The organism is Weissella muntiaci (assembly GCF_008107635.1).
Taxonomy (GTDB): domain Bacteria; phylum Bacillota; class Bacilli; order Lactobacillales; family Lactobacillaceae; genus Weissella; species Weissella muntiaci.
On sequence record NZ_SDGZ01000030.1, the window covers coordinates 1 to 46,119 of the forward strand.

The following is a 46,119-nucleotide window of genomic DNA, read 5'->3' on the forward strand; positions in this document are numbered from 1 at the left end:
TGGTTAAAAACAATTACATTAGGCTTAATGACTTGGTTAACACTAGTTCTAAACAGTTCATCATTATGCATATTCCAATCAACACCGATTGCAGGTTGTTGAGGAAGACGTTTAATCTCTTGAGTGAACACTAACTGTAATTCAAATTGACCATTATTTTTACGTTTCACTTTTGAAATGACAATCTTAGAGCCTTTGAGGTTCTTAATGTTTTCAACAACTTGAACAATACCAAATCCTTGAATTTTGATATGGTGTGCTGATTTTATTTCAATTTGACCGTTACTTGGTAATGAAACTGTCTTGAATGATGCTCTGTTACGTAAGAAATTCAATGAACCTTTACGATACCAAGCACGATTTTGGCGATTATTACTATGTTCATTGTTTTTATATGCTAATTTTTCGTCAATTGTCATTAAAGAAGCTTTATACAAAACTCGTCGATATTGTCCAAAATTAGTAAGCATTGTTTTTAATAGTTCATCGGCAGCTTGCGAATGTAAGCCAAGTTTAGGACTCCATTTTAACAATCCTTTATGTTGAGCAAACTTAACTTTAATAGCATTCAAAATATAACGTTTCTGGATAACGGTTGCTACAAATTTACGATTTAAATGTTTGTAACCGTAGGTTGCTTCAAGATACTTGTTAGTAAAATTCCATAATTCATTTTGAACATTAATACTTTGTTGATGATAATCAGTTAATTCTGGAGTTTCAACTAAACGAAATCGCCTTACGTATACTGATGTAGTTGTTTTAGACAATTTTATTTAGTAAGCTCCTTCTGGTATATAATTAGCTAATTATATCATGCGGTGGATTTACTATGATTGTTCATGAACGTGGCTATGTATACAATTTTAACTTCCATCTTGTTTGGGTTACAAAATATCGTAGACCAATTTCTGTTAATCCAAAGTTAGTTCGAGATATGAAAGATGCATTATCGTATTTAGCAAATGAACACGATATTGAAATTCAAAAAATGGAAGTTATGCCAGATCACGTTCATTTACTTGTTTTTTTTAAACCAAAGTATGCATCTTCCGAAATAGTACAAACACTAAAAGGTTCCAGTGCAAAACTTTGGTTCACAGCTCATCCAGAAACAAAGAAACTGTTATGGGGTGGGCATCTGTGGTCACCAAGTTATTACATTGGAACACTAGGAGAAATGTCAAAATCAGTTGTATAAAATTATATTGAAAGCCAGCGTTCTGAAGCTAGCTAGATACGATAAGAAGAAACGTTAACTACTAGAAATTGACCACGGTCTTTGGGTGGCTTTCATCTCGGCACTAAAGTACCGAGTTTTCAGCCTAATTGTGAACGAAGATTTGCATCGACACGTAATAAAAATCCACAATCACCTTTCAGCTCAGTCATTTCTCACTGCTAATCAACTTGAATAATCGTCACTAGTGAACTACCACTCTAGGTCCCACCTGTCTTCGAATGCTTAAAATAAGAAAAATTAGAATCGTCAATAAAACGTACACTGGGTAAAACCAAACTACACCAAAACCGGTCAAGATTATCAAATAATATCCTTTTCGAGGATACCTATTATGATCATTAGCATTCAGCCGGTTCTCCTTCTCGCGAATCAGCTCCGTTTCCATTAACGTAAATGAAATTGACCATAATAAGATCAAGGACAAATAACTAAACTCTGGAAGGACCTTATCTGGATATCGCCCAACCCATGCTGTAAAGAATGGAAACAAACTCATAGTGAATATCCAAAGGCCGTTGTACCAATAAACTCTCGCATTAATTTTTCTCACCGAATTAAATAGTCCATGGTGATTAAACCATACTACCCAAATCACAAGGAAACTTAACAAATAGGCAAAAAAAGGGAGCATTGCCAACTTTAACGCTGAAAGGCTGGCATTTTTTGGAATTGGCAATTCTAAAATCATAATGGTTGCGATGATTGCCACAATCGCATCCGTATAATTGAGAAAACGTTCTTTTACCACGACTCTAAATCCTCACGTTCTGCATCATTAAAACAGGCTAGCCTTGCTTGAACACAAACTTAATCCATCACTGTTTAGTTATGCGTGGTTTGCAACAAGATTTTCCCGACGTTTTTCCCAGTTTCAATGTAATCATGGGCTGCTTGACCGTCTTCCAAGTCAAATACCCTTGGCTCCGTAATCCAAATCTTGTGATCCAAGAAGTAACTGAATAACCGCTCACTTCGTACTTTCCGCTCTTCAAAACTAGTCAGAAAATCCCATAGATCACCTGACATAATGTTTTTGGAATGTGAAAATAAATCAATAAAATCAACCTGTGGTGGATTTCCACCTGCCATTCCAAAGAACACAACCTTTCCCCGATTCTTGATTAACGAAATACTTTGATTCAAAGTTGCACCAACACCATCATAGACCGTATCAAATCGACCACGTTGCCCAGCAACCCAATTATCATTCCGGCTTGAGAAAACTGCTTTACTACCTTGACGTAAAGCAATTTGCTTTTTCTCATCTGTTGAGGCCGATCCATAAACATTCATACCATCTGCTATTAACATTTGAGCAAGAATCTGCCCAACGCCGCCACTAATCCCCCTGTAACAAAAACATCCGAGTCAAACATATCTTTACCCAAATCATGAGCAAGAAAATCCGCTGTTAGCCCTTGCAAGCCAATACTTGCGGCTAGTTTTAGATCAATTCCGGTGGGTAAAAAGATCAACTTATCGGTGGGAACCGCCACGAATTCTGCATTCGCCAAAGGAACATCAACAAACAAAATTTCCTTATCCATGAGTTCCGAATCTACTGCTTGCCCTAATTTAACAATCTTTCCCGATGCCTCATATCCGTTAATCAATGGTTGATGCTGTTCAATGTGATATTCACCCCGTCTCCGATAAATATCCGCGAAGTTCAACCCAATATAAGTCGTTTTAACCAACACTTCATTTGCTTGCAATTCAGGCTCAGGAACCTCTCCGTACTTCAATACGTCACTCTTCCCAAACTCATCAAAGTATAATGCTTTCAATGTCATACTCCTCAATTTTAATGACTAGGTCATTTTATAATAGCCACGGCACCCCACGGTTATGCATGTGGATTACCAGCACTTTTCTGATAACGCTTACATCAACTAATTAAAGATTTTAGACTTCTATAGCTAAAATAACAACTTCATCGCCACATCAATTGACTAATTATGTGCTAAAAAAAGAGGTTGAGATTTCTCCCAGCCCCTTAGTTCTAACTTAGCTATGTTAATTCATGAAATGCGTAATAAACATGCCAGCAATTGTAAAGTAGATGATTACTGATGTTAAATCAGACATTGTCGTTATAAAGGGACCTGAAGCCACAGCCGGATCAATCCCAAAATGATTCATAATCCGTGGAATAAAGGCCCCTGCGATATTGGCAATCAAGATCGCCATAGCCATGGCTAAGCCAACCGCCATTCCAAGAATGAAATCGCCCTTCCAAAGCCAGACGACTAAGAAAATTGTTGTCCCAGCAATGGCCCCCACAGTCGTCCCAATCAACAATTCTGTGATAAATGCACGTAATAATTTTGGTCGTTCGCCTAACGATAACCGACGAATGGCTACCGCTAACGACTGAGTTCCAGCGTTACCACCAGTTCCGGTAATCAATGATACAAAGACTGCTAAAACAGAGGCCTTTGCAATTAGATCATCATAACCGTCAATAATCGTACTGGTCCCCAAACCAAGAAAAATTAGCCCAATCAGCCATGGTAGACGCTTTAACGCCGCGTAAAACGGGTTTTGTTGGGGCGCATCAACATCGGTACCAGCCAAACCAGAATAATCCTGAGTGGCTTCCTCGTCAATCACGTGCACAATATCGTCAATCGTAATTACACCAACCAAATGTCCAGATTCAACAACTGGCAGGGCAACGAAATTATAATCAGCCATCACGTGCGCAACGACTTCTTGATCGACCGTTGGCTCGACAGTAATAACGTGTTGATTCATAACCTCATGAACTTTCGTATCCGGTTCATTCAAGATTAAAGCTCTAAATGACAGCACACCCAGCAAATCTCCGGCATGGTCAATCACATAAATGTACTGGAATAATTCGATATGTAAGGCCGCTTCTTTGATTGCCTGCATTGCATCAGTCACGGTAATATCAGCCGGCACGGCAATAAAATCGCCTCCCATTAAGGCACCGGCAGACTCTTCTGGATATTGTGCCAACTGCTCCAACATTTGTGAATCGGTTGCTGACAACCATGGCTCATATTGCGCCAATGTCTCTGGATCAAGGTATGTCAACATCTGTCCTGAATTATCAGAATACATGGCGTCAACAACCGCTGCTAGCCTTTTCGGCGACAAGACTTTTACTAAAGCAGCAACATCCACTTGACTAAAGTTAATATCATTGAACATATGCGCAAGCTGTTCAACTGTTAACCAAGTGCTAACCTGCTGCTGTTGTGCCGAATCAAGATTTGTATAAAACTGCCCCTGCTCATACGGATGCAAATCCAGGAAAAGTTTCAGGAAGTCGGCCGCAACACCTTTTTCTAAAAATTGATTTAATTGTGCAATATGCTCATTAATACGTTGATGTTGCTTTTCCATAAACTTCCTCTTTTACTCGATTATCCTTTGCATATCAGCTGGCAGAGGCGCTTCAACCGTCCGATCACCTTGTGTAAATGGATCATAATACGTTAGCTTGTAGGCATGTAGTGCTTGGCGATCAATTCCACGATCAAGTGGGCCACCATAAACTTCATCGCCGACCAAGGGATGTCCCAAATAACTAAAATGAACTCGGATCTGGTGTGTTCTACCGGTATGCAATTTTACTCGAACCAGTGTTTGATTCCCAAACCGCTTCACAACCCAATATTCTGTCTGAGAAGCCCGACCATCAGCACGCACCTCACGTCGAATAAAATCATCATCCATTCGTCCAATCGGCGCATCAATTAAGCCATAGTCGTCTGGCAGATCACCGTCGACCAACGCATAATAACGCTTATCAACCGCATGAACCTTCAATTGCTTGTCTAACAAGGCATGCGCGAAACGGTGTTTTGCCAACAAGGCAACCCCTGAAGTAAATCGATCAAGGCGCGTCACAACGTGTGGCACTAAATCAGTCGCATGCTGAGCGGCCAAATACCCCTTCACCCGATTTACCATGGTGTTCTCACGGTCAGCCTTTCCTGGTACGGATGTAATTCCCGCGGTTTTGTCCACCAATAGCCAATTATCATCCTCATACAGAATTTCAATTGGTTCATTTGAGGCAATCACAATTTCATTACTTTCTTCAGGTGGCATCACAATCGTTACCGTATCCCCTTGATCAAGATCATCAATTGTGCGAATATGTTGCCCATTCAACAGGATATCACCGTTACCATGCTTCATTACTGTAAACATCCGATGTGATACGCCATGTTGAGCTAGGAAAGTCTTCACACGCAACTTCCCCGCATCTTTTTTTGTCCATGAGAAACTGGCCATTATTAATCTACCTCCGGGCCGATAAAACTAGATTTAACACGATGCCAAAATTCTAAATGGCGATACTCAGTAAAAGCAATTTTCTCCGTTGCAACACGTAGTTCAATCCATTCAACATTTTGAGAAGGCTGATTTAGGTGGTCAAAGGTAATAATTTCTTTACCATCATTTCTTCTCGGCACAATTTTAATCGTTTCACTTGGTCCAACAATCAATGGTGAACCTAACGTCCGATAAACACGATTATTAAGTGATGCAATCTCGGATAATTGAATAACCGCTAAACTTGGGTGCACTACCGCACCGCCGATTGACTTGTTATAACCAGTCGAGCCAGTCGGTGTAGCTGCTGTTAATCCGTCACCACGGAAACGTTCAAACAATTCGCCGTTAATATAAACATCGGCGACCAACGTCCCCAATGGACGCTTTATTGCAGCCTCATTTAAAGCTAACTGCCTAGTTGTATGTCCGTCACTGTACTTAATGACCATCTCCAAGAGCGGGTATTTAACGGTCTTACCAGGTTCATTCAGTAGCGAAGCCACTAGTGCTTGGACCTCATCCTTCTGCCAATCCGAATAGAACCCTAAATGGCCCGTGTGCATCCCAATAAATCTTATCTCAGTCAATTGCGCACTATATTCATGAAAAGCCGCTAACAGCGTGCCATCACCGCCAACGGAAATGACAACATCTGGACGGATTTGATCAAAGATGATTTCATGATTATCAGCCGCCATTAGAGCTGCTCTAATTTGATCTGTCACCTCTAACGACGTCTTTTGATTATTACTGTAAATCGCTAGCCGCATCATCGACTTCCTTTTCCTTGCTTTCGTTAACATGTTGATATAGCTCCGAATAAATATCATCAACTTGCATACTTAATTCGGCCGCTTTTTGTAATTTTGTCGCTAACCACTCTGGATCAGCGACACTATTCTTATAATTTAATGCATGTTCAATCGTTGCCCAAACATTCATTTGCAACGTTCTGATTTGAATTTCTGCTAATACTTTGCGTTCACCGGAAATTAGTTGTAATGGATATTCAATCACAATGTGATATGACTGATAGCCCGATGGTTTGGGATTCGAAACATAGTCTCGTTCCTCTAAAATCGTGATATCCTGACGTTCACGCAGTAAGTCAACAACCTTATAGATGTCCTCTTTGAACTGCGTCATAATTCGGAGTCCGGCCAAATCCTCCATGTCCAACTCTAAGCGATCGAGATCAATATGCCTTCGAACAGCCTTTTCTTCAATTGCAAGCGTTGTTTTTACGCGTCCTGTAACAAATTCAATCGGTGTCTTTACACCAGCCATTGCAAATTCGGTCCGCATTCCGCGCAATTTAACTTTTAATTCTTCAACTGTCTGTTGGTACGGTTGTAATCGTGTAATCCATTCTTCAGCCATTGTTGATCCTCCTAAATTACCCTATGTCATTGTACCAAAATGTACTCCTTTTCACGAGTTAAGAAATATATTTTAGTACTTAACCTGACACAGAGAAAGGCTGGGTGGCTTCATCCATTCGAAACCACCCAGCCTAACTTACCATTAAATATCTTTTAGATGATCTCGCTTTGTAGAGTTACGCCCAAATCAAGAACATCATTGCTCTCAAGAAGTGTTTGTAACTCAACCATCTGCTCATTATCAACAATTAGTAGCGGCCAATTACCATTTATTTTCCTGACAAATTGTCCCGCCAAACGCTGGTTTCGTAAAACCTGCTGACCAATCAATGGATCTGTCTGTTCGAGTAAGAACTCTTCCCATTCACCACCTGCCGCCTCGACAAGTTCGGCGACATTTAATTCACTGTATTTGTAACCAAGCAACATTAATTTTTGGCTCTTAATCAAGAATTTTTGTGCTCGCTTTGCTCCAAAAAGATGCATTGCTTGGTAGTCAAGTGCTAGTTGGTACTTATCTTGAGCATCTTGAAAGTCCAAATCCTTCAAAGTATTCATATTAATCACTGGAACTAATTTTAATTTATTTTTACCACTAAGCTGATTATTTACTTTAATCAACTGTTCTTCAAGGCGAACCACTGCCTCAGATACTTCTTCAGTGAAAAATAACATCTCGTACATGACATACCCCTTCCCTTATTTCAGTTGAAATTGTACCTAAAACTTGAATAAAGGTCGAATAATATGCCTTGCCCTTAATTATTCCTTGAAAAATTTCCGTTATATCGGACGATTAAATCGCACCAATAATTGATCAACTGGTAGTTGATCACGCGTATAAAACTGCACCGTATACTGTTCTGGCGTAACGGTTAAAACCGCATAAGTGCCACCCAGATTAGCATATGGTCCCTTAGGTAGACTAATTGATCCCGGATTAACAAACAATCGATGATCAATAATCTCAGCCCCCAACTGATGCGTATGACCAGAAGTTACAACGTTGGCGCCCACCAAAGCTGCTCGCTCACGTAATTGATTAAGATCATTCTCCGTATGGTAGAAATGACCATGTGTTTGATAAATATCAATCTCAGAGTCCTGGTAATGATGTTCCTTGGCAAAGCCTTGGTCAAAATCCATGTTCCCAATAACCGTCGAAACGTCTTTAAAGATCGGATCATCAGCTGGTAATTCTGAATCACCATTATAAAAAATTGCTTTCACCTGACCTCGATAATGATTAAAAATCTTCGTCAGAATATCACGATCGCCATGTGTATCTGAAATAATCAAATATTGACTCATTGTTGCTCCTCCCACCACTGACTGAATTCTTTCATAAATTTGCGTAATGCATTCCCACGATGGGACACCGCGTTCTTCTCACTAGCTGACAATTCCGCAAAAGAACGTTGCATAGGCTCATAGAAAAATAATGGATCATAACCAAATCCATCATCGCCCCGCGCCTCTTCAAGAATTCTACCAGTAACACTTCCAGTCGCAATCAAAGGGGCAGCATTTGGCTTTACCGCAACAATTACTGAATAAAAGCTGGCTGATCGATCATCGCCGACCACGCCATTCAATTCTTTTAGCAGTTTAGTATTATTTGCTTGATCATCATGATCTCCAGCATAGCGTGCCGAATAGATACCTGGAGCTCCATTTAGTGCATCAACCACCAAGCCAGCATCATCAGCAATAACCGGTTGTTGAAATGTCGCTGCGATTGTGCGTGCTTTGATCAACGCGTTTTCTGCAAAGGTTGTCCCATTTTCAACAATTGTTGGTACATCTACTAGTTCATTCAATGAACGCACCGTAATCCCTAATGGTGTTAGGAACTCGCGAAACTCGCGGACCTTCCCTTCATTTTTCGATGCAAAAATTAGTTCAGTCATATTTAACCCCTACTTATTCGTTAATACCACTTGATCGTCTTTAATTGCGAGACCCTCAACCAATAGCTGATCATCCTCTAGCCACCGCTTAGCAATTGCGCCAAAGTGAGTTGCTGAACCAGTTGTATAAAATCGATTCGCTTTTGTTGCGACTGATAAAGCATGCTTCAGGTCTTGTTCTGCAAGAATTTTTTCAACAACATTAATGGACTCGGCACCGGCATCAATCAATGTGACTGCTGGTCCCATTGCCTGTCCAATAAATGTTTCAATTAGCGGAAAGTGTGTACATCCCATAATCAAAGTATCGACTGGATGTTGCTTAAAATATGCTAATTTATTTTCGACGATTTTTGCCACTGTCTCCGATTGGTAATCCATTGTCTCAACAGCAGTCACAAATTCGGGCGCTGCCAGTTGTTCAACTACTAAATCGGATTTCCCGCTCGCCAAGCCCTGTGCATATGCACCTGAATCAACAGTGCCTTCGGTTGCAATTACACCAACTCGTGGATTCTTACTGTGCAAGGCCGCATCAATCCCCGGCTGAATCACACCGACAACCGGAATCGATAATTTAGCTTGTAAATCAGGTAATGCCGCCGCTGTAGCTGTATTGCAGGCAATCACCAATAACTTTATATCCTGCTCAAGCAAGAAATTTGTTATTTGCCAAGTGAAATCACGTACTTCCGCTTGTGGTCTTGGGCCATATGGCATTCGAGCGGTATCCCCTACATAAATAATTTCTTCATCTGGTAATTGGGTCAAAGCTTGCTTTACAACTGTCAAGCCGCCTACACCAGAATCCATATAACCAATGGCTCGATTATCCATAGTTATCACCTACAAAATTCTTTCTTAATTTTTTAATTTGAAAACTTTTGTGCAAGTTCCATTGGTGATGCAAAACGATATTCCGCATCCGCAAACTTACTTTGATCACGTACACCCCATGCTGCCAGTCCAAATTCAACTCCTGCTGCATGTGCAGCGTACATATCATGAACTGAATCACCAATATAAATTGTTGTTTCAGGGCTCGCAGATAAATTGTTAATCGCAAGTTCGATTGGATCACCATATGGTTTCATCCGTGGTGTCATTCCAGCAAAAACAAACGTCTTGAAATAACGATTAATATCAAAAGCATCTGCATGGTCGTTAAATTCGGCCGCTGTATTTGATGTAACAATTCCTAAATCATATTGGTGAGCAAGTGTCTGCAGCATTGTACTTACGCCATCGAACAAATCTACTTCTTCCCAGAAATCATGATAGTGACTCTGCCACTTCAATTGAACCGTTTGAGCATCTGAAATATTCAAAAACTTTAAGGCTTCCAACGAGGGCAAGCCGAATGTTTGATACACTTCTTCATAAGTCTTTGGTTGACCTAGCTCCGCCAAGGTCTTTTGCAGTGAATGCATATACATAGATTCTGTACTAAGTAGCGTGCCATCAACATCATAGATAATCGTTTGCATCTTTTGAGCCCTGCCCCTCTTTTACTATAAAAAAACTCCAATAGTAATTATACCACTGGAGTTTTTAAACACGGCTTATACCGGCCATATCTAAATAAATTGATTAAATCTACTCGGTCGCCTTGCAAATTATGCCGTGTACTTATTTAAGATTTCCTCTAGTTGGTGAGCAGGTGTATAACCTGTTAATCGTTCAACAACTTGACCATCCTTCTTGATAATCAAAGTTGGTATCGCCATAATACCAAGCTCGCTGGGAGTCTCGGGATTTGAGTCGATATCGAGTTTATTGAATTTCACACCATCCATGTGCTTCGCAAGTTCTTCAACGACTGGTGATTGCATCCGACAAGGACCACACCACTCAGCCCAGAAATCAGTCAAAGTAACACCTTGACTAGTTGCAGTTTCATAGTTTGCATCAGTAACATTCTCTACAGCCATTATCTTCACCCCGTCTTTAATTACTTATTTTTTGTTAATAATATTGTAAACCAAAAACAGATAAAAAGCTAGTCACACGATTTAACCTAGTTCCACGTAAGTTGCACCCTGATCTGGACCAGTGAAATTGAAGTTCTTAACAGAACGATGTGAACGAAGATACTCTTGCACTCCTTTTCGAATTGCACCGGTCCCTTTACCGTGGATGATTTCAACTGACTGCAAATTATTGAGGAGCGCATTATCGATAAAACGATCAAGTTGACTCATTGCTGATTCATAACGTTCACCTCGTAAATCAAGGGTTGCAGAGGCGTTCGCTCGATTAGTCGCGCGTGCCGTACTAACATTACGCTTAGTCGATTTATCACTGTCACTAGTTTGGCTCAACGTTTGCTTCTCCAAATCGGCACCTTCAAGCACCATCTTCAGAATCCCCATTTGAACCTCAAACTTGTCGTCCTTGAGCACGCGTTTAATGACTCCTTGCTGTCCATACTCTCGAACGAGCACGGTATCGCCTAATGCCAAAGCCTGCTCTGCTTTGGCTTGTTTAGCTCTACGAAGAATTCGATTATTTTCAGCTGATGGCTCTTGACGTAAGGCATTCAATTCACCTTTCGCATCAATAATCTGATTTGTTTTAATCTGCGCACCATCACGTTGCATTTTCTGCAGATCAGCGATAATTCGCTCCGAACGCTTCTTGGCCTCAGCGACCAGATGATTGGCATCCTGCTTTGCTTTTTCAAGCGTTTTAGCTTGTGTTTGGGCAAGCGTTTCAGCCTTTTGTTCATAATTCATCTTTAATTGACGATTTTCAACAACTTGTGCTGCCAATTGAATTTGTTGATCCAAGACGGCGTTGCGTCGTTCAACCAAGTCCGCAATCATATCATTCAACTCTTGCGAATCATCAGAGGTCAAATCTGCGGCCGCTTGAATGATCTCATCCGCCAATCCTAAACGCTTTGAAATCTCAAGTGCATTTGACCTTCCGGGAATACCTATTAAGAATTTATAGGTTGGACGCAATGTCTCAACATCAAATTCCATTGACGCATTGATCGTATCGGTTCGATTATAACCGTAGACCTTCAATTCAGGATAATGAGTTGTCGCAACGGTATAAGCGCCCTTTGTACCAACAGCATCTAAGATTGCCATTGCCAGCGCAGCCCCTTCTTGTGGGTCTGTACCGGCGCCCAATTCATCAAATAATACCAATGAATGTTCGTCAATCTTTCCTAAGATGTCAACAATATTAACCATATGCGAACTAAACGTCGATAATGATTGCTCAATCGACTGCTCGTCACCAATATCAGCAAAAATTTCGTCAAAAATACCAACCGTTGAATATTCAGCAACTGGTAAGAACATTCCTGATTGGGCCATTAATTGCAATAAGCCCAGTGTTTTTAGCGTGATTGTTTTTCCACCAGTATTTGGTCCCGTCACGATGATTGCCGTGTAATCTTCACCAATCACAATATCGTTTGGAACAGCCTTAGACTGGTCCAGCAATGGATGGCGGGCCGCTCTTAGGCGAATATGGTTTTCGGGAGAATATTCGGGTTCTTGAGCTTTGATTGCTACAGCATACATTGCTTTGGCATTTACAAAATCAAGATGTCCTAAAATTCTAGCATTATTCGAGATTTCGTCGGCAAATGGGCGGAGTACATCTGACAATTCAGCAAGGACTCGTTCCTCCTCATGTCGTTCTTTCAAATAATGTTCCCGTAAGCGATTGTTCATCTCAACAACATCGGCTGGTTCAATATAAAGGGTCTGACCTGTCTGACTTTGATCATGCACCACTCCGCCAAATTGGCTTCGGTACTCAGCTTTGGCTGGAATTACATACCGATCATTTCGCATGGTAACAATTGCATCTGACAAATATTTAGCCATCTTACCCCGAGTATAATCTTGCATGCGCTGACGAATCGCGTTCTCGGTGCTACTAATTGCTTGTCTAATTCGGTGTAATTCAGGTGAAGCTTCGTCTGTGACACGACCATCACCATCAATCGCTGTATTTACCCGCCGTGTAAGATCATTTAACATAACCAGCTGAGTATAGTAAGGTTCGAGAGCTGTAAAACGCTCCCCCTTATCCTCAACCAAATTATCAAAGAAAGTCCGCATTTGACCGGTTGTAAATAAGACTCGTCCAACTTGTGCGAGTTCTGTACCACTCAAATTGGCGTCAATTTTTAACCGCTGCATCTGTGGTTTGATATCTTCCAAATGCGGAATTCTAATTCCAGCAGCTAATCGAATAATTCTCATTGCATCAGCTGTTTCTGCTAACCATGTCTGCATTTCTGTTGCATCTTTACTTGGCAGGAGCTTATCTAATTCAAGCCTACCAGCAGCCGTTGCCAAATATGGAATCATTTGTGCTTTAACTGCGTCATACTCTAAAGTTGCTAGTACCTTTGAGTTCATTCTGAGTAACCTCCCTACGACTTATTGTCGTATCCACCATTGATAAATCTCACTGGACAAGAAGGGCGTTTGGGTTAAGATCCATTGTGCAAGTTTTGAGTTTGTTAATTGATCTTGCCACCATGTCACCTGCCAAGTTTGGAAAATCTGGAGGATAAAAAATATTAATATATAAATAATTATTAGATTCAAAATTGCTCCCAATAAACGGTTAATCCAGCCAATTACGGGAATATGATTTAAAAATTTTACTCCGTTCTCAACCGATCGCAAAATGAAATAACCAATCATCGTGATTAATCCAAAGGCGATTCCTGATGCCATAAATTGTAGCGCTGTGTCCTTCGCAATATCAGGTACGGTTGTAGCTCCGTATTGAGCTGTTGCACTGGAGAAGAAAGTATCCATTAGCCAAACACCAAATCGGTGTGCCAACAGAATTGCAATTACCCAAATCAAGATCCGACCAACCATCCGAACAAATGTCCGTAAAAGACCATTTCGATAACCACGAACCCAAGCTGCCAACAAAACAAGTAGTAGTAGAATTGTTAATAGCATTGGTTTACCTCCGCGCTTCCTGCATCTTTAACTGATCAGACAAGGCATTAAATGCCAAGAGCATCGCAGCCTCTTCATTTGAAAGGTTCGGATTGCCCGTTTTAATTGCTGTGAGCTGTTGATTGGCCAAATCCAAGACTGCTTTCATTTGATCCTGACTCTCTTCAGCTGTAAATGTATATGTCTTTCCCAGAATTGTCCCTTGAAATCGTGAACGTACCATAATATCACCTCATCTTATTTATATGTATGAATGAGGCCAGGCTAGAACATTCTAACCCAGCCTCATTCCTGCTATCAATTTGTCTGACAGACGAACCTTAATTATTCGTCAGCCATCCGTGCTTCGATCCAGTCCCACACATCGGTCTTACCGAATTTGGTTTCAGATGAAAACATTTCAAAATCCGAAATCTCTGGTTCGAAGTCAAGGCTATTCTTAATGACTGACTCTGCCTTATTCCACTTACCACGAGAAATCTTATCAGCCTTTGTTGCAACCACCAGAACTGGAATATTAAAGTAAGTCAACCAGTTATACATTGCGATATCTTCTTCAGAAGGCGCATGCCGGGCATCAACTAGTGAGACAACCCCTTTAAGTTGTGGACGTTCTGAAAGATATTTTTCAATCATCTGTCCCCACTTCTCACGCTCCTTTTTGGATACCTTTGCATAACCGTATCCAGGAACATCGACGAAATAAACCTGTTCTTCGACTTTATAAAAATTCAAAGTCTGAGTTTTACCTGGTTGCGATGAAGTCCTAGCAAAAGCCTTACGATTAATCAATGTGTTCGTCAAAGATGACTTTCCAACATTTGATCGACCAACGAAGGCGATTTCAGGTAAATCCCCCTCAGGATATTGACTTGGTTGGACCGCTGAAATTGTTAATTCAACATTATGCACTTCCATCAGCTTGTCCTACTTTCCAATGATTTCAGGCGCCAGATGTTCTTCAACTGTCGCACGCGTAATAATAACTTCCGCAACATCTTCGCGCCCCGGTAGATCAAACATAATATCCCGCATGACTTCTTCAATAATTGAACGCAAGCCACGCGCACCTGTCTCACGTTGAATTGCCAATTTTGCCATTGCACGTAAAGCATCATCATTAAAAGTCAACTTAACGTCATCTAAGGCCAACAGTGCTTGATATTGCTTCACTAGCGCATTCTTAGGCTCCGTCAGAATATGCACAAGATCATTCTCGTCTAATTCCTCTAAAGCAGTTAAGATTGGTAGTCGACCAATAAACTCAGGAATCAAACCAAAGCTCATCAAATCTTCTGGCAAGACATGTTGCATGATTGATGATTCTGAATCATTTAGCGCTTGCAACTTAGAATCAGTACCAAAGCCAATTACCTTCGCTCCTAAGCGTTCCTTAACGATTGATTCGATTCCCGCAAAAGCCCCACCAACAATGAACAAAATATTAGTCGTATCAATTTGAATAAATTCTTGATTTGGGTGCTTACGTCCACCTTGCGGCGGAACGTTTGCAATCGTTCCTTCAAGCATCTTTAGTAAGGCTTGTTGGACTCCTTCACCAGAAACGTCTCGTGTGATTGAGACATTTTCAGACTTCTTTGCAATCTTATCAATCTCATCAATGTAGATAATTCCAGTCTGAGCTGCCTCAACGTCATAATCAGCTGCCTGAATCAACTTCAACAGAATATTCTCAACGTCCTCACCAACATAACCAGCCTCGGTCAAGGTTGTCGCATCAGCAATCGCAAATGGCACATTCAAAAGTTGAGCTAAACTTTGCGCAATGTAGGTCTTACCTGAACCAGTCGGTCCGACCATTGCAATGTTAGACTTTTGAAGTTCAACACCGCTCTCATCATCCTCACCAGCCAACATGCTATTAATCCGCTTATAGTGATTATAAACAGCAACTGCTAATGTTCGCTTCGCTTCGGTTTGACCAATCACGAATTGATTCAAATTCTCAACAATTTCATGAGGCGTCTTTAAAGTTAGTGTATGCTCCAAAGCATCTTGTTGGAGATCTTCTTCAATAATTGATTGCGCCAAGGCAACACATTCATTACAAATGTAAACGCCAGGTCCCGCAATCAGCTTCTTTACTTCGGTTGAAGCCTTCCCGCAGAATGAACAATATGCAATACCGTTCGTATTATCGGTTGTGTTAAACACTGTTCAACCTCCTATGTTTCATTAAATACAGTTTCTAATATTGTAACAAATTACCTGGATTAATGCAGAGCATTATCAGAGTGCGGTCTGGCCGATCAGTTGGACCGTTGATAAGGAAGCAGTAAGTGCTTAGCGTTTCCGGCACGGAAATGATGAGTGCTTACTACGACTTATCCTAGGTCCAACAGGCCAGTCCCACGTTTATCAGAGTGCGGTAGTGCCGACCAGTTGGACCGTTGATAAGGAAGCAGTAAGTGCTTAGCGTTTCCGGCACGGAAATGATGAGTGCTTACTGCGACTTATCCTAGGTCCAACAGGCCAGTCCCACGTTTATCAGAGTGCGGTAGCGCCGACCAATCAATCCGTTGATAACGTAGGGCAATAAGTTTAGCGGTCTCGGCACGAGTCCGATGAGCTTATTGCACAAGTTATCCTAGGATTGATAGGCGCTACCATCTTCAAATGATTCGAACATCCATCAACAGTAACTGTTCATCCGATTCACTAAGCTTCTAGAAACGCAAAATACTGATCATCCTCAACAGCGAAATAGAATGAGCTCCGGCCATTGACAGTTTGAATCTCACCATAAATTGGCATTGCTGCCGCCACTTTGGCATGCATTGCTGCTAAATCATGAACTGAGAAGGCGATCGAAGGCTTGCTGTCAGCAACCTCTGGTGAATTTTCGCGAATAAAGGCAATGTCCCACAGTTGAATACGTGCATTCCCGTCGATATCTGGTGCCAATACGATCGTCTCCGATGTACCGACAGACATACGTTGAATTTCCACGAAACCAATTTTAATAAATAATTCCGCAACTGTTGCCACGCTCTTTACATATAAGTTACTAGTCATTTCAATAGTCATAATATCACCTTTTGCTCTACATTCCAGTTATTGACCAATATTATTCTGTGTAATTAGATTCATCGCTAATCAAAGACCGAATAACTTCTATTCAACATAGAAAATTATCCGGCCTTTATTGTAGATTTTATCAACATTATCTGCTGAATGAAATCTACCTATTTATTTAAATTCAAAATTAAGCTTCTTCAACAGCTGAATTAACAACTACGTCAACAGCCTTCTTAATTTGAATATCATGAGCCAACATGTCAGGTGTCAAGGCTGCGCGAACAGCATCGGCTTCCATACCATATTGTGCTGCCAAGTCAGCAACTTCAGCATCAACATCCGCATCAGATGCTACAATGTTTTCAGCCTTTACAATTGCCTCCAAGACCAAGTTAGTCTTTACACGGTCGAATGCGCCTTCTTCATATTGCTTGTGCAAGTCATCTTCACTTGAACCAGTAATTTGGAAGTACATTTCAGGTGAAACACCTTGGTTTTGCATTGAAGCGAAGAATTGGTTCATCTGACGGTGAACATCTTCATCGATCATTGCGGCTGGCAAATCGCCACCCTCAACTTCAGCGTTTTCAACAGCAGCAGTAATTGCTACTTCTTCCTTCTTGTCTTGCGCGTCGTTGGCCTTAGTTTCTTCCAAACGAGTCTTAGTCTTAGCCTTCAACTCATCCAAAGAAGCAACGTCTTCATCAACGTCCTTAGCAAATTCGTCGTCCAAGGCAGGAACTTCCTTAACCTTAACTTCGTGAATAGTTGTCACGAACTTTGCTTCTTTACCAGCTAAGTCTTCTGCTTGGTAGTCGGCTGGGAAAGTAACATTAACTTCAATTTCCTCACCAGCTTTATGACCAACTAATTGCTCTTCAAAGCCAGGAATGAATTGTCCTGAACCAAGCTCAAGACTAAAGTTGTCACCCTTACCACCGTCAAATTCAACACCGTCAACTGAACCTACGAAATCGATGATAACTGTGTCACCATCTGAAGCCGCTGTATCCTCAGCCAAAACCAATTCGGCTTGACCTTGACGCAAACGCTCGATCTCTTCGTCAACTTCTGCATCTGAAACAGTTGTGTCTGCAGCAGGTACCTTAACACCCTTATACTCACCCAACTTGATTTCAGGAGCTAACTCAACTTCAGCAGTCAACTTCCAGGCTTCACCCTTGTTCATTGATACTGCATCGATATGAGGTTGTCCTACTACCGTGATACCTGCTTCTGCAACTGCAGCTGCATATACTTCAGGCAAAACATGGTTCAAAGCTTCGTTATACAAAGCCTCTTCACCGTACATTTGCATGAATACTTGCTTAGGCATCTTACCCTTACGGAAACCAGGGACGGCAATATTCTTCTTTGCCTCGTTAAATGCTTCATCAATACCCTTTTGGGCTGCTTCAACAGAAACTTCGAATGCCAAAGTTCCCTTGTTGCCTTCACCCTTAGTGAAAACTGCGCTTGTAGCCATCTGTTAATTCCTCCAATTTATAACAACAAAAGTTGTCATCATTACATGCTTATAACATTATACCGATTTAATTGACTTGCGACAACCGGTTTACTAGTCTTTGTCTTAGATTTGTCCAGTGATTCTTAAATGATCAAATAACTTAGCTTGTTCTAACTTAGTAATCCTGATTATTTTCAAATAACTAACATGCCTATCGTCGTTGTAACTCAGCCAATTGATTTGTAATTGAACCTAGTATCTCAACTTGCAATCGCTGAACCTCTAAAGAATCAGCTTGATCCTGTTGCATCAAATGATCTAGCTTTGAATGCAGTAAACGAATCTCTGCTTCTGATTTACGATTAATTCGATAGCCGTTCGTTGATTCCAAACGATCGTATTCTGCCGAGCGGTTCTGGCTCATCAAAATCAAAGGGGCTTGGAAGGCCGCAATCATACTCAACGTTAAATTCAATAAAATAAAGGGATAGGGATCAAAGTTCATCCCAAATAAGTGCAGGCCATTCAGTACCATCCACACTAACATAAACGCCAAGAACGATAGAATAAACGTCCACGACCCCCCAAAACGTGCAACACCGTCAGCGATTCGTTGCCCAAAGGTCAGTGTTTCATCAAGATGTTTTCGCACATCAATCTCTTGGTACGCCTCGTTATCCGCCACTTTTGCAAAGCGATCATGGAATTTGTCATTCTCGTGAAAATCCTTCGCCAAAAGTACATCTAACTTCTTCAGTCGATAATTTGTCAAATGTTGGTACGACATAAAATCGCGACGCGTTGCTTTAGGGAAATCCTTACGAATCAACCCAAATAGTTCGCTATCCAACTCTGTCAGAAACACGCCATCTGTCACAGGGTAGTTTTTTCCGTCAATTAGATCCTTTTGATACTTTAATACTGCCATTGTCACACTCCCTTCTGTTAATACTATACAAAAAAAACTCTACTGCGAACAGTAGAGTTTTCTAAATGTTACCAATTACGGTAACAAGGGGATTCTAATTAATTAAAATTAGTCCTTGATTTCTGAAACAGTTCCGGCACCAACAGTACGGCCACCTTCACGAACAGTAAACTTCAATCCCTTTTCAATGGCAACTGGCGCGATCAATTCGATATCGAATGTAACGTTATCACCAGGCATAACCATCTCAACACCTTCTGGCAATTGAACTACACCAGTAACATCAGTTGTGTGGAAGTAGAATTGTGGACGGTAGTTAGTGAAGAATGGAGTGTGACGTCCACCTTCTTCCTTAGTCAAGACATAAACCTCAGCCAAGAACTTAGTGTGTGTATGGATTGAACCTGGCTTAGCCAAAACTTGACCACGCTCGATCTCAGTACGATCAACACCACGCAACAAAGCACCGATGTTATCACCAGCTTGACCTTCTTGCATTGACTTACGGAACATCTCGATTCCAGTAACAACAGTTGCGCGAGGCTCTTCCTTCAATCCAACGATTTCGATAGGCTCGTTCAACTTGATGATTCCACGATCTACACGACCTGAAGCAACAGTACCACGACCAGTGATCGTAAATACATCTTCAACAGGCATCAAGAATGGCTTATCAACATCACGATCTGGCGTTGGGATGTATGAGTCAACAGTATCCATCAACTCTTCGATAACCTTAACTTGTTCTGGGTCACCTTCCAAAGCCTTCAAAGCTGATCCGCGAAGAACAGGAATGTTATCACCATCGAAGTCATATTCTGACAACAATTCGCGAACTTCCATCTCAACCAAGTCAACCAACTCTTCGTCGTCAACTAGATCAGTCTTGTTCAAGAATACGATGATGTAATCAACACCAACTTGACGAGCCAACAAGATGTGCTCACGAGTTTGTGGCATAGGACCATCAGTAGAAGCAACAACCAAGATAGCACCGTCCATTTGGGCAGCACCAGTGATCATGTTCTTAACGTAGTCCGCGTGACCTGGGGCGTCGATGTGAGCATAGTGACGAGCTTCAGTTGAATACTCGATGTGAGCAGTGTTGATCGTGATTCCACGCTCACGCTCTTCTGGAGCAGCATCAATCGCTGCGAAATCAGCTTGCTCAGCCAATCCCTTGTCAGCCAATACCTTTGAGATAGCGGCAGTCAAAGTTGTCTTACCGTGATCAACGTGTCCAATAGTACCAATATTAACGTGCGGCTTAGTGCGCTCGAATGTTTCCTTAGCCAAAAGCTTATCCTCCTAATTTTCGCAAGTAAGTCTCTTATCAGACCAACTTAAAGTTGCTTCTAATAATTATACTACATTCCTCACAGAACATAAACAACTCGATGCGAAAATCTATTATCTTGTTGTCTCCCCGTGGGAAGCTGTTGTTATTATATAAAAACATAAGCTCATTGTAAATGAATTTACTTAAAATACTTTAAAAATTTTTTATTTTTAGCCAATTAGGCTAAATTATCGAGTGTTCCAAGGATTGCCCGCCGAATATCGGACTGGCTTTTGAGGTCAAACTGATCATCATCGCCCAGCAAATTAGCAAGTAGTCCCTGCACCCATTTTGGTACATCTAAAATCACATCTGCTGCAAAGGGATAGAGGTTAATCATAATATACTGATTAATTTGTTCCAAACTACGTTCCATCACTGGATCATTCAGCAGGCTGATTTCTTTTCGAACGGCTAATCGAACTGGCTGTTCAAACAAATCTGGCAATTCAACTGGCTTGAATTGATGCTCAGTCTGATCGAACCACAAAGAGGTCACCATTTCAGCTAGCTCAACGCGCCTCAAATGATCCAAAATATTTGTTCGTGTAACTTGACTGCCAAATGGATCAATCAAAACAAACTTGGCACCAACCAAGAAATCTGCCAAGGGCAATCGAAGTGCATGCTTCAGTCTGTCTGCTTGTTCATTAAGTGGATACTCCGATAAATGATAAAAATCTCGACTGATTTTTTTGATACTCTCCGGAAAATCAACACGGTAGCTCAGCTCTGCTTGTTCAATTCGCTCAATCAAACCCTTAGAATTGTCTAACAAATTGATAAATTCGCGTGCCAAAATGAATTCCGCCTCATGTAATAAGAGATCAAGATAAATTAATTGGAAATCAGACGCTACATACGCTTCTGGTAAATCATTTGCATAATTGAGTGCCTCTGCATATTGCTGCTCCGCCAATAGCGCTGTCACTAGTTGTCGATTAATTTCAATCGAACGATTTTGCACATAAATTTCTGCCAGTATTTCAACGTCCATATCTGCTTATCTCCTTAGAATAAAAAGTCATCTAAAATAATAACACCTTAACGGGCCCTATTATTTTAGATGACTTTCTGAATTAATTATTATTTTTGTTCGGCATTCTTGTTTTCGCCGTTTTCACTTTGCTGCCTTGGCTTACGATTACGCGGACGGCGGTTCTTCTTCACATTGCCTTCACTCGCATCATTTTTGGCCTTCGCATCATTCTTTGGCTTACCATCATCGGGCTTTTTTGCTGACTTTTGTGGCTTACCATTTGTGACAGGCGTGTTTTTATTTCCCACACGCTTACGACGACGACCGTTTTGATTTGCTTCCATGATAACAGGCAAAATCACAGGGCGGCGACGAGTCTGCTCAAACAAGAACTTACCCAAGACATCACGCACAGAGCTCTTTAAATTACCCCAATCAAACTCTTTACTGTTCTTAATCCCATCTTGAACGGCTGTCTCAACCAATGTAGCAGCTTCACGCATCAAATCGCGGGAAGTTTTTACATACACAAAGCCGCGTGAATCAAGCTTAGGCTTTGCAATCACCTTCTTCTTCTTGCGGTCGATCGTTACGACTGCAATGAAGACTCCATCTTCAGATAGAATACGCCGATCATTCAGGACAATTGAACCAATATCTCCAATTCCTGATCCATCAATCATCGTCGAGCCAACCTGGATCGAACCACCCAAGTGCATCTGTCCGTCATCATATCTTAGATTATCACCCTTAGCTAATAACCAAGTATTCTCGTCCGTATAACCTAATTCTTTTGCTGCATTATATGCTGCGTTCAACACACGATACTCACCTTGAATTGGAATTACATTCTTAGGTTTCAATAAATTAAGCAATAACTGGAAATCATTCTTTGACGCATGTCCTGAAGATTTCATATCAGTTGAAATTTGCTTAACTTGTGCGCCCGCACGGAAAAGCATATCACGCGTTCGAGCAACGTAGCCTTCCATCGCAGTCGATGGAGTTGTTGTAATGAATACGAGGTCACCTTCAGTGATCTTAATGTTTCGATCCTCACCCAAGGCCATTCTTTGCAGATGACGAATTGGCTCACCCATTCGACCGGTTTCCAGAATAACAGTTTCTTCTGGTTCTAGTTTACTCAAATTTTTAATAGAAACGAACATTTCGTTTTCAGGCATTGGCAATGAAAGCTTCTTCAAACGCAAAGCCGTCCGGACAACTTTCTCCAAGTCATTACCTGAAAGAACAACCTTACGACCAACCTTAAACGCGGCGTCAATGATTTGTTGAATTCGTTGAATATTTGATGCTACTGCACCAACGACAATCCGCCCATGATGGTGTCGGAAAGCGTCCAAAATGTAAGCCGCCAGATCGGCCTCGTGTGCAGCGGTCCCATAAGTTGCGGTTCCAGCAGCGTCAGCAAGTAAGGCAACTACACCCTTTTGACCAATCTCAGCCAAGCGTAAAAGGTCTGTTTGATAATATGGCAATGCCGTTGTGTCAAACTTGAAGTCACCGGTATATACAACTTCTCCAACAGGCGTCTCAATCACCACACCTAATGATTCGGGAATTGTATGAGTCGTTTCAAAGAACGATACGACCGTATCACCAAATGAAACCTCAGAATTTCCACGAACAACATGATAATCCTCAAAGCCCTTAGCTTCTGGTTCTGCATCAACAGCCAGTTTTGCAAGCTCAATTGTTAACTCTGAACCAAACACAGGTACCTGAATCTGAGAAAGCAAGTAAGGCAAAGCACCAATTGCATCAGCATGCCCGTGCGTTAAAAAGACACCCGCAATTTGATCAGCATGTTCAATCAAATAGGCGAAATCAGGAATAACTACGTCTACCCCTAATAAATCACTTTCGGGATATTTCAGACCAGCGTCCAAAATAAAAATATCATTGTCTACGGTAACTGCGTACATGTTCTTTCCATTTTCACGTACACCACCAAAGGGCATAATGCTTAAAGTTGTTGTCATATTAATCTCATTTCTTTTCCGGGTCAGCACAACCCAAACGTTTTTTTGTTTCTTTTACTATACCATAACTCAGTATTTTTTTGATAGATTGCTCATCAAAAGGTGTTAAATTCACCTAGATAAATGTATTAATATGACGCAAAAAAAGGACAAGATCAAAATGATCTTGTCCTTTTAACCAATAAAATTGGTATTTTTATCAACGTTGATTACTTGTTTAGCAAAGCAGCCAAACGTGACTTGTCACGTGAAGCTTTGTTTTTAGCAATCAAGCCCTTTGATGCAGCGCGATCAAGAGCAGATGAAGCGTTCAAGAACAACTCTTGCAAGTTGTCTGATCCAGCTTCAACGGCCTTGCGGAACTTCTTCACTTCAGTACGGTATGCACTTAATTGTGAGACGTTACGTTCGCGTTGAATCTTGTTCAAACGGGCACGTTGGATTGATGACTCGATAATAGGCATCGCTTTTCCCTCCAATGATAAATGTTCAGTATTTTATTTGTGACGTTAAAATTAACGACGCAAACCAAGACTTTGAATCAACTCACGGTAACGTTGTACATCGTTGTTACGCAAGTAACGCAACAAGTTACGACGGTGACCGATCTTCTTCATCAAACCACGTTGTGAGTGGAAGTCATGCTTGTGCTCTGACATGTGAGTGTTTAACTCGTTGATGTCAGCAGTCAAAACTGCGACTTGAACTTCAACTGAACCAGTATCACCTTCGTGACGTGCGAACTCTTTAATGATTTCATTCTTGCGTTGTGCAGAAATAGCCATTAGAATGTCCACCTTTCTTATAAAATGTCGCCCAAATCCGCGTACGACGACGGTGAACCGTCAAACGCAGAAATAGGTCAAAGATATGTGCTTAATAAGCACTTCCAGTAGTTTACACAGAAATACACAAAAATGCAAGGATATTTAATAAATTCGGCCTACTAGCCCGCAATATCATGTTGATAACGCAATACAAACAGTTCAAACAATAATTCTGGATCTCGCTGGGTCGACTTCAACTGTTCTTCCATTGCCACGAGCCCCAGATAAGCTTTTGAAAGCGCGTTAAAGGAAAAATTACGAACCGTCTTTTTAGCGAGCTTAACTCGGTATGGATGTACTTTCAATGCCCCTGCAATTGCCTGTTCGCTTTGCTGTAACGACTTAACCTGGATTAATAGCCGGAATTGCCCTACCAAAGCAGCATGTAACCGTAATGGCTCCTCACCGGATAAAACCAGTTCGTGATAAAGTTGAACAGCCTTGGTTAAGGACCCTGCTAATAAATTTTCAATCAGATTAAAGATGTTTTCCGACAAAGTGCGCGTCACTAAGGCCTCAACGGCTGTCAGGTCAATAACCTTACTATCAGCGGCGTACAGGCTCAATTTATCAAGTTCTGACATGATCTGAGTCAATGACATGTTCGTTAACCGAATTAATTCCTCTAATGCATCCTTCTCGATCTTGAAATTCTCTTTTTCCAATCGTGAATAGATCATTTTTTGAATATCTCGCTCAGTTAAGTCACCAAAGGCAAGATACTCAGTTCGTTCTTTCAATTGTTTTACAACTTTTTTGCGCGAGTCAAGTTTTGAGTAGGGCGCAAAAATCACCAAGATTGTCTGAGGTTCCGGGTGTTGTAAATATTCCAACATTTCATCAGGGTTATGCTCAATTTTATTTTTAGAATTCTCGCCCGTCAGAAAATAAGCGTTGTCCAATATTACAACGCGAAATTCACCAAAGAATGGTACTGCACGAGCATCATCCAAAGCGGCGCTCAATGGCGTTTCACTCAAATCAAACTGCCCCAAATTCAAAGTTTGATCTGCTGGATCAATTAAGTTCGTGAACATCATTCGTGCTTGATCCAACAAATACTGATCAGTCCCTTGAATTAGATAGATTGGTGCGTGTTCATTTCGTCCAAGTGCGGCCTTTATTGTATCTAGTGTCACTGCCACTTAACTTTACCTCCCACCATGTAAAATTGCCAAGCCAATTGTATTCAATCATACCATGATTTGCCGTTGAAAAAAGTTTAAGTCGGGCCTGTTTTGCCGTCCGGAGCGTTTCCAGATGCGGATGCCCATATCGATTTTCAAAACCAGCGGAAATCACTCCAATCTTCGGCTTGATCGCCCTGATAAATGTTCTAGCGCTACTTGTCTTTGAGCCATGATGGCCTAATTTAATAATATTCGCTTGCAAATTTGGATAAGCGCTCTTAATAGCTAGCTCCCCACGCCGGTCCAAATCCCCCATTGCTAATAGTGTTTGTGGTCCAACTTGTAAACGGACTACCAGCGAATCTTCATTCCGCCCTGTACCAATTTGAAAAGGGTATAGAAAGTCACCAAAAACCCGTTCTTGCGGAGCCTGAACCTCATGCACTCGCTGACCCTGATACGATTTTTGCCATGACATGCCTGCTGGAATATAGATGTTTTTTATTCGGATTTGCTTTGCCAAATCTGTAAAATTCCCAACATGATCGAAATCCCGATGTGTTAATACAACATGGTCCAAGCAATCAATCCCTTTTGCATGCAAATATTTCAGCATTTGCTCAACGTCAAAATTACGTTGATATCGCCGCCGATTGCCGAATTGAAGTTTCCCACCGACATCAATTAAAATGACACCTTCATAAGGTCTATGAATCAATGTCGCATCCCCTTGCCCAACATCAAAAAAGGTAACATGACCAATAGGAAGCAATCTCTGATAACTATAAGCCAAAAGCCCAATCAAAACCAATAACCCGAAATACAATCGACGAACTTTGATTAACAAAAAAGATCCCACTATCAAAGCTGCGAATACCAAGGCGATTGGCGGTTGTCCAAAAATAATTTTGCCAGCAAACTTGGCGATTATTTGCAACAACAACTGCCCATAGCCCAATAAATCGTTAGTTAACATGACCAACGCCTTAACATCAAAAATTCTGGCAATTGTTCCAATTACGGTTAGTGGTATCACAACACGCGAAAAGATTGGAATCGCGAAGCAATTAACGATTATCGAAATTGGTGTCCAACTATATGTATGCCAGATGATGATCGGTGATATTAGTATTGCCAGTAAAAAACTAGTTCTCGTTGCTGATCCTGTCTTTTGCCATATTAATCCCCATGCCAAAAGAAATGACAGCTGACCACCTAACTGCAAAAGTAATGTTGGTTTTAACAACAATGAAACCATCAAACTCAGCCCAAAAACGTCCTTTTTATGCAAATTTATCCAATGTAATTCACACCAATTCTCAACGATACCACTTACAACCGCCCGCACTAAGGCGTGCGCCTCACCTGCAAACACTCCCAACATGAAGATTATCCCTTGCCCAATAATCAATCGTTCTTCTCGAACTAAATAAAATAACCGAGCAATCCTTCCCCATACTCTCTTCAACAGTGTCACCTGATAGCCAGAAATGCTAAATAAATGCACCAAGCCTAATGTGGATATTTCCATATTGTTCTGATAGAAGTTTTCTGGTACATGCCCCAAAAGAAGGGTTTGTCCATAGTCACTTAAAATTCCAGGCATGGTTTCGAACCATTTAGTCAATTGGTAATGTATATCTCGAATTAACCAGAGCAAACGGTCCAATCCACCTTTTTTTGAATATATCAAGCTAACTTGATCCAGTTTCATCTGATGTGTTACATTTCTAATTCGCCAATAGTTCGCTTCATCAAATCCGTATCGATTGCTGGCAGCAACCAGCTTATTTAACCGACCAATTACTACTAATTCGATATTTCCTTGATTGGCTCGTAATTTGTCGGCAATATCCCGATCCACTGGGCCGGTGATTTTTATACCCAATCCCGCCTTGGTAAATCCATACCCTCGCAGATAACCCGCTTTAATCTGATACCATTCAGCATGACTGATTAATTTCTGGGTTTGCGCTTGTTTTTCCATACGAACTTGTCGCCACTGGAGCTCATTGCATGCAAAATAACCACCACAAATAATGAATGTCAAAATCCCCCGCCAAAATTGCGTTCTAAAATGACAAAATAGCAGTGCTAGAAACCAGCCTACCAATAAAACACCCCACCAACATTGTCCAATGATTAGGCAATTAATTCCTAGCACACTCCCTGACAGTGTCAACAAAAAACCAACCTTCATACTGTAATCTGCGCATTTATTCGAGCAAAAATCTTTTCACCAATCCCCGAAACACTCTTTAACGCCTCAATTGTTTTGAAGGGGCCTTTAGTTTGCCGAAAAGCGATAATATCTTCCGCCCGCTTAATTCCAATCCCCGGTAATTGAGTCAACTCCGTTGCATTTGCTTGATTAATATTGATTACATTCTGATCTGTTCGAGTAGTCTGTTGAACTTTGATTCCTGGAATCGGATAATCAGCCGGAACCTCATCATCACCATGTGGAACGTAGATCACCGCTTGATCATGTAGTTTAACCGCTAAATTCAATCGTGCATCGTTCACACCCGCCTTAAAACCACCAGCGGCCTTAATTACATTTAGGACCATCGGATTCGTTTCAAAAAAATAAACGCCTGGGTTGACAACATGGCCTTTAACATCAATCGCAATTTTTTTATTCTTCGAGTGATGTGATTCTGACATTGCAGACCTCAGCGAACTTTTTGGCTTAATTGTCCCTTGTGGTTCAAGCTTCCGCCCATTAGACGTCTTTAAAAGGAACACCCCACCTAGGACGAGCATCACAAAAAAAAGCGCTATCCAGCGACGATATTGTACAAAATATTCTTTCCACATCATCTGGAGCCTCCTTTAAAATCCATCAATTCAAAATTATCCTTAGTTTATTTGACCTCTACTTTAACAAGACTACCCAGCAATTCAATTTGTCAAAAAAACAAAAAAAAGAGCCAACTGCATAATTCAATTACACAGCTAACTCATCAAGTTATTAGATCTCAGGGTTGTTCAAAATCGTCGCCATAACTTCTTCGACCATATCAAACTCTGCATCAGTTTCAATGGGTATCAGTTCACCCGCTTCATCGGCGGGATTGATTGTGTACGCGAGTACGCCATCAACTTCCGGATCAAGTGCCTGCAAAATAATGTAGGTCTTTCCGTTCTCATCTGATTCAAAGGAGAAAAGTTCAGTAAACTCAACCTCATCACCGTTTTCATCTTCTAATACATAAATTTCTGCTTCATTTTCTGCCATTCTCAACTCCTTGATTACAACAAAAACCGAGTAATTTCTCAAGGTACAGAAATTCCCCGGTAGTTATCAAATAATTATTCGGCCTCGTCAAGGTACTGCGTTAAACGTTCCTCAACCATTTCCCACTCTTCATCGTCTTCAATTGGCATCAATTCACCCTCTGTATCTGCTTCAACTTCATCGGGATCATAAATATATGCCAACATTTCAACTTCTTCATCCTCTGGCGTGCCAGCAGGAAATAATACAATGTAGTTCTTGTTGTATTCCTCAGAATGGAAGGTAAATAAAACTTCATATAGCGTCTCATTACCTTGATCATCAGTTAATGTGATTACATCTTGTTCGTCATTCATATTAAAACACCTCTTATTTTACTAGTGGACCTTTACGATCCAAGTAATTTTGCAAAATTAAACTTGCAGCCAACTTATCGATCACTTGCTTGCGCTTTTTACGTGATGTGTCTGCTTCCTCAACCAACATACGTTCTGCCTCAACTGTTGTCAAGCGTTCATCTTGAAAATCAATTGGCAGGTTAAATTTTTCTTTCAACAATTCGCCATAATACTGAGCCGCCTCGGCTCTTGGTCCAATTGTGTTATTCATATTTTTCGGTAAACCAAGCACAAAACCACTTGGTTCATACTTTGCAACGAGCTCAGCCATCCGTTCTAGGCCGAATTCTTTTTCATCTTCATTGATTCTAATGATCTCAACACCTTGGGCTGTCCAGCCCAAAACATCTGATACCGCTACGCCAACGGTTCGTGAACCAACATCTAGTCCCAATATTCGCATTTGATTTACAAACCTTCCTCTGAAAATTATTTTGTAACAGTTAGTAATACTAATATTACAAGAATTCCTGATAAAAACCAACAAAAATCGAGCAAGAGTCAGCTAACAATAACTCCTGCTCGATTTCTAGTGCCCCATAGTCGTTCCATCGCGAACAACAACTGTATCATCCAACACTCCTTGTTCACTACTAATAACCATCCCACCAAAGTCGGTCACATCAAGAATCATATGTTCACCCAAATAATCCTTCGCATAACTCTTAACTGGGATTTTACCATAATTAGAATCAATCTCTAAATCAAACCATGGTAATAGTGGTTGATTTTCCTCAACGATTAAGACTACCAATGAATTTTGCATTGCTCCTTCAGCAGTCACGGAATATGGTGAAACACCATCATCAAACATTAAGACTAATCTACGATTTGGTGTCTTATTCAAAACTGGCGCGATCTTCTCCATTGCTAAATCAGTTATTCTTAGTTCCATCTTTCAATCCACCTCTCTTACTTATTGTTAGTATAACACTTTTCTTAGCCGCGGTTTCAATAAAAAAAGATCAGCAAACTATCGTTCGCTGATCTAAGTTCATACTATTCAACTATTTTTCCAAAAAATCTTTGACCAATGCTTCAATGATCTCATCACGTTCAAATTTACGGATCAAATTCCGCGCATCATTTGCACGTGGTACATAAGCAGGGTCACCCGAAATCAAATATCCTACAATTTGATTAATAGGGTTATAACCCTTCTCTTCCAAAGCATGGTACACAACCTTCAGTGTCTCACGAACGTCTTGCTCGTTATTAGCACCTAGATTAAAAACATTTGTCTGCGTGTTTTCAAAATTGCTCATGCACAACCTCCTTAGGGGTTCTCTATTCTAAATCAATCTTATCTATTTGACAACCATTCACTAGCTTGTTCGAATGCATCCCTAATTCCAGCAGGGTTCTTTCCGCCCGCTTTAGCCATCTCAGGTCGTCCGCCACCGCCACCATCTACTGCTGGGGCAATCGCCTTAATCAAGTCACCAGCCTTTACACCCGCTTTAATTGCATCAGGAGCTACACTGACCATTAGATTAACTTTATCGCCAAGATTAGCCGCCAAAACTAGTACATCAGACGGATACTTCTGCTTCCAATTATCAGCCGTCTCCATTAAAGCACCCATTGATTCAACTGCCAATTCTGCAGTAATCATCGTAAAGTTACCAGCCTGTTTAACATCATCAAAGGCCGCTGATGCTGCTTGAGAGGCGATCTTGGACTCTAAAGTTGCAACCTGTTGCTTAGCATCTTTCAGTGAGTTTTGCAAAGCAACAATCTTATCACCAATTTCCGAGACCTGTGGTGCTTTTACCAGTTGTGCAGCGTTGTTCAATAGTTGATCATGGTTTTTTAGATAATTCATTGTACCACGACCTGTTACCGCCTCAATCCGACGAACGCCAGCACCTGTTCCTTGCTCCGCTACAATCTTAAACATCCCCAGCTCGGCCGTTGAATTTGCATGTGTCCCACCGTCAAACTCAACGTTGAAATCACCAATTGAAACTACTCGAACTGTTTCTCCATATTTCTCAGTAAAGACCGCCACAGCACCGAGCTTCTGCGCTGACTCAAGATCAGTTTCAACCCATGAAACAGGTAAATTCTCGATAATCTTGTCATTAATAAGATCTTCGATTCTCTGTAAGTCCTCAGTTGAGACGGCTCCGTTGTAGGTAAAATCATACCGTAAATAGTCTTCAGTTACTAATGAACCGGCTTGCGTCGTATGCTCACCCAGCAAATTACGTAATGCTTGGTCAAGTAAATGAGTTGCTGTATGATTTTTTGAAACCGCAGCGTGATAAGCTTGATCGACAACTAACTTATACTTAGCCCCTACTTTAATTTCACCGACCAATTCAAGTTTGTGTAAGTGCTGACCATTTGGCGCGCGCTGTACATCAACAACTCGCGCGACTAAATGATCTTGTTCATCAATAACTGCACCACGATCCGCAACCTGTCCACCCATTTCAGCATAGAATGGAGTAACCGAAAAGACTGCCAAGCCCGTACCACTTTCGGTAGCATTAACTAATTCATCGTCAACGATTAAGTCAGTCAATGTACTTTCGGCCACTGTTAGTTCTGACCAACCGACATACCTTGATTCTGTTTTAAGATCGGTAAACAAAGCGTTTTGAATACCCATTGATGCTTTGTTTGATCGTGCCGCGCGGGCCCGATCTTGTTGCGCCTTCATCTCAGTATCAAATCCTGCACGATCAACCGTAAGCCCAACCTCTTCGGCGGCTTCTTGAGTCAATTCATACGGGAATCCATAGGTATCATACAGTTTGAAGGCGATTTCACCGGCAATAACTCCATTGCCGGCTTGAGCTTCTGCAATAACGCCATCCAACAGTGAAAGCCCGTCAGAAAGCGTCTTATTGAAACGAACCTCCTCTGCCTCAACGACAGAAGCAATATAGCCCGCATTTTCCAATACTTCTGGATAATAGGACGCCATAATTTCGCCAACAACGGGAACTAGATCCTTCAAGAATAGTTGATCAATCCCCAACTTACGTCCGTGCAATACAGCACGACGAAGCAAACGTCGAATGATATATCCACGCCCCTCATTCGAAGGCAGTGCGCCATCGCCAATAGCAAAGGCTACTGCACGAACATGATCAGCTATTACTTTGAATGAAATGTCCTTGACTGGGTCTTGACCATACTTATATTGGCCTGACATTTGTTCAGTCTTTTTAATGATTGGCATGAACAGATCGGTCTCAAAGTTGGTTTTTGCATTTTGGAAGACCGAAACAACACGCTCTAGCCCCATTCCCGTATCAATATTTTTATGTGGTAATTCTGGATAATCTTTATTGCTAGTCAATCCAGGCAAATGATTGAACTGAGAGAAAACGATATTCCATATCTCGAGATAACGCTCATTTTCACCACCGGGATAATTTTCTTTTGCGTCAGCCGCATCAAATTCCACACCGCGATCGTAGAATATCTCTGTATCCGGACCAGATGGTCCCTCACCAATATCCCAAAAGTTATCAGGTTCCTCATAAAGATGATCCGCTGGCAATCCAACCACGTTCAGCCATATCTCTTTAGCCTCAGTATCGTCAGGATAAACTGTTACAAATAATTTCTCAGGATCCATATCATACCATTCAGGACTAGTTAATAGTTCCCAGGCCCATGGAATGACCTCAGCCTTAAAATAGTCACCAATTGAGAAATTACCCATCATTTCGAAAAGCGTGTGATGACGCGCAGTATGTCCAACATTCTCAATATCATTTGTCCGAATTGACTTCTGAGCATTTGTCAAACGTGGGTTCTCAGGCACAATCGTACCATCGAAGTACTTCTTCAAAGTTGCCACACCAGAATTAATCCACAAGAGCGTGGGGTCATCCTTTGGAATCAAAGATTGAGAAGGTTCAATACTGTGCCCCTTGCTTTCGAAAAAGCGCAAAAACATTGATCGAACTTCTGCTGATGATAATTCTTTCATTTCTACAAAAACCACCTTATTTTAAATTAAAAAAAGACAATCAATTACAGACAGGGACGCCAATGCGCGGTACCACCCTGTTTGCAATGATCATCTAGCTCATTACCTCTTTAAGTTGGCGCCTAACACTGCCACGCGGTTTGCTTACACAAACATAATATAGGTAGCATTAGGATCCCGGTAGCATTCCTCTCATCAACTCGAAATGTTTCTACTTGCTCTACCTGCGAATCTAATATATCCTATTGCAAAATTATAACATACCTAAGCAACAGCCGATGTATCAGTTTCTTAACAATTCTGCAATAAAATACTCGGATTCGACACATCTCGTCTAATTTCAAAAAAAGAACGATATCCCATTAATCGGATATCGTTCTTTTTATATCAGGATCAATTAACGATCTCAAAGTATCCACTCTTACTTGCCTGTGCCAGAATTTTCTTTACATCGGCATATTCGGTATCATCAATCCAGGATTTCGGAAGTTGCTCATGCCCATAAATGATACCAGCAACCGCCCCCACTAGTGCCAAAATTTGACTAGGATTCCCTTTAATTTGCCCTGCCAAATTAAGTGCATCTTGGAAACTCTCTGAATTCACAAGAACCCAAATTACAGCTTCTAGTGTTTCAATCACGTCTTCAGAGGCTGAGAGATTTTCCAAAGCCATATTCGCAAAGTCTGGTGTATTCAAACGTTCAAAAGCTTCAAGCTCATCAACGAATGAACTAACATTAGCGTAATATTCATATGCCAAGCCGATTGCGGCATCAATTGCTTCAATCAACTTATAACCACTCATCAAACGGTTTAAAATCATTGCATATAAACCTAGCGCAATCAAACTACGTGGTTGGTTATGGGTTAACCCCCCAACTTGATGTAAAATAAGCATTGCAGGGTCATCAATAATAAAGTCCCGTCCATAATTTGCTTCTAAGTAAATTACTAAAGGCGTGATCCGCATCAATGCGCCATTGGTTGTATCACCTTCGAGACGGCTCCCTGCAGCGTACAGGTCTTGATGCTCTCTGTATTGTTCAAAAGCAGCGCGGCTTACTCGACTCAAGCTCTGTGGCTTATGCTCAGCAGTATACGCTCCATTAACATACCAATCCTCAAACCGATTCATGATATCTTGCAAATTATACCCATGACTCAAACTAGCAATCGTTGCAAGGGTTAATGCGCTATCTGCGCCCCAAACGTATGCTGAGTTTCCGGCCAACTGTTGTGCAAAGATATCACCATTAATTAACCCCAATGTGGAGTTAACCAACGAATTATCAGGTAACGTCATATCGCTGCCCTTCCTTTCGAAACATCATTGTAACACGTCTGATAAATTGTTGGCAAATTTGAAAGTTTTTCGTTATACTTGTGATTATTATATTATATGTAAAAGCGCAGCCTGCGCGAAAGGAGCTCCTTGTGGCTGAAGAACTAACCTCAACTAATAGTTTAAACGCCTTCTCACTTACAGTTCTACGTGATCGTGTCCTTCCAGACATTTTACAGGAAGATCACAGTGAGATTACATATTGGGCGGGCAAGTCGCTCGCTCGCACCATTGATCTGCATGGAATCGCCGATATCATTCGTTTCTTTTCAGACGCCGGTTTTGGCTCTCTAACAATCGAGTCACAGAAAGAAACCGAGCAAGTTTGGATTCTAGCTGGCGAGATTATTGATATGCGTCTTTACGAAAATGATGCGGCCTCGTTCGATTTGGAAACTGGCTTTCTAGCCGCTCAAACCCAATCACAAATTAATTATGGTGCTGAAGGAGTCTGGAAACTCGATAAGAACCAAGTAATAATCACCATTTATACAGAAGCACCAGCTGTACTTCCACAATAAAATTTTACAAAATAAAGACCGAATGAATCCTACTAAGTTAGCGGGAACATATCCGGTCTTTTTTTAATCTATTTTGTTAGCAAAGCCTTAATCAAAGCTCCCAGTAAATTTATAAATTGGGAACCCTTGCTCTGAAAATTTTTGTTCATACTCGGTCTCAACATTATCGAGCATCTTTTCACTGTCCTGATGTAGATTTAAAGATAATCCATCAGGCATAAACGTTACTCCATATTGCGCAAAACTATATAAGGAATATTCAAAAAGTCCCCGATTATCGGTCTTGAATTCTAGCTCACCACCCTTTGGCAGCACTGCTTGATATCCGCTCAAAAAGCTCTTATAGGTTAGTCGTCGATTTTCATGTCGCGTCTTAGGCCATGGATCAGAGAAGTTTAAATAAATCTTGCTAACCTCACCAGTTGTAAAGTATGTCTCCACACCTGCACCATCACCATAGATAAATTTCAGATTGGGCAGGTCAGTCTCATCATCAAAAGCCTTACGTGCCGCCACTGCAACTGCCGAGTCCTGAATTTCCATCCCAATAAAATTAATTGACGGATATTTTTTGGCCATCCCAATAATAAATTGGCCTTTACCAGTACCGATTTCTACGTGGATTGGTTGCTCTGCTGCAAAAATTGTTTGCCATTTTCCCTGTAACGCAACAGCATGTTCCTGATCAATCACTAAGTCAGCATGTTCTACCAACCATGGTCGAGCCCATTTTTTATTTCTTAGACGCATTTTTGCTCCTTAATTGCCGTGTGAGTTACACTCACACCATTAAATTTATTCTTGCATAATGATAACATGAAACCATTCTTCATCGGACAAATAAAAAAGATCGAGCAACTTTTTTCAAGTAAACTCAACCTTTAGTCTATAATTCTTATCCGCGTACATTTAAGGCGTTGATTTGCAATAACGTATCAACGGCCTGTTGCATTACCTTGGTTGACACATATTCAAAGCGTCCGTGCATGTTTTCACCACCGGCAAATAGGTTTGGTGTTGGAAGGCCCAAGAAGGTGATCTTTGATCCATCTGTTCCACCACGAATTGGTTCGATAATTGGCTTAATATTAAGCTCTTCCATGGCTTGCTTAGCCAAATTAACCGAGGTCATATCGTCCTTTAGAATCTCACCCATGTTGTAGTACTGATCCTTCATTGTCAATTTGATTCGATCAACACCGAATTCCTTGTTCATCTTATCGACAATTGACGCCATCAAATCCTTGCGTTCCTCGAAGACTGCTCGTTCATGATCACGAATAATGTAAGCCATACTTGCTGACTCTGGAGTTCCCTCAAGGCTCAACAAATGGAAGAAGCCTTCACGCCCCTCAGTCTTTTCTGGGCGGGCACCCTCAGGAAGTTGTGCATGCAAGTCCATTGCAACTTGCAAGGCATTCACCATAATATCCTTAGCTGAGCCTGGATGAACATTTAATCCTTGAATCTCAATCACTGCCCCTGCCGCCGAGAAGGTCTCCCATTCTAGTTCACCCAATGGTCCACCATCAACTGTGTAGGCAAAGTCTGCCCCAAAATCTGCAACGTGGAAGTTGTCTGCCCCAATTCCGATTTCCTCGTCAGGTCCGAAACCGAAGACTAACTTACCATGTTTAATCTCGGGATGTGCCACCAAATGTTCGGCCATCGTTACAATTTCGGCTACTCCAGCCTTATCATCAGCACCTAACAGCGTAGTTCCATCTGTTGTGATTAATGTGTGGCCCGCATACTTCTTCAAAGATGCAAAGTCATTTGGTGATAATGTGAAATCATCATTTAACTTAATATCCGAAACACCGTCATAATTCTCAACAAACTGAGGATTAATATTTTCCGCGTTGAAATCTGCTGTGTCAACGTGTGAAATAAAGCCAATCGTCGGTACGGTTGCGTCAATGTTTGAAGCTAATTCTGCAAAAACATAACCGTCAGACATTGTCCGAACGTTTTCTAGTCCGATTGATGTCAATTCCTCTGCAAGGTCCTTCAAGAATGCAACTTCCTTAGGATCTGATGGAATTGTTTCTGAATCTTCGTTTGATCGTGTATTTACTTTTACGTAACCTACAAAACGATCAACTAACTTAGGATATGCTGTTTCACTCATAAAAATAACCTCTCAAATTTGTTAAATATAGGTGTATGGATCCGTATTGATTTTGGAAGCGATTACGTCTATTAAGTTCCAATTATAATCCTTTTGCCATTGCTTAACCAGTGTAACTAATTTTTCCTTGGCAATCGCTTCCATATGATGATCCGGATCAATTACCACAAAATCATCTGCTAAAACATCATGTGCTCGGTGATAATAAAAGTCAGCGGTCACGTAAGCATCCGCACCAGCCTGCATTGCTAATGGATATTCTGATCCACCATCCCCACCAAGCACAGCGATCGTCTTAATCTGACGTTCCAAATCATTCGCGATTACTCGAACCGCTTGCACATTAAATAAATCTCTTACAAAGTCTGCATATTCCCTTACTGTCACTGGTTGTTCGAGTTCACCAATGCGCCCCATGCCAGTTTTACCATCAGGATTGGCGACCAACGGACGCACACCACTTAATTTCAACGCCTCTGCCAACCAGTCGTTCATCCCGCCCGTTGCTGCATCCAAGTTAGTGTGCGCCGCGTACACGACAATATCATGCTTGATTAAATCTGCATACATTTTATTCTGAGGGTTGCTTAAATCTAAATTTCGAGTGGGCTTAAAAATCATTGGATGATGCGCAAAGATAAAATCAACCCCTAAATCAATCGCCTCTTGAACTACTTCTGGCCGTACGTCAAGAGTCGTCATAACCCTCGCAATTTCTTGATTTGGATTACCTAACTGTATTCCAATTGGATCACGCTCCCAAGCTAACGCCTTAGGTGCATATTGCTCAATTTGTGCAATTAATGTTGCTGCTTGCATTAATCTAACGCCTCCTTAATTGCTTTAATCTGCTCTTGATATTTCTCAAAAGCAGACGTGTCAGCCTTCTTTTTCTGTATAAGCTGTGCCGTAATATTTTCTCGCCTTTTAAGTTCCTTAGACCAATATTCACGCCAAATACTTGGTTTCCGCTCCAGATTGTAAGGCCCAAAATTCAGTGCTTGCTCATCCAAGTGCATTTTCCCAATTACTGCCACCAAAATCTCATAGTAATGACCATCTTCATAAATCATGGTCTCTTCTTGCAAATGATAACCATGTTCCATTAGCCAACGTCTGACCAAATCAACATCCGTATTGGGCTGCAAAATTAATGTTGCATAGTGCTTATCATCCTTGAAATCGGCAGCTAAGATATCGGCAATCAGATGCCCCCCCATACCAGCAATCGTCACTACATCGATTTCATCGGTCGGCGTTATTGCAGCCAATCCATTTGCCAATCTTGCCTCAAGCACTTGCCCTAAACGATGGCGCTCAATCTCTTCAAGTACGTTTTTATATGGACCGACTGCAACCTCACCGGCGATGGCATAGGCGATTTTCTGATTTAGTAGCAAATTTGCAGGTAAATAAGCGTGATCAGAACCGATATCTGCCAAACGGGTTCCTTCTGGAACAAACTTTGCAACTGCTTCTAAGCGTTTCGATAGGTGTACTGCGTCCATTAATAACTCCAATAATCTTTTCTATTGCTTCTAGTTTAACAAATATTTACAAAACAAAAAACGCCAGCGTTTATAGAATCAAATTGATCCTAACAACCACGCTGGCGTACAAATCTTATTTTTTAAAATACTTCTCGATCAGCTTCTTTGTAAGGAAGTGATAAGAAATCATAGTTAGTTAGCCCATCAATGATGTTCTTCTCTCCACGGAAATAAGCCGTGTACATCGTCAACATCAAATTAAGTGGCTCATCCGTCTCTTCATCAAATTGAACCATAATCACTGGCTTACCTTGAGCATGACCATATCCAATTTCCCAGATCGTACCTTCATCTGGACGAACATTGCCAGCTTCTTTATCAAAGTCCAATACAGCAACAATCAAGTCAGCTTGATTAATTTGACGAACATCGGAATCAAAAGTTGCTGTTTGCCATTCCTTGGTATGCATCGCTTCAGCCAAAACACCATTACCGTACTTATTAACGATCTCGTCATTTTGGTTTTCCATCGGCTCAAAGATATAGCCAATATGTTGGTTCGCTTCCAAAGCTGCTCCAACCTTCTTTAAACGGTCAATCTGTCCATCAGAAAAGAAAGGACCCGCTAGGTAAACACGTAACTTCTCACTTGCCATAATAAAACTCCTAGAAGAAATTAGAATGATTAATCATTCTTGCTTTCATCATACAACGCAAGCATCTCTGTGTCATCAGGCACAATTTGTAAGTAGCTACTGATTGCTTGATCAGCTAATGCTAACTCACCCTCCTCACGGAAGTAAAAGTAAGCTTGACGCAAGAAATCCGCATTATCCAGGTAAAATGGCAGCGCCGCATTCCAATATTTGGTTGCCATCTCAAAGTCTTCTAACGCTTGATAACTTTGTGCTAAATTCCAATAAATCGTTGGATCAACTTCTGCGTCATCATCACTCAGGAATTGGCTCAGTAAATTAATATTATTAATATGGTCATGCAATGCTACCATCAAATTCGAATAGCCTAGCGTCAAGGCTAAGTCACCAGGATTATTTATCAAACCTTCACGATACAAATCATCGGCGACTTCCATTTGTCCCAAACTTTGTGCTGTTCGAGCCGCCTTTACAATTAAAGCAATGTTAAATGCATCGGTCGCAATTCCAGCCTGATAGGTAATCAAAGCCTGATCAAGATCACCTTTATCTTCATAAAGGCGTCCCAAAGGTTCATATAGTCCACCATACGATGCATCAAGCTCTTGCAACTCTTCCAAAGCTTTAATCGCACGTTCACTCTGCTCTTCATCTGCTGCATACAACATTGCCAATTGGAATTGAACATCCGGTGTTAAATCGGTTGCCTTAATCTGCTCAAGGTAACCCAAGGCCGTCTCATTCTCACCAGTCAACGCATACGCAACCCCGATCCGCGAAGCAATGTCCAGTCCTGAGAAGCGACGTTCACCAGCCGCCAGAAGCTCACGATAATACGGAATTGCCTGTTCATATTTACCCGTTGAGAAGTAATGCTCCGCCAATGCGAAATCAATGATTGGTTCATCTGGAGCAACCTGCTTTGCAACAATTAGCTTATTTTCAGCTGATTCTACCAAGCCTTCTGACGAGTACAAATCTGCCATTACCAACAATGCTTCCACGTATGCATCAGAAGTGGCAGTGATCCCTGCTAAATAGTCCAATGCTAGATCCGTCTCGTCCTCATCAATCGCAATATCAGCGAGCGCCGTTCGCAATTGATCCTCATCTGGATATTTTGCTAATAAGTTTTCATACGCCCGCTTAGCCTGTGTGGCGAAACCTAATCCGTATAATTCCTCAGCCAAGGAGTAAATTGTCTCATCATCATCATGGCGTAACGCCGACGCATAGGATTTCTTAGCTTCATCGAGTTGCCCACTAGCCAGCTCATCTAACATGCGCTCTGAAAATGTTGTCATTATAAGAACCTCTCTTTTTCTATCCTTACTTTTGGCTTTGCTTACGTGCCTTTTCTAATAGCGCTGCTCGTGCTGCCTTCTTTTGCTCTTGTGTCACATTACCGTGATTATTCGCACCTCGCGAAAAATCATTTGATTTAATTGAACCTTTTGACGTCATTTTATCCTCCCGAGAATTCTTGTATAATAAAAGTTAAAAAAGAGGGCATATCTATATGGTTATGGAAGCATATTTTAAACAACTTCGTAAGAAAATTGGACATGACGAAATCATTATGCCCGGTGTTGCTGGCGTTTTGTTTGATGAAAGTCGTCAGCGAATCCTAATGGAACGTCGCCGTGACGACTCGACTGGCTGGAGCTTAGTTGGTGGTCTGCAAAACCTTGGCGAATCCGCCCCCGAATCAATGGTTCGTGAATTCAAGGAGGAAACTGGTCTAGACGTTTCCGTATCAAAGCTAATCGGTGTTGATACCAATTTTCACCATACTTTTCCAAATGGTGATCAAGCTCAAATCCCCATGTTCCTATTCGAAGTTACCGCTCTTGGCGGGCAACTTCACGCTGATGGTGATGAGACGCTTCAACTCACCTATGTGCCAATCACCCCACTACCTCAAATGTACAACACTCAACACCAACTTGCCGTTGAACAACTTGCCAAAAAAGCGCCTTATGGTTGGTTCTTCTAGGCTATAACTAACATAGGGCGAATAAGACTAATGCTTATTCGCCCTTTTTATTCAACTGAGTTAACAATTAACTACTTTTCATCTGCCAAAATTGCATCTAGCTCTTCCGCAGAATTCAGCAATTCGACATGAATCTCCCCTCGCTTCAGTTGCAATTCAACATCACGAGTTAAACGAGCAGCAATTTTCTTTGTAAGACGGTCACGTTTCTTCATTTTCCTAAATCCACCTTTAAATTATTTTTTTATGAATAATACAATAAAACCCCAAACAATCAGGATTAATCCAATACCAAAGGTAAAAAGCACGTGCGCCAATTTACCACCAAGCGTCGATTTATCGCGAGCTCCACGATATTTTCTAATTCCTTGGCCACCCGCAAAAAATTGCCAAATGCCCAAGCCGATAAAAATCAGTCCAAACCAGCGTCCCATGGGATATCACTCCTAATATATTGATATTATAAATTATAGCGTAAATTGACCCATAAAAACAAAAAGCTTCAAATATTACTCAAGTCAAACGAATAAGCAAAGGCCGAATAATTTCAAAATCGAAATCATCCGGCCTTTTAACAATGGACGTTACAGGGATCGAACCTGTGACCCCCTGCTTGTAAGGCAGGTGCTCTCCCAGCTGAGCTAAACGTCCAAAACAAATATAACTTTAACAACGTTATTTATAATAACCAATATACAATCTTTTTGCAAGACTTTTTTAACTGCGCAAATTAACATCAATATTTTCCCCAAACTTTAATGGAATTTATCAATTTTAGGGTCTGTTCAAAATCTTGTAATCAGAGTAAAATAGTCCACTGTGGGTAAAACGTTAATATAACCGACGTGAATGATATTTGAAAGAAACTTTTTAAAGAGGATATTATGGATAATCCAGTTACAGAACGTGGCTCATTTCCACTAATGGCTGATGTTAGAGACTTTTTTTGGAAAGATAAAGTCTTCTTGGTAGCATTTATTTTGGCCGTTATCTCGGTCATTTTTGGCCGTTTTGAAACTAAATTTTTTGATTATAAGGTGATCTTCACCGTATTTGGGTTAATGCTAGTTATCGGTGGATTTAAGTCAACCGGGTTACTTCGTTATATGGGTCAATCGCTAGTTAAACGTAGTCAAACGACGCGTCAGCTCGTAAGATTTACGACTATGTTAACCTTCTTTATGGCAATCTTCTTTACTAACGATTTAACCATCTTAACGGTTCTACCTCTTTATTTAACAATTACAAAAGATGTTACCGATCGTCGCAGTGTCTACATTGGCGCAGCCCTCATCTTACCGGCTGTTCACCTTGGATCCTCACTGTTTCCATTTGGTAATCCGCATAATCTCTATGCCTATTCATTTTTTCATATGAACAACCTTGAATTTTTCAAGGGAACTGGGTTATTATTTATCGCTGGATTTATCGTATTAAATTTAGCGGTTCAATTCTTTATCAGTAATGAGCCTTTTACTATTAACACTCAAGTTGACGCTTTTGATAAGGTCGAAGCAACATTGTATACGTTACTAATGGCCTTAATGGCTGCTTCCGTCTTCGGTTGGATCTCTTATATGTATGCCGCTGCCATTACAGCAGTAGTTGTTCTCTTCCACAAACCTAAGTTGTTTGCCGAGGTCGACTATCACCTATTGTTGACATTCGTTTGTTTCTTCCTGATTGTTGGAAACATCGTTAGTATTAAACCAATTACAGAATTAATCTCAGCGGCCTTCGTTGGACCACATACTTCATTTCTGGGAACCGTCCTAGTTAGTCAAGTTATCTCCAACATTTCTTCAACCGTCCTAATTTCACCATTCACTACTCATGGTATGTCAGTCCTACTAGGTGCTGATATTGGCGGAATTGGTACGGTCGTAGCTTCGATGGCAACCTTGATTTCATATAAGATTATCATGGTCGCCGCTCGAAGTGAGGCTAAAGGCTTTGCAAAATATTTTGCTTACATTAACACAATTTTCTTTATCATTTTTACAATCATCGGATTGGGGATTGTTTCAATCCTATAAAAAACATCAGACAATTCCAAATTGCCTGATGTTTTTTTATTTCTATCGTGTTTGCAAGCTCATATTAGGATCAATCATTCCTGAATCCCCTTTTAACTGAAAGCGAAGATACTTATCAAGATCAATTGATGCATTCTCATCCAACTGATTTATAGCGTATCCTTTAACATAGACTTGTCCAAGATTGCTTGGTACCGTCTCATCAAAGTCCTTACTTATTTTTTCAGGATCAACAACAATTAAATTAAAGGCCACATCTAACGTGCATGTCGCTTCATCAGAAAACGGACCGACACCATCATCGAAATCTAATACTAATGCCTTATTCGGCTCTAAATCTCGTTCAACTCGTTCCTTCGCTGCATCTGAAAATACAATCTTCATCACCATTTCCCCCTTTATTAGCTTACACTATATGGTACACCTTTCTCAGACTGATGCATCTTTAGTGTCTAAGATTATCGTTACTGGCCCGTCATTCACGGATTCAACTGCCATATTCGCTCCAAAACGACCTTGCTCAACTGACACAAATTCTTTTAACATTTGATTGAATTGTTGATACATCTGCTCAGCAAGTGTGGGCTCGGCAGCCTTGGTAAAACTAGGTCGATTTCCATTCTTGATGTCAGCATATAGTGTAAACTGTGAAACAGACAGAACCGCGCCATGGATGTCCTGAATTGACAAATTCATTTTACCGGCTTGATCCGAAAATATTCGTAAATTTGTTATCTTGCGTACGGCATATGTTAAATCAAAGATCGTGTCATCCGGTCCAATTCCCACCAATAATAACAATCCAATTCCAATCTTCCCAATCACTTTTTCATCAGTTGTAACTGAAGCTTTTGTAACCCGTTGAACTATGATCTTCATTCCATCGACCCACCTGTATTTTTTATTCAATATAACATAATTTCATTAAAAGGTGACTTACCATATAATTAGAGTTAGAAAAACAATGGAGGAAATTAAATATGCGAATCGCAATTGCTGGCGCTGGTGCCATGGGTAGTCGCTTCGGGCTGATGCTTCATCAGGCAGGAAATGATGTTCTCTTAATTGATGGTTGGGAAGAGCACATCGACCAGATTAAACAGCATGGTTTACAAGCAAACTTTAATGGTACCGATATGACCGTGGATCTGCCGATTGTCAGTCAAACAAACCTTGAACAACAACCACCTGTTCAATTAGTCATTGTCTTTACCAAAGCAATGCAACTTGAGGGCATGTTACAGGACATTAAATCACTTCTTACAAACGATACTAAAGTGGTTGTCCTACTTAATGGTATTGGTCACGAAGACATTATTAAGCAATATCTACCGCTTGAGAATATCTTTATCGGTAATACAATGTGGACGGCAGAATTAATCGGTCCTGGTCAAATTAAATTATTAGGTAGCGGTTCGGTCGTTTTACAAAACATTGCACCTGGTCAAGAAGAAACCGCCCACAAGTTGGCCGAAATATTATCGGAAGCTGGGTTGAATGCGCGCTACTCCGATAACATTCGCTATGAGATCTATAAGAAGGCCACCGTTAATGCAAGTTTAAATACCTTATCGACGATCTTGGAAGCCAACATTACAACAATCGGTAATACGCATACAGCATTAGATATCATCAAAAAATTAATTGGTGAATTTGTTGCCGTTGCGGCGGCCGAATCAATTGTTCTTGACCTCGATGAACTCGTTGCCAATATTGAAAAAACGTTTGACCCGGCTGGAATTGGCCTTCATTTCCCTTCAATGTACCAAGATTTAATTCAAAATCATCGTTATACTGAGGTTGATTACATCAATGGAGCAATTTCGCGTAAAGGTCAAGCATACGGAATTCCAACACCCTACAATGATTTGCTAACAGCGCTTGTTCACGCGAAGGAAGACATTCTAATCAAAGGTATTTAAAAGCCATATCATATCCTTTATAATTGACCAAGTAAGCACTATGATCCTACTTGAAAGAAGAATGTATTATGTCTAGCTATCAAAATTTTATCGATTCGTCATACGGATTGGTTTATCTGTCAACTGCAGAGGACAACAAACCCAGCAGCCGGATCGTATCATTCGCTGTTGACGAAAATGATGCCAGTATTTGGTATGTTTTCTCAATTAATGCTGATACTTTAAAAACTCGTCAAGTTGAAAAGAACAACAAGATCGCGCTAATCACACCAGTTGATTTAAAGACAGGCATGCGTATGGGTTCTAACCGTGCTAAGATGATCAAATCATCTAAGTCTTGGGCAGACGTTCATCAACTTTTTGAAAATAATAAAGGTTTCATGTCAGCTCACAAACCAGCCACTGAGACATTATATGAAATTCATCTGAGTTCTTTGCTTCTGCAAACTTATAACCCAGCTGATGATCAAATTATCAATTTTAAATAAAATAAACGCTTCCCCAAAAAACGAAGTGTACCCAAAAGTTGCTTCAACTATTCTGGTACGCCTCAAAGTACGGGAAGCGTTTATTTTTTAATTTTCTGAATCTTTCCTTGTTCATTAACCGTAATGCCTTCTGCATTCAAACGCTTAATCTGCTCATCTCGTCCGTCACCCAGCAAAGCGATTCTGCCATCAGCTCGCACAACCCGCCACCAAGGCAGCTTATATTCATCAGATAGCCCGTGCAGGACTCTTGACACCTGCCTTGCGCCACGTGGAATACCAGCCAGGTTGGCAACATCGCGGTAACTTACCACTTCACCATCTTTTAAATCCTGTAACACGCTAATTATTCGTTTCGTATTTTCAGTTAATTCAGCCATTATCTTACCTCAATTTTTTACAAAAAAGACACCCATCACTGGGTGCCTTC

At 41.0% G+C, this 46,119-nt stretch carries 53 protein-coding genes, 1 tRNA gene and 1 pseudogene; 6 read left to right on the forward strand and 49 right to left on the reverse strand.

What is annotated here, in order from left to right; translation table 11 throughout:
* Positions 1–770, reverse strand: a 770-nt coding sequence (locus tag ESZ50_RS11140; RefSeq protein ID WP_484444112.1) for a nuclease/transposase family protein, incomplete at its 3' end; no start/stop codon positions are given.
* 62 nt (positions 771–832) lie between these two features.
* Here ESZ50_RS11140 and tnpA point away from each other — a divergent pair.
* A complete protein-coding gene (gene tnpA, locus ESZ50_RS11145) occupies positions 833–1,201 on the forward strand; it encodes an IS200/IS605 family transposase (protein ID WP_148623984.1) in 369 nt (122 codons plus the stop codon).
* Positions 1,202–1,424: 223 nt separating this feature from the next.
* Here the strand turns inward: tnpA and ESZ50_RS11150 are convergent, their stop codons facing one another.
* From ESZ50_RS11150 to ESZ50_RS11320, 35 genes and pseudogenes are all read right to left on the reverse strand, one after another.
* Positions 1,425–1,991, reverse strand: a complete 567-nt coding sequence (locus ESZ50_RS11150; protein WP_148623986.1) for a TMEM175 family protein — start codon at positions 1,989–1,991, stop codon at positions 1,425–1,427.
* Positions 1,992–2,065: 74 nt separating this feature from the next.
* Positions 2,066–3,030: pseudogene (locus ESZ50_RS11155) on the reverse strand (zinc-binding dehydrogenase).
* Positions 3,031–3,259: 229 nt separating this feature from the next.
* On the reverse strand, positions 3,260–4,618 hold the full coding sequence (gene mgtE, locus ESZ50_RS11160; protein ID WP_148623987.1) for a magnesium transporter: 1,359 nt from the start codon (positions 4,616–4,618) through the stop codon (positions 3,260–3,262).
* Positions 4,619–4,630: 12 nt separating this feature from the next.
* A complete protein-coding gene (locus tag ESZ50_RS11165; RefSeq protein WP_148623989.1) occupies positions 4,631–5,515 on the reverse strand; it encodes an RluA family pseudouridine synthase in 885 nt (294 codons plus the stop codon).
* A 2-nt stretch (positions 5,516–5,517) separates the two neighbouring features.
* A complete protein-coding gene (locus tag ESZ50_RS11170; protein WP_148623991.1) occupies positions 5,518–6,330 on the reverse strand; it encodes an NAD kinase in 813 nt (270 codons plus the stop codon).
* Positions 6,308–6,940: a GTP pyrophosphokinase gene (locus ESZ50_RS11175; RefSeq protein ID WP_148623993.1), complete on the reverse strand. Its 633-nt coding sequence runs from the start codon at positions 6,938–6,940 to the stop codon at positions 6,308–6,310. The genes ESZ50_RS11170 and ESZ50_RS11175 overlap by 23 nt, the downstream gene beginning before the upstream one ends.
* Positions 6,941–7,095: 155 nt before the next feature.
* Positions 7,096–7,626, reverse strand: coding sequence for a DsbA family protein (locus ESZ50_RS11180; RefSeq protein WP_148623994.1), 531 nt, complete (start codon positions 7,624–7,626; stop codon positions 7,096–7,098).
* Positions 7,627–7,725: 99 nt separating this feature from the next.
* Positions 7,726–8,253, reverse strand: a complete 528-nt coding sequence (locus ESZ50_RS11185; RefSeq protein ID WP_148623996.1) for a YfcE family phosphodiesterase — start codon at positions 8,251–8,253, stop codon at positions 7,726–7,728.
* A complete protein-coding gene (locus ESZ50_RS11190) occupies positions 8,250–8,852 on the reverse strand; it encodes an XTP/dITP diphosphatase (protein ID WP_148623997.1) in 603 nt (200 codons plus the stop codon). Before ESZ50_RS11190 ends, ESZ50_RS11185 begins: the two co-directional genes overlap by 4 nt.
* A gap of 9 nt (positions 8,853–8,861) precedes the next feature.
* Positions 8,862–9,689: a glutamate racemase gene (racE, locus tag ESZ50_RS11195; protein ID WP_148623998.1), complete on the reverse strand. Its 828-nt coding sequence runs from the start codon at positions 9,687–9,689 to the stop codon at positions 8,862–8,864.
* Positions 9,690–9,721: 32 nt separating this feature from the next.
* Positions 9,722–10,339: an HAD family hydrolase gene (locus ESZ50_RS11200; RefSeq protein ID WP_148624000.1), complete on the reverse strand. Its 618-nt coding sequence runs from the start codon at positions 10,337–10,339 to the stop codon at positions 9,722–9,724.
* Between the two features lie 129 nt (positions 10,340–10,468).
* Positions 10,469–10,783, reverse strand: a complete 315-nt coding sequence (trxA, locus tag ESZ50_RS11205; protein WP_148624002.1) for a thioredoxin — start codon at positions 10,781–10,783, stop codon at positions 10,469–10,471.
* 81 nt (positions 10,784–10,864) lie between these two features.
* Positions 10,865–13,240 (reverse strand): endonuclease MutS2, encoded by a 2,376-nt coding sequence (locus tag ESZ50_RS11210; RefSeq protein WP_148624004.1) that lies wholly within the window; start codon positions 13,238–13,240, stop codon positions 10,865–10,867.
* Between the two features lie 21 nt (positions 13,241–13,261).
* Complete coding sequence (locus ESZ50_RS11215) at positions 13,262–13,801, reverse strand: CvpA family protein (protein ID WP_148624005.1); 540 nt, start codon at positions 13,799–13,801, stop codon at positions 13,262–13,264.
* Positions 13,802–13,805: 4 nt separating this feature from the next.
* Positions 13,806–14,024 (reverse strand): cell division protein ZapA, encoded by a 219-nt coding sequence (locus tag ESZ50_RS11220; protein ID WP_246111555.1) that lies wholly within the window; start codon positions 14,022–14,024, stop codon positions 13,806–13,808.
* A gap of 101 nt (positions 14,025–14,125) precedes the next feature.
* Entirely contained in the window at positions 14,126–14,719 is a 594-nt protein-coding gene (yihA, locus tag ESZ50_RS11225) for a ribosome biogenesis GTP-binding protein YihA/YsxC (protein WP_148624009.1), read from the reverse strand.
* 9 nt (positions 14,720–14,728) lie between these two features.
* Positions 14,729–15,976, reverse strand: coding sequence for an ATP-dependent Clp protease ATP-binding subunit ClpX (gene clpX, locus ESZ50_RS11230; RefSeq protein ID WP_148624011.1), 1,248 nt, complete (start codon positions 15,974–15,976; stop codon positions 14,729–14,731).
* A 504-nt stretch (positions 15,977–16,480) separates the two neighbouring features.
* Positions 16,481–16,849: a glyoxalase gene (locus ESZ50_RS11235; RefSeq protein ID WP_148624013.1), complete on the reverse strand. Its 369-nt coding sequence runs from the start codon at positions 16,847–16,849 to the stop codon at positions 16,481–16,483.
* A 178-nt stretch (positions 16,850–17,027) separates the two neighbouring features.
* The gene (gene tig, locus ESZ50_RS11240; RefSeq protein WP_148624015.1) at positions 17,028–18,326 is read right to left on the reverse strand and encodes a trigger factor; all 1,299 of its coding nucleotides are present in this window, start codon (positions 18,324–18,326) and stop codon (positions 17,028–17,030) included.
* A 193-nt stretch (positions 18,327–18,519) separates the two neighbouring features.
* A complete protein-coding gene (locus ESZ50_RS11245) occupies positions 18,520–19,236 on the reverse strand; it encodes a DUF1003 domain-containing protein (protein WP_148624017.1) in 717 nt (238 codons plus the stop codon).
* Between the two features lie 108 nt (positions 19,237–19,344).
* Positions 19,345–20,532, reverse strand: coding sequence for an elongation factor Tu (gene tuf / locus ESZ50_RS11250; protein WP_148624019.1), 1,188 nt, complete (start codon positions 20,530–20,532; stop codon positions 19,345–19,347).
* Between the two features lie 221 nt (positions 20,533–20,753).
* Positions 20,754–21,572 carry a hypothetical protein gene (locus tag ESZ50_RS11255; protein WP_148624021.1) on the reverse strand — a complete coding sequence of 273 codons (819 nt, stop codon included), beginning with the start codon at positions 21,570–21,572 and terminating at the stop codon, positions 20,754–20,756.
* A gap of 89 nt (positions 21,573–21,661) precedes the next feature.
* Positions 21,662–23,557, reverse strand: coding sequence for a ribonuclease J (locus tag ESZ50_RS11260; protein WP_148624023.1), 1,896 nt, complete (start codon positions 23,555–23,557; stop codon positions 21,662–21,664).
* A gap of 209 nt (positions 23,558–23,766) precedes the next feature.
* Positions 23,767–24,021: a 30S ribosomal protein S20 gene (rpsT, locus tag ESZ50_RS11265; protein ID WP_148624025.1), complete on the reverse strand. Its 255-nt coding sequence runs from the start codon at positions 24,019–24,021 to the stop codon at positions 23,767–23,769.
* A 51-nt stretch (positions 24,022–24,072) separates the two neighbouring features.
* Positions 24,073–24,342, reverse strand: a complete 270-nt coding sequence (rpsO, locus tag ESZ50_RS11270; RefSeq protein ID WP_148624026.1) for a 30S ribosomal protein S15 — start codon at positions 24,340–24,342, stop codon at positions 24,073–24,075.
* Between the two features lie 161 nt (positions 24,343–24,503).
* Entirely contained in the window at positions 24,504–25,529 is a 1,026-nt protein-coding gene (gene holA / locus ESZ50_RS11275; protein ID WP_148624028.1) for a DNA polymerase III subunit delta, read from the reverse strand.
* Entirely contained in the window at positions 25,483–27,501 is a 2,019-nt protein-coding gene (locus ESZ50_RS11280; RefSeq protein ID WP_187387637.1) for a ComEC/Rec2 family competence protein, read from the reverse strand. The genes holA and ESZ50_RS11280 overlap by 47 nt, the downstream gene beginning before the upstream one ends.
* A 209-nt stretch (positions 27,502–27,710) precedes the next feature.
* Positions 27,711–28,337: a helix-hairpin-helix domain-containing protein gene (locus ESZ50_RS11285; protein ID WP_148624032.1), complete on the reverse strand. Its 627-nt coding sequence runs from the start codon at positions 28,335–28,337 to the stop codon at positions 27,711–27,713.
* A gap of 151 nt (positions 28,338–28,488) precedes the next feature.
* The gene (locus tag ESZ50_RS11290) at positions 28,489–28,755 is read right to left on the reverse strand and encodes a DUF1292 domain-containing protein (protein ID WP_148624034.1); all 267 of its coding nucleotides are present in this window, start codon (positions 28,753–28,755) and stop codon (positions 28,489–28,491) included.
* A gap of 74 nt (positions 28,756–28,829) precedes the next feature.
* Positions 28,830–29,111, reverse strand: coding sequence for a DUF1292 domain-containing protein (locus ESZ50_RS11295; protein WP_148624036.1), 282 nt, complete (start codon positions 29,109–29,111; stop codon positions 28,830–28,832).
* Positions 29,112–29,124: 13 nt separating this feature from the next.
* Positions 29,125–29,556 (reverse strand): Holliday junction resolvase RuvX, encoded by a 432-nt coding sequence (gene ruvX / locus ESZ50_RS11300; RefSeq protein WP_148624038.1) that lies wholly within the window; start codon positions 29,554–29,556, stop codon positions 29,125–29,127.
* A 126-nt stretch (positions 29,557–29,682) separates the two neighbouring features.
* Entirely contained in the window at positions 29,683–30,048 is a 366-nt protein-coding gene (locus ESZ50_RS11305) for an iron-sulfur cluster biosynthesis family protein (protein WP_148624040.1), read from the reverse strand.
* Positions 30,049–30,160: 112 nt separating this feature from the next.
* A complete protein-coding gene (locus tag ESZ50_RS11310; protein ID WP_148624042.1) occupies positions 30,161–30,418 on the reverse strand; it encodes an IreB family regulatory phosphoprotein in 258 nt (85 codons plus the stop codon).
* A gap of 38 nt (positions 30,419–30,456) precedes the next feature.
* Positions 30,457–33,105: an alanine--tRNA ligase gene (gene alaS, locus ESZ50_RS11315; RefSeq protein WP_148624044.1), complete on the reverse strand. Its 2,649-nt coding sequence runs from the start codon at positions 33,103–33,105 to the stop codon at positions 30,457–30,459.
* A 393-nt stretch (positions 33,106–33,498) separates the two neighbouring features.
* The gene (locus ESZ50_RS11320) at positions 33,499–34,410 is read right to left on the reverse strand and encodes an ADP-ribosylglycohydrolase family protein (protein ID WP_148624046.1); all 912 of its coding nucleotides are present in this window, start codon (positions 34,408–34,410) and stop codon (positions 33,499–33,501) included.
* A gap of 131 nt (positions 34,411–34,541) precedes the next feature.
* Between ESZ50_RS11320 and ESZ50_RS11325 the strand changes: the two genes are divergently transcribed.
* Positions 34,542–34,970 (forward strand): DUF2507 domain-containing protein, encoded by a 429-nt coding sequence (locus ESZ50_RS11325; RefSeq protein WP_148624048.1) that lies wholly within the window; start codon positions 34,542–34,544, stop codon positions 34,968–34,970.
* A gap of 87 nt (positions 34,971–35,057) precedes the next feature.
* Here the strand turns inward: ESZ50_RS11325 and trmB are convergent, their stop codons facing one another.
* From trmB to ESZ50_RS11955, 7 genes are all read right to left on the reverse strand, one after another.
* On the reverse strand, positions 35,058–35,720 hold the full coding sequence (gene trmB, locus ESZ50_RS11330) for a tRNA (guanosine(46)-N7)-methyltransferase TrmB (RefSeq protein WP_148624050.1): 663 nt from the start codon (positions 35,718–35,720) through the stop codon (positions 35,058–35,060).
* A gap of 145 nt (positions 35,721–35,865) precedes the next feature.
* Positions 35,866–37,101: a peptidase T gene (gene pepT / locus ESZ50_RS11335; RefSeq protein WP_148624052.1), complete on the reverse strand. Its 1,236-nt coding sequence runs from the start codon at positions 37,099–37,101 to the stop codon at positions 35,866–35,868.
* A gap of 21 nt (positions 37,102–37,122) precedes the next feature.
* Entirely contained in the window at positions 37,123–37,920 is a 798-nt protein-coding gene (locus ESZ50_RS11340; RefSeq protein WP_148624054.1) for a Nif3-like dinuclear metal center hexameric protein, read from the reverse strand.
* Positions 37,920–38,609, reverse strand: coding sequence for a tRNA (adenine(22)-N(1))-methyltransferase (locus ESZ50_RS11345; RefSeq protein WP_148624056.1), 690 nt, complete (start codon positions 38,607–38,609; stop codon positions 37,920–37,922). Before ESZ50_RS11345 ends, ESZ50_RS11340 begins: the two co-directional genes overlap by 1 nt.
* Positions 38,610–38,731: 122 nt before the next feature.
* Positions 38,732–39,247, reverse strand: a complete 516-nt coding sequence (locus ESZ50_RS11350; RefSeq protein WP_148624058.1) for a nucleoside 2-deoxyribosyltransferase — start codon at positions 39,245–39,247, stop codon at positions 38,732–38,734.
* Positions 39,248–39,276: 29 nt separating this feature from the next.
* Positions 39,277–40,551: a tetratricopeptide repeat protein gene (locus tag ESZ50_RS11355; protein ID WP_148624060.1), complete on the reverse strand. Its 1,275-nt coding sequence runs from the start codon at positions 40,549–40,551 to the stop codon at positions 39,277–39,279.
* A gap of 25 nt (positions 40,552–40,576) precedes the next feature.
* Entirely contained in the window at positions 40,577–40,711 is a 135-nt protein-coding gene (locus tag ESZ50_RS11955; RefSeq protein ID WP_281282900.1) for a hypothetical protein, read from the reverse strand.
* Between the two features lie 55 nt (positions 40,712–40,766).
* Here ESZ50_RS11955 and ESZ50_RS11360 point away from each other — a divergent pair, with 55 nt between their 5' ends.
* The gene (locus ESZ50_RS11360) at positions 40,767–41,243 is read left to right on the forward strand and encodes an NUDIX hydrolase (RefSeq protein WP_148624061.1); all 477 of its coding nucleotides are present in this window, start codon (positions 40,767–40,769) and stop codon (positions 41,241–41,243) included.
* A gap of 71 nt (positions 41,244–41,314) precedes the next feature.
* Here the strand turns inward: ESZ50_RS11360 and ESZ50_RS11790 are convergent, their stop codons facing one another.
* The 3 genes from ESZ50_RS11790 to ESZ50_RS11370 form a co-directional block, all read right to left on the reverse strand.
* Entirely contained in the window at positions 41,315–41,458 is a 144-nt protein-coding gene (locus tag ESZ50_RS11790; RefSeq protein WP_187387638.1) for a hypothetical protein, read from the reverse strand.
* A gap of 21 nt (positions 41,459–41,479) precedes the next feature.
* Positions 41,480–41,677 carry a hypothetical protein gene (locus ESZ50_RS11365; RefSeq protein ID WP_148624063.1) on the reverse strand — a complete coding sequence of 66 codons (198 nt, stop codon included), beginning with the start codon at positions 41,675–41,677 and terminating at the stop codon, positions 41,480–41,482.
* A 144-nt stretch (positions 41,678–41,821) separates the two neighbouring features.
* Positions 41,822–41,894: transfer RNA gene (locus tag ESZ50_RS11370), tRNA-Val, on the reverse strand.
* A gap of 233 nt (positions 41,895–42,127) precedes the next feature.
* On the opposite strand from ESZ50_RS11370, the gene ESZ50_RS11375 reads away from it, so the two are divergent.
* Positions 42,128–43,279: an SLC13 family permease gene (locus tag ESZ50_RS11375; RefSeq protein WP_148624065.1), complete on the forward strand. Its 1,152-nt coding sequence runs from the start codon at positions 42,128–42,130 to the stop codon at positions 43,277–43,279.
* 42 nt (positions 43,280–43,321) lie between these two features.
* Here ESZ50_RS11375 and ESZ50_RS11380 read toward each other — a convergent pair whose 3' ends face one another.
* On the reverse strand, positions 43,322–43,663 hold the full coding sequence (locus ESZ50_RS11380) for an iron-sulfur cluster biosynthesis family protein (RefSeq protein WP_148624067.1): 342 nt from the start codon (positions 43,661–43,663) through the stop codon (positions 43,322–43,324).
* 45 nt (positions 43,664–43,708) lie between these two features.
* Positions 43,709–44,158 (reverse strand): D-aminoacyl-tRNA deacylase, encoded by a 450-nt coding sequence (gene dtd, locus ESZ50_RS11385; protein ID WP_148624069.1) that lies wholly within the window; start codon positions 44,156–44,158, stop codon positions 43,709–43,711.
* A 101-nt stretch (positions 44,159–44,259) separates the two neighbouring features.
* Here dtd and ESZ50_RS11390 point away from each other — a divergent pair, with 101 nt between their 5' ends.
* Both ESZ50_RS11390 and ESZ50_RS11395 read left to right on the forward strand, forming a co-directional pair.
* Positions 44,260–45,201 carry a 2-dehydropantoate 2-reductase gene (locus ESZ50_RS11390; protein WP_148624071.1) on the forward strand — a complete coding sequence of 314 codons (942 nt, stop codon included), beginning with the start codon at positions 44,260–44,262 and terminating at the stop codon, positions 45,199–45,201.
* Between the two features lie 68 nt (positions 45,202–45,269).
* Complete coding sequence (locus ESZ50_RS11395; protein ID WP_148624073.1) at positions 45,270–45,689, forward strand: pyridoxamine 5'-phosphate oxidase family protein; 420 nt, start codon at positions 45,270–45,272, stop codon at positions 45,687–45,689.
* A gap of 80 nt (positions 45,690–45,769) precedes the next feature.
* Here the strand turns inward: ESZ50_RS11395 and ESZ50_RS11400 are convergent, their stop codons facing one another.
* Positions 45,770–46,069 (reverse strand): MGMT family protein, encoded by a 300-nt coding sequence (locus tag ESZ50_RS11400; protein ID WP_148624074.1) that lies wholly within the window; start codon positions 46,067–46,069, stop codon positions 45,770–45,772.
* Between the last annotated feature and the right edge of the window lie 50 nt (positions 46,070–46,119).

What these genes read in the sequence shown, in the direction of transcription:
- ESZ50_RS11365 (WP_148624063.1), bottom strand. Translation starts at nt 41,677, where the DNA reads ATGGGACGCTGGTTTGGACTGATTTTTATCGGCTTGGGCATTTGGCAA.
- ESZ50_RS11295 (WP_148624036.1), bottom strand. Translation starts at nt 29,111, where the DNA reads ATGAATGACGAACAAGATGTAATCACATTAACTGATGATCAAGGTAAT.
- ESZ50_RS11320 (WP_148624046.1), bottom strand. Translation starts at nt 34,410, where the DNA reads ATGACGTTACCTGATAATTCGTTGGTTAACTCCACATTGGGGTTAATT.
- tig (WP_148624015.1), bottom strand. Translation starts at nt 18,326, where the DNA reads ATGGCTACAAGCGCAGTTTTCACTAAGGGTGAAGGCAACAAGGGAACT.
- ESZ50_RS11360 (WP_148624061.1), top strand. Translation starts at nt 40,767, where the DNA reads ATGGTTATGGAAGCATATTTTAAACAACTTCGTAAGAAAATTGGACAT.
- ESZ50_RS11165 (WP_148623989.1), bottom strand. Translation starts at nt 5,515, where the DNA reads ATGGCCAGTTTCTCATGGACAAAAAAAGATGCGGGGAAGTTGCGTGTG.
- ESZ50_RS11790 (WP_187387638.1), bottom strand. Translation starts at nt 41,458, where the DNA reads ATGAAGAAACGTGACCGTCTTACAAAGAAAATTGCTGCTCGTTTAACT.
- tnpA (WP_148623984.1), top strand. Translation starts at nt 833, where the DNA reads ATGATTGTTCATGAACGTGGCTATGTATACAATTTTAACTTCCATCTT.
- ESZ50_RS11340 (WP_148624054.1), bottom strand. Translation starts at nt 37,920, where the DNA reads ATGCAAGCAGCAACATTAATTGCACAAATTGAGCAATATGCACCTAAG.
- ESZ50_RS11260 (WP_148624023.1), bottom strand. Translation starts at nt 23,557, where the DNA reads ATGACAACAACTTTAAGCATTATGCCCTTTGGTGGTGTACGTGAAAAT.
- ESZ50_RS11345 (WP_148624056.1), bottom strand. Translation starts at nt 38,609, where the DNA reads ATGGACGCAGTACACCTATCGAAACGCTTAGAAGCAGTTGCAAAGTTT.
- dtd (WP_148624069.1), bottom strand. Translation starts at nt 44,158, where the DNA reads ATGAAGATCATAGTTCAACGGGTTACAAAAGCTTCAGTTACAACTGAT.
- ESZ50_RS11280 (WP_187387637.1), bottom strand. Translation starts at nt 27,501, where the DNA reads ATGGAAAAACAAGCGCAAACCCAGAAATTAATCAGTCATGCTGAATGG.
- ESZ50_RS11185 (WP_148623996.1), bottom strand. Translation starts at nt 8,253, where the DNA reads ATGAGTCAATATTTGATTATTTCAGATACACATGGCGATCGTGATATT.
- rpsO (WP_148624026.1), bottom strand. Translation starts at nt 24,342, where the DNA reads ATGGCTATTTCTGCACAACGCAAGAATGAAATCATTAAAGAGTTCGCA.
- yihA (WP_148624009.1), bottom strand. Translation starts at nt 14,719, where the DNA reads ATGGAAGTGCATAATGTTGAATTAACAATTTCAGCGGTCCAACCAAGT.
- ESZ50_RS11235 (WP_148624013.1), bottom strand. Translation starts at nt 16,849, where the DNA reads ATGACTATTGAAATGACTAGTAACTTATATGTAAAGAGCGTGGCAACA.
- ESZ50_RS11255 (WP_148624021.1), bottom strand. Translation starts at nt 21,572, where the DNA reads ATGGACGTTGAAATACTGGCAGAAATTTATGTGCAAAATCGTTCGATT.
- ESZ50_RS11400 (WP_148624074.1), bottom strand. Translation starts at nt 46,069, where the DNA reads ATGGCTGAATTAACTGAAAATACGAAACGAATAATTAGCGTGTTACAG.
- pepT (WP_148624052.1), bottom strand. Translation starts at nt 37,101, where the DNA reads ATGAGTGAAACAGCATATCCTAAGTTAGTTGATCGTTTTGTAGGTTAC.
- ESZ50_RS11215 (WP_148624005.1), bottom strand. Translation starts at nt 13,801, where the DNA reads ATGCTATTAACAATTCTACTACTACTTGTTTTGTTGGCAGCTTGGGTT.
- ESZ50_RS11180 (WP_148623994.1), bottom strand. Translation starts at nt 7,626, where the DNA reads ATGTACGAGATGTTATTTTTCACTGAAGAAGTATCTGAGGCAGTGGTT.
- ESZ50_RS11310 (WP_148624042.1), bottom strand. Translation starts at nt 30,418, where the DNA reads ATGAGCAATTTTGAAAACACGCAGACAAATGTTTTTAATCTAGGTGCT.
- ESZ50_RS11395 (WP_148624073.1), top strand. Translation starts at nt 45,270, where the DNA reads ATGTCTAGCTATCAAAATTTTATCGATTCGTCATACGGATTGGTTTAT.
- rpsT (WP_148624025.1), bottom strand. Translation starts at nt 24,021, where the DNA reads ATGCCTATTATCGAGTCATCAATCCAACGTGCCCGTTTGAACAAGATT.
- racE (WP_148623998.1), bottom strand. Translation starts at nt 9,689, where the DNA reads ATGGATAATCGAGCCATTGGTTATATGGATTCTGGTGTAGGCGGCTTG.
- ESZ50_RS11245 (WP_148624017.1), bottom strand. Translation starts at nt 19,236, where the DNA reads ATGGCAGTATTAAAGTATCAAAAGGATCTAATTGACGGAAAAAACTAC.
- ESZ50_RS11170 (WP_148623991.1), bottom strand. Translation starts at nt 6,330, where the DNA reads ATGCGGCTAGCGATTTACAGTAATAATCAAAAGACGTCGTTAGAGGTG.
- ESZ50_RS11305 (WP_148624040.1), bottom strand. Translation starts at nt 30,048, where the DNA reads ATGGAACTAAGAATAACTGATTTAGCAATGGAGAAGATCGCGCCAGTT.
- ESZ50_RS11290 (WP_148624034.1), bottom strand. Translation starts at nt 28,755, where the DNA reads ATGGCAGAAAATGAAGCAGAAATTTATGTATTAGAAGATGAAAACGGT.
- alaS (WP_148624044.1), bottom strand. Translation starts at nt 33,105, where the DNA reads ATGAAAGAATTATCATCAGCAGAAGTTCGATCAATGTTTTTGCGCTTT.
- trxA (WP_148624002.1), bottom strand. Translation starts at nt 10,783, where the DNA reads ATGGCTGTAGAGAATGTTACTGATGCAAACTATGAAACTGCAACTAGT.
- ESZ50_RS11285 (WP_148624032.1), bottom strand. Translation starts at nt 28,337, where the DNA reads ATGATGTGGAAAGAATATTTTGTACAATATCGTCGCTGGATAGCGCTT.
- ESZ50_RS11390 (WP_148624071.1), top strand. Translation starts at nt 44,260, where the DNA reads ATGCGAATCGCAATTGCTGGCGCTGGTGCCATGGGTAGTCGCTTCGGG.
- ruvX (WP_148624038.1), bottom strand. Translation starts at nt 29,556, where the DNA reads ATGCGAATATTGGGACTAGATGTTGGTTCACGAACCGTTGGCGTAGCG.
- mgtE (WP_148623987.1), bottom strand. Translation starts at nt 4,618, where the DNA reads ATGGAAAAGCAACATCAACGTATTAATGAGCATATTGCACAATTAAAT.
- ESZ50_RS11220 (WP_246111555.1), bottom strand. Translation starts at nt 14,024, where the DNA reads ATGGTACGTTCACGATTTCAAGGGACAATTCTGGGAAAGACATATACA.
- ESZ50_RS11210 (WP_148624004.1), bottom strand. Translation starts at nt 13,240, where the DNA reads ATGAACTCAAAGGTACTAGCAACTTTAGAGTATGACGCAGTTAAAGCA.
- ESZ50_RS11175 (WP_148623993.1), bottom strand. Translation starts at nt 6,940, where the DNA reads ATGGCTGAAGAATGGATTACACGATTACAACCGTACCAACAGACAGTT.
- ESZ50_RS11350 (WP_148624058.1), bottom strand. Translation starts at nt 39,247, where the DNA reads ATGGCAAGTGAGAAGTTACGTGTTTACCTAGCGGGTCCTTTCTTTTCT.
- ESZ50_RS11955 (WP_281282900.1), bottom strand. Translation starts at nt 40,711, where the DNA reads ATGACGTCAAAAGGTTCAATTAAATCAAATGATTTTTCGCGAGGTGCG.
- ESZ50_RS11190 (WP_148623997.1), bottom strand. Translation starts at nt 8,852, where the DNA reads ATGACTGAACTAATTTTTGCATCGAAAAATGAAGGGAAGGTCCGCGAG.
- ESZ50_RS11355 (WP_148624060.1), bottom strand. Translation starts at nt 40,551, where the DNA reads ATGACAACATTTTCAGAGCGCATGTTAGATGAGCTGGCTAGTGGGCAA.
- ESZ50_RS11375 (WP_148624065.1), top strand. Translation starts at nt 42,128, where the DNA reads ATGGATAATCCAGTTACAGAACGTGGCTCATTTCCACTAATGGCTGAT.
- ESZ50_RS11380 (WP_148624067.1), bottom strand. Translation starts at nt 43,663, where the DNA reads ATGAAGATTGTATTTTCAGATGCAGCGAAGGAACGAGTTGAACGAGAT.
- ESZ50_RS11200 (WP_148624000.1), bottom strand. Translation starts at nt 10,339, where the DNA reads ATGCAAACGATTATCTATGATGTTGATGGCACGCTACTTAGTACAGAA.
- trmB (WP_148624050.1), bottom strand. Translation starts at nt 35,720, where the DNA reads ATGCGTCTAAGAAATAAAAAATGGGCTCGACCATGGTTGGTAGAACAT.